We start from the raw sequence: 57,671 nt of genomic DNA, 5'->3' as shown, positions 1-57,671 counted from the left end.
GAAATTGATCAGGTGCATCAGGACTATAAAGGTGAACCTGGCTGGACTGAGATCCCTTCCTATACTCGTTTTGTCGAAGAGTTAAATCGCATCAAGTCGCTTTGTGCATGGAGTAGTGGCGCGTGGAACTTCGGTACGGATATTGATGGTCAGCCTATCGTCCGTAAATGGAATGAACTGCAGAACCTGTCGAAAGATATCTCATTAGTGACGGATTATCTGGTCACAAGTTATATCAAAGCAGCGAACGCCAATATATAAAAAAGGGGCATTTGCCCCTTTTTTTATGCCACTACTGCAGAGACCTGCTGAACGTGCGCAATAAACGCGTTCAGCATTGACCCGGCACCTTTACCTGTAGGGTAGATTAAATCTCTGCGCTGTGCTGAGACCGCGTAAAAGGCCTGATGAGTGGCGCTGCCTGCAGAAAAGATGAAGTAATCAGCCTGTTTTGCTTGATTAATCAACTTGTCGGTTGCAGTGTGCGCATGGCTGATCTCCACTCTGATCCCGGGGAACAGCGTTTCCAGCATCCGTTTCGCGCGTCTTACCGCGCCTTCTGTCAGGCTATAAATCGCCACTCTGGCTCCGGATAAGTCCGGCAATTCATCTTCTGCATCTGCCGTACAGCTATCCTGCTCAGCCGGAAATACGCGCTCTGCACCTTCCCCTAGCACGTCAGTCGCCAAGTTGCGCATCACTGTACGAGTAGTCGGATCTAATCGCGCCCATATTCCGCTCACAAAAGACTGAACGCTGAGCCACAGCGAGGTGAGCGTCGCCCGATCCTGCACCGGAGCATCAAGGAAGAGTTCGATCAACTCGCCCAGCGCTGGCAGGTTGCGGAATGAACTGGCGCGTTCGACGATCAGTTCCAGCATGGCACCGGACTGTTGATACGCTTCCTGGCTAACAGAGCCTTGTAGGAAGCGGTCCGTCACCATTGTGGCCAGCTTGATATCCGCCTGACTGACGCTTTGTTCCATCGCAAGAACATCCAGCCACTTTAGCCACGTCGTACTACTCAGACTGAACTGATGACGTTCAAGCCATTCAATAAAGGCAGGCATCACGTTACGCAGGATCGGGAACGCGTCTGGTGGAACCTGACTTGATAGTAACTGGAGCATCGTCGCTTCATGGAACGAGTCGGCGGGCCAGTTTTCACTTTCCAGCGCGACCAGTTGCACCAGGCTGTTGCTGTCGACTTCTGACTGACATAGTCGGGAGAAACAGATATCCCAGCCCACGATTTGCGGATTGGTCAGATGGCGGATCTCCTCGATGAGTGTTTTCAGCAGTGGTACCGCCATCGCCTGCTCTATCAACTGCTGATCAAGCGTGTGGAGCGTTTGTGCGTAGCCGGTAATCTCCTCTTGCGTTGCGGTCAGGGAGGTTTGCAGATATGCGGCAAGCTGTTGCAGCGTATCCGGGAGCGACGCCGTCGCTGTCGCTGCTGACGGACTCACAACGTAGAACGGCCGACTGGCCCAGGTGTGCAATCCACTCAACCAGTCGGTTTTTAGGCGTTCTGGTAACGCGTTGAGCAGGTCGACTTCGCCAATAAGCATCACGCCGGTGGCCCAGGTTTTCCACGCCGCAAAGTCAGCCTCATCCTGGGATAAAAAAGGCATCTGCGTAAACAGAGGGTGTAGCGCCAGACATTGCGGGCGAAGATCCGCCGGGGAGGCCTGCGGATACCCGTGGATGTCGGGTGTAAAAAAGCGCTGCTGGTATGCTTTCAGCAGCATCCGCATCAGAGTTGTGGGAATGCGTCCCCGAACCAAATCAGCAAGCGAATCGTGATTCAGCAGCGTGTCCCACTTCTCTAACTTACCCGCCTGCTGGAGTTCAAGCAGCATAAGGTTGCGTCGCGAAAGCGCGCCGTTGTTCTTCAGTTCCTGTAGTAAAGCGTCGCTTGTGGCTTCGTCTTTTTGGCTATTCGCCAGAATGAAATCACTCAAGATCCGCCCAAAGGGACGTTTGACCGTGCGTACGATTGATGGCCTATCACGAAACAGGGCGATAACGTCTTTGAGCGCGGCGAAGACCCGCTCTTTTGCTGGTTTATCTTTCTGCTTTGTGGGCAGTAATTCGATCCGGATAAATCCGGCCGGACAGTGCGTCAGCAGAGCCGTTTCAGACAGCGATGTCGCTCCCTGCGCGGGGACGAAAGTCACCCTTCTATCGGCAATAACATCGGCAGACCCCAGCCTGGCATTCAACACATTGCTGAGCTCCAGCGTGGTGCGATCCGTTTCTGCCGCGGCAAAAAATACCCAGCGATGAGCATCGCACCAGGGCAGAATGATCGGCCACTGAGCGTCAGTCGCGCTCTCGTAGAGCGGCAGTAAGACGGTTTTTAAGTCCGCAGGGTAGGCGTTTTCAACGTTTTCTAGCAACCTGTCCAGCTTCAGTAAATTTCCGTTGCCAAAGAAGTCACGCACCCATTGAGGAGTATCAGTCATGGGTGTCTCCAAAGGTGTACTGGCCGCTAAATTCAATCAACGCATCTGAAATCACCGTATTATTAGTTGAAAACAGCAGATGCTCATCGTTCAGGTTTGCGCCGCTCCAGGTGTAATTCATGGATCCTTTCAGAAAGAAATGTTTGGTCAGCAACCCCTTGGCGTGCAGGTTCTCGTGATATAGGTATTGCATGTCGTGATCGGGCGATAAGCGCGTCAACAGTCGCTCGATAAAGACCACGCTGCGCGTGTCTTCACGTGTCACGATGCGTAGCGGACAGCCATTGTTGACGGCGGTGGCGAGCAATTCTTGGAAGCTGACCATCCGGGCCCCCCATGAAGGATCAAGAAAACTCCACTGACCGCCCCGGTTATCAATCACGTCAAAGTCGCTCATCCACGGTGAGATCAGCCAGATCGGTTCTGGGTAGAGGATCAAGCCACTAAACTGCGCGCTTAGAATTTCCCGCAAATGTCGCTGGCCCAGTGGGCCATGTAGGAAAATTTGTCGTTGTTCTTCCATTTCTGCGTTCCTTACAGCAGCGCTTCGGCCAGTTCAATACGTAACACTAGATTGCCATCCTGATAATCCACGGCGGATTCGCGGGGATAAAGATGCAAACCAAAGTACTCAATCGGGGTCACCTGCACCAGAGAGATCACTTCCACAATACGATGGCGGGCCTCGCGCGGGATATGCAGTTCTGCAAAGCCGTGTTGGGTAATGGCTTGATGTAACTGCGCTAACCAGTCGTTCTCGCTGATGCTGATGCTGCACGCCGTCTGTTGAAACAGTGAGCTTAGCAGCAGTCGTTCAGTCAGGTTGTTACCGGACTTAAACGGATTGTAATAGCTGAGAACCGACTGACGGATGGCATTGCCGCGCTGCCAGAGCATTCCCTGAATTTTGCAAAAGCGCTCAAAAACTTTAATCACACTGGCGTCAGGCAGTTCTTGCGTCGCTTGGGTATGGGCAAAAATATTCAGAGCGATTTCGTATCCGGCTTTGTCTTCCAGTTCCCGCCATGCGTTGAGATATGCAAGCATCTGCGCATCATGTGATGCCTGGCTGCCCGGACGTAGTACCCGTGTGTGCAGCACCGACATAAAACTGTGACTGAGTGCAAATCCCTGCGCCTTCAACAGCGCTCTGAGGTGGGCGTTAGCCTCACGGCGCTGCGGATGGCTGCTGGCCTTACGTATCGCATTTAAGGCCTCCTGGAGCTCGCTGGAAGAGGGGAGCCGCGAAAGCATTTCGAACAGGTCGTAGTCGATCTGCTCGTAATCGCTGGCGGCAAAACTACGCATAAACAGATTCAGTACGGAGACCGGATCCTGATGAAAAACGTCTTCCAGACGGGTAATGATGCCACAGCCGCCGGGTTCTGATTCGGTCAGCCAGATGTCCAGTACTTCGTCGTTGAGTTCGGTATCCACCACCAGACCGCGTTCATCGACATCCGGCAGCAACAGGTGGCTGGTTTGTTTGACCGCTCCGGCAAGGGTCGTTGTCAGCAGATGCTGTAGCCAGTCCTGAAAATCGACATCATCACTGAGATCCTGAGTCAGGATCGCGCTGTGCCTGTCCACCATTTCCAGAATGTCGGTCTCTTTAAACAGGTTGCGCAAATGTTGCTGCAGTTCCTGGCTTTCGGCGTCGTCTTCACCATCCTCGCTATTTTCAAAGATATTCTCTGCCTGGAAGAGTGTGTCCGCGATATCAGTCAGTCGACGTCGGCCGTCCGGGGTTTTTAATTCCGCGATAGAGTCTGCCAGAGACGACTGTGTGGCCAATTCCCGCGTAACCGCCGCTAGGTAGCACTCGTAGATCCAGTCAGCGGTGAACGTGTCATATTCGAAGCGTGGTTCATGTTTGATCCGATGCTGGAAATAGAGCGTTCGCAGTGCGCGCTGAATGGCCGGGTCATGCCGGAGGCGTTGCAGCAGAGTGGGCGGCAGCGTAAATCTGAGCCGGGCGCCATCCACCCACTGCCGCACGCCAACCCCGACAGGCTCGCCATTGTCGACCCACCTGAAGTTCACATGCGCCTGTTGCTTGGTTTTATTGCGTAATGAGGCTGTTGCGTGGGTGGCGTAACGCGTGACGTCGAGAGGTGTCATGTTCTGGTGGGTAAAGAACGTAATGGAGCGGAGGGTGTCCGTCCACGGGCCGGCAGGAATGGGGAGCGGATCGGCCTGATCGTCTGGGTTAAACCGGGTATGCCAGTACAGTTGCGAGTTGCTTTTCTCGGTGAGATTTTGCTCGAATCGCAGCGCGCGCGTAAGCACCTGCATCGGGCGAATGACCCTAATAGGAGGCTGACCTTCATACTCAATGATACACTCGGGCTGCCAGGTATCGCCGAAAGCCTGCTCAATTTCAAAATCAACATCCGAAACGCAATTCATCGCCGGAACAAAGTTGTTCGGGATAAGCCAGTCTGCTTCATTGTCGGAGTAAACGGCATAGCGCTTGGAAATGCGCCCCGGCGCAAACTCTTTCAGACCCTGAATAAAGGGCAAATGTTCACGTTTCTTGAACTTCCGCTCGAGATGGATCTCCAGTTCCGGCAGATTGAGTTCACTGAATAGCGCTGAAGGAATAAAGGCCGGCAGCGGGGAACGTCCCGTCGAACGGTCTGCCTCCGGTTGGCCCATCCGCGACCATTGGGTGGTGAGTTGTCGTTTTAATGTCGGCAGCAACTCCATCATGATCGAACGGGGCGGCGACCACAGTACACGCTGAAGTTGCTCGTCAGTGATGCGCAGCGCGTAGAACAGATACTTTTCCAACTCCTGCTGCCATGCATGTTGTTCGATCACGGCGGTAATCAGGTGGAACATACGATCAAGATGGTCAAGAGACTCTCGCTTTGTCTGCGGTTTATTCAGCAATGACCAGATATTACTTCCGGGGATCTTCATGCTCAGCCAGTCAAGTGTCGCCATTGCCGCCTGCATTTTCTGGATATGAATGTTGCCCATCGGCAACGACTGTCCTTTTATCTCTGGATTAATGAGCTCTTCATAGCGTTGATAAACGACGCGGTCGCGGCCAAATTCGGACAGGACTGCGACCATCCACGGACGCATAGTTCTTGAACGACCGGCACGCCCTTTACGCTGCAAATAGGAGGCAACGTTACGTGGCGCTTTATGCTGAATAACCATGCCAACTGAGGGGTCGTTAAAGCCCACCTCCAGCGACGCGGTTGCAATTACCACTTCCGCTCTAGGATCGACCCCGACGTCCTGACTGGACGTTCGGGCAACGATGGCCCGGTCATTTTCGTCAAGTGGGTGACCAATATCCTGCGCGATACGCCAGTTCTGTCCTGCCAGAGTCAGCGTATGGCTGTTTTGCGGTGTTTCCAGACGCTGAGCGGCCAGCGGCGGTTTCGCAACGTATAAGTTTTGACCACGTGACCGCCAGCCTTCGGCGTCACACAGTTGATGATAAAGTCGGTTATTGATATCCAGATCGTCGGTGAAGACGAAGGTTTTTTGCCCCCATGTCCCGCGTGATTTTTTCCTTTTCGTATCCAGAATACGCCGGGCGAGCATGCTGGTCTGGATAGTAGTAGACAGCAGGGCGGTTTGCGAGACCGGATCACCGCGTAATGCCAGCAGATATTCAGCCCCTTCATCTTCCATTTCGTGGATCTTCGGTTCGATAAAAGCCACATGTTTTTTATGCGCGCCTACCAGATCGGCGAAGAAACGTTCGGCGTCACTTAGCGTTGCCGACAGCCCGACAAAATGGGGGCGGTTGCGTGCAAGTTGCATCCAGCGTCGCAGCAGATAGGCTGTCTGCGCACCGGTATTCCCCACATAGGTGTGTACTTCATCCAGCAGGACTACCGGCGGCGGTGTTACGCCGATGCCAACGCCAAATAGGTGATTCGTTTGGTTATTCCCGAGGTGCTGATTGAGCATTTCGGTGGTAGTAAACAGGATGTCAGGCGGTTTTTTCATCAGCGAGACGCGGGTTAGGATCACTTCGTCACTGTCTACGCTGTGATCGCAGTGGCTACAACGAAGAATCTCTCTTTTCGCTTTGATATCTTCTGCTTTCCAGTGCATTTGCCCCGGACATTTCGGCGTGGTGCAACGGAGTAAATCAAAGGGCATATCCTTGTCTTTATCTTTCGTTGCGTATTGATGGTTGAACGGGGTGTCACCGAAAAAAGAACCAATACGGATCTTGCGTCCTGCCAGTGCTAGGGCCTGACTGTCGAGTTCACGACATTTGCCCCAGGTTTCCATGAACTGATCTTTAAGCAGTTCTTTACGCGGATACAGTGCCAGCGTCCTGACCCGCTGTGCGTTGTCGCGCTGAATATCATTGAGGAGCGAGGTGAGTGCCGGGAGATAGAACGCCAGCGTTTTACCACTCCCCGTACCGGCACAGACAATGGTCCCGGTGGCTTCTTTCGCGTGAGCATGATGACTATGAAAGTGCCAGGCGCGCAAAATACGTTCGGTTGAGCGTTCCTGAAAGCCGGCAATGGAAAAGTCGCCGATCAGTCGGGAAAGCGCCTTGCGTTTAATCTCGTTCATCCACGGGACGTCGACCCATTTGCTCAGCACTGTTTGCGCCGGAAGTTCCCGCTTCGGATAGTTGCGCGGGCGACGGACGAAACGGTAGTCGGCGACAAGCGTCCGGGCTCGCTGAAGCGGTTGATCGCGGAACCATTGACGCTGGTGGCGGAACAGGTAGACCGATTCCGCCATACGCGTGCGGTAGCGCGTCCCCCCTTTGCTGGTCGGGACGCTGAAGAGCATGGCAGCATTCTGCAGTTCTGCCAGTAACGACTCTGCATCTTCGTAGGGCAGGTGCCGGGTAAAGAGTGAGATGATATCGGCATGGGTAAATGCGCCATCCGTATCCCCCCAGACCAGCAGTTCCGCTTCCCGCTCTTCGAGCAGGTCCAGCGCCTGGTGCAAGTGGGACAAATCAGCCGTAGACATAAACTATTTCCTTGTGATCACGAACTCATCCAGCATCTCTTCATCCCTTAACCACTCAAGCACCTCGGGCGTCAGGGCACTTAACGTCGGGCGGAGACTCTGCGGGCCATTAATGCTATTGAAAAATGCTTGCACCACGTCAGGCCAGTCTGTTTTCATCATGCCGCGCAGGGAATACAGTTTTTCGGCGAGCGCTTTGATTTGGTGAATCTTTTCACCGCTAACTGGTTGGCACTGCGTTAAGTTTTCGAAATCCTGACGTCGACGCTCATAGTCGGAGGCGATATCGTCAAATTTGTTCGCATTTTTTTGGAAATTCAGTGTCTTGTCATCGACATGAACCTGCTGATGTAACTCTTCCAACCATGCATCCCAGGCATCTTTTAGTTCTTTGCTCAGGTCCTTGTGTAGGGTGCCGAGTTGGCTGACGCAATGGGTCAAGGAATCATTCTGGATGATGTCGTAAGCGGTAGGTTCCTCTGAAGCGGCCAGCGTCTCATCTAGAGAGTTCTGTGGCGACTCTTCCTGATCTACAAGGTTTTCTTCCTCGTCGGGATTGTTTACCGACTGGTTTTTCAGCCAGCGTCCCCACTGTAACTTGAGACTTTTGACGCTGTTCGCGGCAGCGATCAGTTCGCTACGCTGCTCGTCATTCCAGGTAACCGCAATGCCCCGCGGGAGTTGTTGCTGGGCTGGATATTGCTGTTTAAGCAATGCAAACTTATCGGCAATGGTGTTAGTTTTGCTGCACACCAGATTACATTTATCGATGATTTGTGAGGCCTTACCAGCCTGAACGCTAAGATCGAGTTCTTTTTGCATTTCAGCCAGTTGTTGGCGCAAGGTGGTCATTGATCGGCTCCAGAGGCGATGATATCGCTCACAAGTGTTTTCAGACGGTCATTCACTTTATTCAGAGCAAGAGTCAGTTGCTGGATATCCCCTTTGGCGTTCATCTGCTGGAGTGTGAACGCGATCTTGGGTTGTACCAGTTGCCATTGCGCAAGTACGCTGCTGATTCTTGAAACGTAGTCACCGTCAAGTCGACAGATCTCCAGCCACAATTTCGCACTATCTTTCTGTTTTTCAATGGAAAGTAACGCAATTAAAGTCGCCAGACTCTCCTCGGCGTCGGTTCTGAGGGCTTCAATTTCACCCAGCAGCCACGAAGATGGTTTGTACTGAGCGCTGCCTGTGGGATAGTGCTCGGTCCGCACAGTCTCAATAAACGTCTGCCAGTCGTTCAGTTGGCTGAGGAAATCGTCGCTATCTTTAATGTTGGCAAAGAGATGAACATTTTTTAGCGTGCTGGCAAGTTCCTGTTTGACGGAGAGCGCCGCACGTTCAATTTCCGCACCAAGCGGCTGTTTTAACACTGTTTTCAGCGCGGAATATATTACATCGGCATCCAGCGCACGACTGCTGCCCAAGCCTGAGCCTTGCTCAGTGATGGCAACCTGTTCAAGCCACGCTTTTCTGGCATCATCCCATCCTACGAGCGCCTGCGCCCTGGCTTCGGCGACTCTGGCGCTGGCGTGCGGATGCAGGGTCGCCTCAATCCCTCTGAAACAGATCTCGGAAGGAGAGGTCGTCAGCGTTCGACCGGTACTTTTCCCTTCGGTTCTCCCGACACCTTTCTGGGTGAGGCATAGGGTATTGACGATCTCCGCCGGTTCTTCTTTACCCGTCACCAGGCCAAGCAGCAGAGCTTTTTGCAGATGCTTTTTAAGCGCATCCTGTAAGTTACGCGCCCGGAAGTGATTAATGGCGCTTTCCGTAGCCTGCGGCACCCACCACTGGATGAAGTTTTGATAGCGAGTGTAGTCTTCCTGCGCCTCTGGATAATTAAAGCCTTGCTTTAAACCGGCGTAATACTGGATACGTAACAGGGCTACCGCAGCGTTATACACATCTACCCGTCGGGAAGGATCGGTCAGGTCCTGCTCAGAGTAAAAGTTCGTAATAATGCTTGAGGGGTCAGACGCCGCTTTTGGCAGTGAAATCAACGTAAAACGACCTTCTTTCAGCGGTGGCCGAGAAGACATACCGAACAACTCTGGCTGTGCATGAATTTCATAACAGGCGTTCAGTGCCGCACGCAAATCACGGGCAACATCCTGCGGCAGAATGACATTGTCATTCACCCATGCACGGACCGCCCTGATAAAGGGTAGTTCGGATTTGGCAGTGTATTTTGCCTCTTCTTTCGGTTTGAATTCCGGATTGTCAATCTTTTTACCCGCCGGCGTACTGCCTGTTTTGCCCGCCGTTTCGTGTGCGTTCTTTGTTGCTGGTTCCGCCGACTCCATGGTGGGACCTTTGCCATTCAGTTGCGCTGCTAGTTCATCGAGGCCAAAGGCACTCGCAACGCTGCCCGGCAGTTTTTCGCGTAGTTCATCAAATGAATCAATGCCATATCCCCAGATGGCGGCAAGCGTCACCGAACTGCCAACCCGGTTGACAACTATCTGTGAAATCTTGTCTTCGATCTCGGGAACGGCATGAATTCCAGCGAAATTTGCTGGCGGGAACTGTGTTTTTTCCGCTTCTATTCTGCAATCGCGCAGAATATCTAACAGGATGCGGTTAATGATTGTACGCGGGTTAAAAATCAACTCGCCGCTGCTGTCGCGGCAATGCTTATCCGCCAATGCCAAAATGGCATTGCGGTTATACGGGAAGAGCGGGAATTTCTTATTGGCAGAATAACCAAAATCTTCTAGTGCATTGGGGATCTCATCACTGTGCCAGACAGGTGGCCACTGGGGCTTACCTTGCTCAGGACTGTTTTTTAACTCCTCTGATCCAAAGCGTGCGGCGTTCAGATAGCGACCACAGAGCGAGACAATACGATCTTCGTTATTGTCTTTATCGACGTTCTCGATGACCCACTCGTAGCCAGCACGCGTGATTAACGTTTCCTGGCGGCGTTTATAGCCGGGATAATTGTCGGTGACTGCAATCACTGAGTGGACAGGGCAGAGAATTTGCACGCCGCCAGGTGCCGCTTCTTCGATCAGGCTGTCGATCAGGACATCTTCAATGGCGGAGATCGCCGCCATATCTTCTACCAGAATCACCAGACGGCGATTAAGTCGCAGAAACTCCTTGCGGATTTCCTGAAAAAGCTCCTGAAAAGATCCTCCATTGAAGGTGAACAGGCGCTTGAAGAGTGATTTCAGCGAGGTATGCATGGCTTCATTGAGCACGCGCGCTGCACGGGTACGCGCCTCCACTTGGTCTGACTCATGCAGTTGAGAATGGTTAAGATAGCGGCGTGCACGCGCGGACAGATCGTCAGGCTCAAAGACAAAATAGAGATCTTCCGGAAGAAGTTCATATTTATCATGATCTTCTTCTCCTTCTTCCAGACCACTACTCATCCGACTGGCAAGTTTGAAAATACAGTGGCCCGGCTTCAGAAGATTCTGTTTGAAGTTGGGGTCGGTGATCAGATCACAGATACCGTTTTCCACCTCTTCAATGATGGCTTCCATATAGGCGAGTCGGTCTGCTGGAATGTCTTTACCTTGTGCCAGCAGCGTTTGACCTTCTTCCATGACCGCTTTTTGCATGTCCTGCAACTGATGGGCCATCATGGTCAACAGTAGATCTGCCAGATCTTTCGCCGGATACTGTTCTGTTACTTCATTAACGCGCATGCGTGCGTTGTCGAAAAATTCCCCCGTCAAGTTTTTCAGGATGCGTAAAAGCACCTGTCGTAGACTGGAGTTTTTGGGTATCCGGACAATTTCCCATTGCTCGCTCTGGTCGTTTTCCGCCAGGTACATGTTGAACCGGCAGTCTAACCAGCGCACCAGATGTGATTTCCCCATCCCCGAGCGGCCAATCAGTGGGATGGCGCGCTCCGTATGAAGTAACTGCTGGAACAGGTCTTCGTCACGTAATATTTTATGATTTTCATTGACGTCGCGTCGGGTCAGTAGCATCGGTTCATGCACGGCCAGAAGCACATGATCCTCTAATTCTTCTGCTTCATTGCGAATGCATTGGACGATATTTTTCCTGGATGGCCAGTACTCCATCATGCTCATTCTGCATCCTCCCTTAGCGTGATTTGGCTAACCCGGCGAATTTTACCGCCAGGTAAGTGGAGTGATAAGGCGTCTTTATCATCACTGCCGATGGCGAGGATAATGCGCTTACTGATTTCAAGTCGTTGCAGCGCAACGGATGTGCTGGTGCAGATATTGTCACCTTCCGGCGCGACCCAGTCTTTTTCCTGCTGCATCACGTCATGAACGGAGTTTCTGAACTGGCCCCCGTCCATCATTGGCATGACCTCCGCCATGTTTGCCATAAAGATTTTGGCGGGAAGGGTACGCGTATCGTCAAAGATCTCCGGCAGAAAATATTGAATGGCCCGGGTAGGGTCGGTGACATAATTTCCGTCCGGCATTAACTCGAGAAAACCGAGAAAACGACCAAATTCTCTCACTAGTTTTTCGGTGTTGGTATTGATGGTTTCGCCGGGTAACCATTTATGCACTTTGTTGGTGATGATCGTAGGGGAGAGAGGTTCCAGGCCCCCGAGCGAGTGTTGCTGAAGGCTCAACAGGCAACTCAGTACCCGCCACAGCGGTTCGCATTCATTCCCACTGGCAACGCCGTTTTCACGACAAGCATCAATCGTACAGGCAAGCAACCGATGCGCCAACGGACGCACACCTGCTTCAAGCGGTAACATCTTTCCGTCGAGCATCGGCCAGAGTCCCAGATTGCACCAGAAGCTCAGGTTCTCTTTTAATTTTCCCCATGCGTTATCGTTAGTGGGCAGGTTATCAGGACGATAGCGGGCGAGCAGCGTGTCCTGAGACAACGGTTCCTGTGCGCTTTGCAGAACGCGTTCAATCAAAGGAAGCAGTATCAGGCCGCTTCCTGGGTTTGCGTTGTTAATTATTGACATGTTGTAGTTGCCTGATAAAAGTGTCCAGCGACAGCGCATTAGCGGCGCTTGCACACCATGTTCGATGTGGGAACTGAGGATCGGCGAGATGCTCAGGTGCAATAATAATTCGCTCAAAGCGCGTCATGGGTAGGTCTGGGAACGCATTGGCCGTGTTAGGGATGATCACGATCTCTGGTCCATCCGATGCAGGTGCTGTCATTTTCTGTGCGCTCCAGAAATGCGAAAGCGAATCCAGGTTGTTCTCTAGTTGCAGGAACACTGGCCTGTCTGCACGAATAAACACGTATTCGCCAGAGGTGATCAGCGACCGCAACGTCACACGAAGTTCCATCAACAACGAATGTAACTTCATATTTTCGTTGTAATAAACTTTCTTTTCCGCACCTACGAAGAGTGCTTTTTTCTTCGGCTCGGAGCGTAAAATTTGTACATCTGTGCCCACGGTGGGCGAAAACGCTCCTTTCCCTTTCTGACGACATCCCGGACAACCTCCACAGGTTAACTCGGGAGGATGGCTCTGATATTCATAGAATTTCTGCAGAATTTTACACAGTGGTTTGCCAGGATCCTCCAACCACATTTCCATTACCGTAAAGGCTGCCCGGCGGTTATTCAACTCGGACTGGCGGATCTTCTCCACATGGGTGTTCCAGTGCGCTTCTGAATAATGCGCATCGTCACAGTGACGGATATGAACGTGGTTATAGTAGCTTTCGAACCATTCAATCAGTTGCGTGTTGTTGTCATCCAGATTATCTCGCAGGTCGTCAGGAATTTTCGGATCAGCAAAGACCAGTTTGATGAGTCCGGCTCTTTGCATTAACAGCAATGTCCGACGGTTCCAGGCTTCGTTTTTATCGCCTTGGTGATCAATATGAACGGGCTTGGTGTTCAGTGAAATCATGTAGTCAGCGATCGGGCTTTTCTTACGATCGTCAAACATTGCTTTCCAGCGGGCAAAACCTTTTTCTACGCCAATCAGCGTCTCAACGGCCAGCGATTTTGCCGTTTTCATTTGCGCCTTATGCCATACCAGATGCACCTGGCAGGATCTGCCGTCACGCCCAGCACGCCCGCAGTCCTGGTAATAGCGGTCGATATTTTCCGGAATGGCAGCATGAATGATGCTGCGGATTTCCTTTTTATTCATCCCTACCCCAAAGGCAGAGGTAGCGACCATGATATCGAGCTGGTCATTTTTCCATTTTGAAATCAATTTCTTGCGATTGTTTGTGTCAATTTGACCGTGGAACATGCCGGTTCGCCAGTAGCCCAGTTCGTTCAGACGGGCAGACCACATTTCCGCATCTGTGCGGGTAGTGCAATACAAAATCAGCGGGCGGGGTAAGGTCATCAGAAGCTGTTCGACCCGCTGACGATGCGCGTTTTCATTTGCCTCATGATGCACAAAATATTCCGGCTCCGGGCGTAGGAAATTAGCTGACACTTCAATCAGTTCGCTGTTTTCATCATGGAACTGCTCGACCAGAATGTCCCGGGTGCTTTTGCTGTAAGTCGCCGAAAGCAGCAGCGTACGAAAACGGCATTTTCCTAGGGCTTTCAGTGAGCGAATCATAGGGGCAATCAGCTGAAAGTCAGGGCGGAACTCTGCGCCCCATTGATCGATCAAATGCGCTTCGTCGATGACGATCGCGCCAATCATATTCAGTCTGGAAAGCTCAAACAGCACCGGAACCAAAGAAGAGCGAACGGATTCCGGGGAACAGAAGAGCACACGCTGTGTCCCCGCTTTGATTCTTTCCTTAATTGCCTGACGCGAGGGCTGATCTTGTCCTCCGATCCAAGCATAACTTCCACCATGATCTTGGTCGGTGCCGCGAAGCAGTTTTTGCATGTCGTCAGCCTGCTCAATTGCGAGGGCGACGGTGGGGACGATCACCAGCGTGAGGGTGTTTGTCGGTGCGCTGAGCGCCTGGAGTTGGGTGAGCAGACTTTTACCGCAACTGGTGGGCAGATTCACCAGCAATGTACAGTTATTATCAGACGTTAGCAGCGTCCGGATGGCGGCCTGTTGACCGAATCCCTGATAGTGAGTCAGCCAGGGCTCCTCGGGTAACAGGCGCTTCAGTGCCGGATCGGTCTCGGGGCGCAGCAAGTTCCTGCGGATCTTACGCTGATAGGTGGCTCTGGTCAGCGCCAGGTCCGCCTCTTCAGCCAGTTGAATTTGTTGCGCGGCAGGCGACTTTGTCATGCCCCACTCAGGCGCCGGAGCGTCGGTCAGTTCCGGCGGCAGGGGTAGCCACGGCGCGCTAATACCACTTGCGTGAGCGGCACGTAACGCATCGGCGTAGCCGGCAAAAATGTCACCATGACCTGCCGAGGCATCGGTGATGATCTGAATCAGTCTGTTCAGAAACTGATTTTCGATACCGTCCTTAAAGGTGACCCCTTGACTAAAACAGGTGGTTAGCGCCTGCTGCAGGCGTGACCATTCCTCTTCCATCAGACGATTTCCTCCAGTAGATTTCTGCTGCACACCACCACGGCTTTGACGGCCATTAACTGGAGTCTGGCTTGTTCGCCGAAGGTTGCCTGTTGTTGTTCCCGGTCACTGGCATAGACTCGTTCCACCATCTCTTTCCAGGTGTCCGGTGAGACAAGCTCTTCAATTTCTTGCCAGAGATTAGGGCGCAGATTCATATCTGCATAGAATTTCTGCGATGTTTCATGTTTGGCGTACTCGCTATTGAGCAGTTCCAGCAACTGCGGATTCGTCACCGGTGTACCCTTAGAGGACAGCCAGTGTTGCACAATACGCGGCGGGTACAACTCGTCTGCGATACGGCGTTGGGCGTAGGTGTCCTGCGTCTGGCGATGGGTGACAAGCCAGGTAGACTGGAAGAAGTAATTGGGCTCATTCAATGGCTTTGGGAGCACCCGCAGTACCGCCATGGAACTGCCCCGGGCATCTTGGTTTAACAGTTGCCAGATCGTATCGACAAATGGCTGCCCATAACGCAGCGGATAAACGGTTGTTCCGTCGATCGCCGGAATGCGTTCAGCGCTCATCAGATGCGTTGACGGTGGGTTACCCCCTTCTTTATCGAAGCTGAGCATGCAGGTGGTGAGAAAGGTTTTAAAATCGACCAGCGTCCCTGTGCTGCGGTCAGAGAGTTCGAACTGAAACTTGATACCTTTTTCTGCGGTGCCGGTGGCGCGAAAACGCAGTGCACGCGTGATCCAATTTGTCAGCGCATTACACTGCGCTACTGCAAGATGATCGTCAGCGCTTATCTGTTGCGCAAAAATCGCTGCCTCGGCAATCTCGTCATCCATCGCCAGCAGCTTTTCCTGCATGTTAATTTTATGCGTTTCGTTGGCCAGAATGCCCTGTTCGCCAGGGAATTCGCTGGCAATACGTTCAAGGGCCACCGGACCTTCTTGGTAGACATTTTGCCACGCATTTTCCAGATAATCGTCGAGGACGAACTGGAGGCTGGCGATGGTGTTATTAAATACGCCAATGCTGTCTTTCAGAATACTGGCCCACACGTTGCGTAATCCGCGGTCGGCGTGATTTTTCAGGATCAGACTCTGGACGGGTTTTACGCCTTTCAGGTTTGCACTGTACCTGTTCAGACGACCAAGGCGCTGTTCAATACGGCTACAAGAGCGCGGTAAACCGTAGTGAACGGCCAGTCGCAGACCCCCATGGAGATTCAGACCATCTTCGCCGCTTTTATCGCAGATCAGGATCCGAATGGGGCTGCCGGGTTTCAGGTACATCAGGGGTTGACCCGGCTGATAGCGCTCCAGGGGGTACTCCAGCAGCAGTTCGAGCTTTATTGCCAAGTGCTGGGCAAGATCCGGACGATCGCAAAAGACGATGGCTTTTCCTGTTGAATTCTTTTGCAGCCACTCATTCAGGGTGATGGCAAGCTTGTTATCAATGGCCTGAAGTTCATTTTTTGCAGTTGAAACAATGTGTTCTAACAGATCTCGTTCTTCCTGAGTGCGTTCCGCTTCACCCAAATGTACTTTAGCGCGTTGCATGACGCAGAGTGGGCTGGATAGGAGATCGTCAATCCAGAAGAGGTACGTGTCTTCACTCATTGCCCACTGCGTATTCTGCGGTAGTAAAGATAAGGAACGATACTCATCAATCAGTTCGTCTAACGCTAACCCATCGCAATACCAGCGGCACTCCGCTGCTCCATTTAGCCCTGGAAACAGAAGGTTTAGGTTGAGGTTTTTCGTTTCATCGAAGCTGAGTGAAACCTGACGGCGGTTACGCAACAGTCGATGATGAATGCGATAGTTTTCCCCTAGGTGCCGACGAATATCCCGGATCCTTTCTTCACGCTCCTGGGTATTGGGGGAGAACGTCCCAATAAGCGGGATGAGTTGCTGGCAGAGTGTCATCAGAACAGTATCTTCTGGGAACTGCTGCTGCAGTGTTTCCAGATTACGGCGTAAGCTGACGTTTGAGACGGAAGGTACTAACCCCGAGAAGATCCCGCCGAGGTTTTCACGATTTTTGACCAGTTCGGTAAAGTCTCGCAGATGGGCTTCATCCACTTGGTAGGCTTCGGGATTGATACAGTGCAACATTGACAAGAAGTTCCTTTCGTGTCCATGCAGAGGTGTCCCTGTGAGTAACAGAACGTAGTGGGCTTTCCGGCAACCCTGAGCGATCAGGTTGAAGTAATAACGTTCATCTTTGTCTCCTGACCATGGCCAGGAGGCAATCTGGTGAACCTCATCGACCACGATAAGCGAAGGTGGGAATCCCTGTTCAATCAAGGTGCAAGCATCAAAATAGCTACAAATTACGATGCCTTCTGTGACCTCATCTTGTCGCAAACCCGCGAGGGCTGACGAGGCATCAATAATAAGTTGTTTCAGTTGAAAGCGTTCACCCAGTTCTTCCCGCCACTGGTTAACGAGCGGTGCAGGAACTGCAATAAGCATGCTGACGTGGCCAGTAGTTTCTAACGCGTGTTCACGGACGACCATACCAGCTTCGATGGTTTTCCCCAGCCCAACCTCATCGGCCAGAATATATTTAGGGTTTTTATCCTGAAGCACACGGCGCACCACCGCCAACTGGTGGGGCTCAAGTTCAACGGCGCTACTGGAAATAGATGCCATCGCCCGGCAGGCAGCACGTTGTTGGATGTAAGTTTCAATAAAGGCTTGGCGGTGAGGGAAAAAGAACGGCGCGTCATTAGCTTGGTGGGCAAGGAAATCTGCAGGGTTTACTGGGGTATCCGGCGCTTTGTTCAGAACAAAAATTTCGTCGATTGTCAGCGTCGTACTTTCATCTTCGCGAAAGATGACGAGAAAATCCCCTTTGGGGCGCGAACCGCCAAATCGGGCTCTAGCCCATCGTTGGCTTTTTGGTTCAATGCAATAAATTACCGCCTCTTCGTGCGGGATTGTCGGGCTGAGTTGTTCTAAAGGAACATTCGTTTGCCGTGCATAAGGTTGAGTCGGTGACTCAAAAAAAGCGACCGTGGCGTTATTTGTATCACTATCGACGGTGACAACTTTACCTATGCCTTCAAATTGCTCAGAGACAACAAGTGACCCAATGGGTAATACGTTCATCCTCACAGTCCTTGAATCGCTTTTTATAATTGTATTGGCTTAAAAATAACCAGACATAGATTAAGAAGTGTGACTTTGCTATGCCTGAGCGACATGCTTATAAGTGCTTAATTTGAACATTATGAACAGGATACTGAGATCACTCCCATACACAAGGGAAAAAGGAAAAAAGATTGACGAGATGTTGGTTTATATTATGTAAATCTAAATAATATCAATTTGTTAGGTTTTTATCGGCACTTTTCAACCTATCAAAATTAGCCAGATACATTCCTAACCTAATTGTTAAGTAATAATGAAATGGTTTACCATTAAAACTAAATTTTAATATCAGCATTAATATTGATATAAGAAAGATATAAACTACACTAGAAGTGTGACATAGGTTGGAAAAAGGGATATTGACTGTTGCCATCTAGCAAAAAGAGTGACTGGTTGAAATAACAACCAGTCACTAGATTGATTATAATTCACCCCGGTAAATGCAACCTGCCGTGCAGGTTTCTTTGACTATCACTGCGCTTAGGAGTGGCAACTGCGGTTTAATCTGTTGCCAGACCCATTCCGCCAGTACTTCACTGGTCGGGTTTTCCAGACCAGGGATATCGTTGAGGTAGTAGTGATCCAGTCGGTCCAGAGTAGGTTTGAAAATCGCTTTCAACTCAGCAAAGTCGATAATCCAACCGGTGTTAGGATCAACCTCGCCGGTGATTTCAAGGCGAACTACAAAAGAGTGACCATGTAAGCGACCACATTTATGACCTTCCGAAACGTTTGGGAGACGGTGTGCGGCTTCGAAGGTGAAATCTTTGTACAATGTTGTTTTCATAGTGACCTCATTTTTTGTTATACAGTAACAACAATATGCAAAAACTCCTAGAGGCTCTGAGCCGGTTATTAACATTATTGTATTGGTAAGATTGTTCCAGTCGAGGCCTAAATAGGCCGTTGTAACCGCAACCCCATCATGCAGCATAAGTATGCTAATTAATTGTATGTTATCGCTGGCTTGACCACCTTTGGTCAGGTCAGTGTCGGAGTGCTCAAGCCATGGGAGTTCTGTGTCGTGTTCCGGATGGTATTTAGTGAACTAACGCAGAGGTGATAGGTATACCTGTCGTAAGGGGCGCTCTGTGTAGTACGGGCACTGGTCAAGCGACCGTTACCATCGAGAGCAATAAAAGATTTTGCGTACATTGTATTGTTCCTTGCTGCGAGATAACACGCAGGCGTCAGCAGTCCTTGTACGGGCTACGCGGGCAGGGTGTGAATGGCGGATTAGCTAAGTTTTATCGGAGGAGGCGAAGTAAGCCTGTGTGGGGTGTCGTTACTGTTCTTTGGTTAGCACACTATGGAGTTCAAGCGTAAAACATTCAGACATCTCGGCATTTATCAACTCGTCCAACGCTCCTCTGAAATTTGCGGGATCGGTTTAGTTTCAGGTGGGGGCGCTGAGGCCCCCGATTTATCGTACTCAGGATTGTGCGGTGTAATAGACGAAAGCCAGCTTGTTGCCATCGGGATCTCTAACATAAGCGCTGTAGAAACCTTCGCCGTAATGCGGGCGCAGGCCAGGTCCTCCCTCGTCCGTGCCGCCGTGGTCTAAAGCGAGCGCGTGAAGCTGCTGAATGTGTTCGGCAGAACGCGCAATCAGGGCGACCATCACACCATTTCCGGTCGTGGCATCCTGTTTGTCAAAAGGTCTGCCGATACCCAGTGCCGTCGTGTTATTACCGTTGAATACGCCCCACCATGCGACGTTCTCATTCCTGCCGCCACGGGGATACCCCAGCATCTCCATTAGCGGATCGTAGAATGTAATGGCGTGTGGCAGGTCGTTGGTTCCAAGCATAATGTAAGAAAACATCGGCTCTCCTGAATAGATTCAGAGGGAGTGTAGATAATCAGTTCAAATCACTCGTCCGCTTTATGAGCCCAGGCTGGCATTGCCGTCAGATAACGTTTTGCACGCTTATGTGCTTCCTCCGGGCCGACTTTTTGCCAGGAATCAAGGAAGCTGGCTAAACCTGATACCGCTTCTTCCCATGGTTTGAGATTGCCGTTGCTGTCGCTGCAGTACGCACAATATTGATCACTGGCACTGTGTGCATCGGGTGCCGACATAGGCATTCCGCAAGCCTGGCAGAACTGTTCATATTGTGACATATGATGCTCCTTATGGTGATATCCTGATTAATAAACATACTGAATATGTATTGTGCAGGTGATGCATCAGATCAAAGCAAAGGCGAAGCCCCGGTATCTCCGGTCAGAAATACCGGGAACCTGTTGTTACCTGGCGATGAGCGCGAACACGCCCCAGCCAAAGTATTCCCGCGCGTACGTTACATGGCGTTTCGGCGAGATGTTTAGCTCGGCCCTGACTTCGGCGGCGAAGTCGTCGTCAGGATTGGCTTCCAGCCAGCGGCGCATGGTCAGCCATTTCGCGGCCTCATACCGGTCCCAGCCTTCCTGGTCCGCCAGTACCATTTCCACCACGTCGTAGCCGAGGTCGTCAAACGCGCTGACAAGCCCTGGAAGCGTCAGGAAATCGCTTGTCGAACTGACGCCGCAGGCCTGGGCTATCTCGTCCGTTGCCGGAAGCTGACGCCAGTAAGGTTCACCGATGAGCATGATCCCGCCCGGTTTAAGGCTCTGCGCCAGCAGTTCGACTGTCCCGGCAAAGCCTCCGGCAATCCAGGTCGCGCCGACGCAGGCTGCCACGTCACATTTTTCATTGGCGACGTAACCCGCCGCATCATTATGAATAAAATGTACGCGTCTGCTGACGCCGAGTTCTTCCGCGCGGCGTCTGGCCTGCGCGGTGAAGAGCGAACTCATGTCGATGCCAGTCCCCGTAATGCCATGATCCCGGGCCCAGGTGCAGAGCATCTCGCCCGAGCCGCTGCCGAGGTCCAGAATTCGGGTCTCCGGTTTCATGCGCAGCACGCGACCCAGCGTGGCGTACTTCTCTTCCGTGAACGGATTGTGGATGCGGTGTTCGCTTTCACTGATGGTAAAAATACGTGGGATATCCATGATCCTCTCCTTAACGGTTATCTGGCTGGGCGCGAACGTTGTTCAGCCCGGTGGTATTAATACGGTAGGGTTGACCATTGACGGATTTGATCAGCTTTTTATTTTTGAGTTTTTTGAAGACGGCGAGTGTATAGTCCGCAAGCAACAGCCCTTCGCGGCTGTAGCACTCAACGGCGGTGACGCGGCCTGACGTGTCGCGAACGTGCGAAATACGTCCACCTTTGGCGAGAACGTGTAAGGTACGTTGTTCCTGACGGGATAAATTCATACTGGAAAACCTGTTTAATCATCGTGTGCAAAACGTGCAAACACACAGCGGTGTCCGCATTCGATTTCGGCGCATTGATAATCAGTTCGTCCTGAAAAGGTCGGGGAAACTGATTATCAGATGATTACATTCTCCAGCATCAAAGCCTCGGGTGGAGTTGAAAGATATTTACGATGCGAATGCTAACACGTAATTTCAGCAGGGATATGTATTAGTCGGAAAAATGTGATCGATGTCCAGAACGCAATCCGGCCCACGATCATGGCCTCATCTTTAGGCTATCCACGGTCCCACAGACAGGCTGAAGAAATAAATCACTAACCCATTGATATACGACACTAAATTTTAATTTTTTTGACTTTCATTAAAATAAAACAATAAATAATTATTGTTTTATTTTAATTTTGTGTATTGTTTGCACTATCACGCTTTGCTGACTCACAGAGGTTCTATGTCCACGGATGCACTGGCACAACTCAGCCAACGAATGGTCACTTTCACCATGATACTGCTGATCGCCGTCGTTTTGTTAAATTCGATTGTCTTGTTTTTTCCCGCATTGTCATTTTCGAATGAGTTCTATGGGATAACGCTGTCTCTCACTGACCAACGGCTCGCTGCGCTCAACGTCAGTTTGCAGACGTTGCCATGGTGGCAGGCTGCGGGTACCGGCGTCATCAGCCTGCTGGTTATGGCGCCACTTTGCTACTGCCTGTATCAACTACGATCGCTGTTTCAGGCCTATGCCCGACGGAACTATTTTTCCACTCGATCGGCACAACATATGAGCAGAGTTGGTGCCTCACTGGGAGTCTGGACGGTGATGACCCTGCTTGCCGATCCCATTACCAGTTACTGGCTGACGATGCTGAACTCCGCAGGAGAGCGTGTAATATTAATCGGGTTTGAGCTCTATCATGTCGTCTGGTTTTTTATTGCGCTGTGCGTAATGGCAGTGGCTAAAATACTGGAAAAGGCGAGTATCCTGTACGAAGAAAATAAACTTTTCCTCTGAGGCGGTAACTGTTATGGCAATTATTGTAAAACTGGATGTATTACTGGCCGCGCGGAAAGTCAAGTCAAAGGAACTTGCTGATGCGATTGGAATTACGGAGCAGAATCTGTCGCTAATAAAACAGGGGAAGATTAAAGGCTTTCGATTTTCAACCCTTGATGCATTATGCAAATACCTTGATTGCCAGCCGGGCGATCTGTTCAGTTACATTCCCGTGAAAGAGAATGACGGAGATTAACCAGAATACCCGTCATGATATTGCATTTCTGTGCGTCTGAATAAACACCGCTGCCTGTGGCGGTGTCGATTATTGCGTAGCAACCATATTGATTACCCCCGACCTTCTGGTCTCTGATGTTGACAGAAACGAGTTAATTCCCGCATCACAGCATTACTCATCTTATCAGAAAGGAGCATTAATTATGTTTATAAGGATAATAGCAACATCCATTGCCCTCTATTCAATTTCGTTTATCCCCTTTGCTGCGGGGGAGAATGAGAATACGCGCCAGGATGAAAATACTCAGGAGCACATTTCTGACGAGCGACTGAATCGCCAGGATTATCGCGATCTTCTCGTTTCCAGAACAAGTCGTCTTGCAGAACATCCTGCTGATAATGCCCTGCGCTGGGATATTGCACAGGATGAATTGCTCGCAGGAGATCTCGCTAAAGCCGAAGAATATCTGAAGCCGTTATTAGATGACCCTCTGTACGCGGACGAAGCGACCTATACACAGGGATTGATTCGTTATTTGCAGGGCAATTATGCGCAGGCGGAAACATTGTTTCTAAAGGTTCCCGGAGATCTGAGAAGTCGGGTTCAGCTACTTTACGTCTATTATCAGACAGGCCAGTATTCGAAGGCGAAAACGCTGTTCGACGACACGCAACTAAAGTCCCTCAGTCAGCATGAAAGCGCCCTTCTGAGTTTACTGAACGCATTTGGCACAGACCAACCCTACAAACCCGAGTGGAAAGCTGACCGGGCCGTGCTGCCGTTTATCTCCATGAATCATCTACCGGTGGTATCCGTCAGGGTAAACGGGCAGCCTGTTTATGTTTTCATCGATACTGGCGCCGATTTATTTGTTCTTAACACGACAATGACAAAAAAACTGGATCTCAAACCGCAAGCCAGTTTCACGGGGACGTATGCCGGCGGAAAGACCGCAGAAACGCATTATTCCCGACTGCAGACATTGGGTCTGGGAGAAGTCACGTTGCATAACGTACCGATTGATATTGCAGAATTTCCAGACTCATGGGTTTTTACGGATGAAACGACGGGAGAAAAAATTAATGTCGACGGTATTTTATCCACTGGCGTGTTTCACCAGTTCCTCACTACGCTGGACTATCCAGAACGACAACTGGTGCTGATGCCCAGAAATAAAAAAAGTCAAAACAACGTCGCCAAAGGTGGTGGCGTAAACGTTCCATTTATCCTTGAGGGAACGCATTTCATGATAGTCAAAGGCGCGGTGAACGGTAATAAAGACATGACCTTTTTCCTCGATTCCGGTCTTGACGATCCGGATGCCGCAATTTTGTTGCAAAAAGAAGCCTTAAATTATGTTGGGGTGAAATTGCAGGACGGAGAGCACGTGATTCCGGATGACGATAAAGGCGGACTTGGCGGTGGCGGTTTTGCAATAACCCGTCTGCCCATCGACAGAATCTCTGTCGGTACCTTAATTCAAAAAGATTCGACAGGACTTTATGGTGTCTTACCAGAAGAGCTCTATTTCACTGAATCGGGTATGATTCTGGACGGTTTTATCAGTCATCAGTTTTTAAAACACTATAAATGGACCATCGATTTTGACTCAATGATGATGACATTCCAGTAACGGAACAATGTCCATACCAGCGATCTCACGTCAGGGATAAAAGGTCTAAAAAGACCTATTCCCCCTAATCAATATCGTCACTTGCGTAACTGACGGCCCGCCGTTACAGGCAGGCCTGGTTAACGGTCTTACCCCTGACGCGTTGCCGCTTTCATGCTCATCACAAATGCCTTCAGCTCAGCCAGCATCGCCTCCTCATTATCGACATGTTTCTCAATGATCTTGACGATGGCAGAACCTGAAATGGCCCCCGTTGCACCGGCGTTAATTGCGCCCGCCACCTGCTCGGGCGTGGAAATACCAAACCCCTGGAGGGTTGGCGGGGCCTGATATTTATCCAGCGTTGCAATCAGATGTTGCAGCGGCTTTGTCGCCTGCCGTTCGGTACCTGTGACCCCTGCCCGGGAGAGCAGATAAGTATAACCTCTCCCATGACGAGCAATCTCCTGGAGGAGTTTATCGTCGGCATTCGGTGGACAGATAAAAATGGGGGCCACGTCATGCCGCATCGCGGCCTGACAGAACGGCCCCGACTCTTCGAACGGCACATCCACCACCAGCACCGAATCAACCCCAATACGTGCACATTCGGCATAAAACGCGTCGATGCCACGGTTGAAGACCAGATTGGCATACACTAATAGACCCATCGGAATAGCCGGATGCGTCTGGCGAATCGTGGCCAGCATTTCAAAACATAGGGGTGGTGTGACGTCTGCAGCAAAGGCTCGTAACGCGGCATTTTGAATTGTCGGACCATCGGCCAGCGGATCCGAAAATGGGATCCCCAGTTCCAGCGCGTCTGCGCCCGCCGCAATCAGGGTATCGATGATTCGGAACGACTGCACCGGGCCCGGATCGCCGATCATGACAAAGGGGACAAAAGCGCCTTCGCCACGGGTTTTCAGCTCAGTAAAAAGCGTGCTATAGCGTTCCATCATATTTCTCCTTGTGCGTGCAGAATATCGTTTACGGTAAAAATATCCTTGTCTCCCCGACCAGAGAGGTTCACCACCAGCAACTGCTCCTTGTCAGGATTATCACGCATCATTCTCAGGGCGTGAGCCAGCGCGTGAGAGGACTCCAGGGCGGGAATAATGCCTTCTTTCCGGCTCAGAGTTTTGAAGGCATTCAGTGCCTCATCGTCGGTAATGGAGACGTAGTTCGCTCGCCCCGTGCTGTTCAGGTACGCATGCTGTGGTCCGACGGAAGGGAAATCCAGACCGGCAGAAATGGAACAGGATTTAATGATTTGTCCCTCATTGGTCTGCATCATTGGTGACCTCATGCCAAAGTAGATCCCCACACGACCGTGTTTCAGCGGGGCACCGTGCTCGCCGGTTTCAATACCATGACCAGCAGGCTCCACGCCGATCAGCCCGACGCATGTCTCATCAATAAAGTCAGCAAACATGCCGATGGAGTTGGACCCGCCACCCACGCAAGCGATCACCGCATCCGGCAGGCGGCCTTCTTTTTCCAGAATCTGTGCTTTTGTCTCCTCGCCGATCATGCGCTGGAACTCACGAACAATGGTTGGGAATGGATGAGGGCCAGCCGCCGTGCCTAACATGAAATGCGCCGTTTCGTAACTTCCTGACCAGTCGCGAAGCACCTCGTTGGAGGCATCTTTCAGGGTTGCAGAACCGCTGTGCACCGGGATCACCTCCGCCCCCATCAGGCGCATACGAAAGACATTCGGCGACTGACGCTCAATATCCTTCGCGCCCATATAAATACGGCATTTCAGGCCAAGCAGTGCGCTGGCGAGCGCCGAGGCAACGCCGTGCTGTCCGGCCCCCGTTTCGGCAATGATTTCAGTTTTCCCCATGCGCTTTGCCAGCAGCGCCTGGCCCAGAACCTGGTTGGTTTTGTGCGCGCCGCCGTGGAGCAGATCTTCACGTTTGAGATATAACGTGGTGCGGGTTCCTCTGGTGAGGTTGCGGCACAGGGTCAAAGCTGTTGGACGCCCGGCGTAGTTTTTCAGCAGCCCGGTAAATTCGGTATGAAATGCCGGATCTTTCTGTGCGTTAACAAAGGCCTCTTCCAGTTGAAGCAAGGCGGGCATAAGGATTTGCGGGACGTACATTCCGCCGTATTCGCCGAAGCGTGGGTTAAGTATGGTACTCATTATTGCTCCTTAATGTTTGCGCAGTGCCTGGAAACCGGGCCTGGTGCTGCGGTCTGGACTCTGCACATGAAGTAAAATCAGTGACTACGCAGTGCTTCCTAGCTGCGTTTACGCGATGGACTTTTCGCGTATGACAAAATTTGGGCAAAAAAAAGCCCGCTCATGGCGGGCAGGGTATCGGTGTACGGATTGCAGACGTGACGATACTGCCCGTTAACGGGAAGTGCGCCACCAGCCGTGCAGAGTCATCATTGAGAATGTCATGGTCCAATACCTGTTTAAAGTGTACTTATGTACTAGTTAATGGGTTCTTCGCGGTGGGGTTAACTCTTTTTTGGCGATTAATTGTTCGAACCTCTGTTCGTCGCATCCAGGAAGAAACGTTACCAGAATTGATTAAACTCATGTCCCCGATGATGGCTACTTTGTTAATCTCGACCTAAGTATTGTTGGCTGACAGGATTTTAGCGTTGGAAATCTTTTTTTAACCCACTGAAAAATATCTCATAAATATTTTTCATACATAAACATCTATGGTCCGCTCAGTACGGATCCGGTTTTGTATGGGTTAAAAAAGGTGGGATATGAAAGTTACCTGGACCGCCACGCCCGTGGGGTATCAGCGCATTGCGAAACGCTGCCCTTCATGCAGCATTAAACTGAACTTTTTGCCTTCGGGGGCATTTCGGGTTAATTTGCAAAAGAAGGTGCTGGACGTGTGGAGTATCTATAAATGCACACACTGCGATTACACCTGGAATATCTCCCTGTTTACGCGCTTGTACGTCAGCAAAATTGACCGCGAACTTCATCACCGATTGATGATGAACGATGTAGCCACGGTTCTACATTTTGCCTATGACACAACTACGCTGAAGCGAAATAATGCCGAGATCTCGGGTCGGCCTGACTTTCGCATCTAGGAGCAGTGGTTGGTCAGCTTTTCTCCCGGCAAACGGGTCAAGGTTAGCGTCAGGATTTCCCGTTCTTTTCAGGTCAGCTTGCTGTCGATTTTGCAGAAGCAACTCATGCTGAGCACAGGCGAAATCAAGAGACAAGTTGAGTCTGGGAAAACAAGTGGTATCACGATGAAAATGCTTAAATCAAGAAGGCTGAAGGCTGCGGAATATAAGTTTCAGCTGCCTGCGGAAACGCTGTTCGCCCGGCACAAGATAGTTCTGACACATCGTTAAAAGTAAGAAGCTCATCCTGAGGTCGGTTGTGCCAGTAGGATAATGGCTTAACAGAAGGACTGATTCAAGATGAGCTTCAGGTGAATTACATTGCCTGTGACATAAGCTAAAGGCAGTGATGAAACTTAGGGGGAAATATGAATGAGCATGCGGTTCTGAAATTGCTTAATGAGCTGGATATATCTTTTCAGTACATATCACATCTGGAAGTGAAGACAGTCGCTGACCATGCGAGTTTTGCTGCGGATTTTCCGGCACAGTTGCTGAAGAACCTGTTGCTGAAAAATAGTTCTGGTAAGCATTTCTACCTGCATATTCTTGATGGCAATAAAAAGGCAGATCTTCGCGAGCTAGCGCTCCAGCTTAATGAATCGCGTCTGTCTTTCGCTAAACCAGACGAGTTAATAGAAATACTCGGTGTGGAACCTGGTGGGGTTACGCCTTTCGCTATTGCACATAACAAGGAGAGGGATATTCGAATTATTATCGATTCTTCTGTATCAGCGAGTCGTTCACTGGGCTTTCATCCTCTGATTAACACAGCTTCGGTTTGTATTTCTAAAAAAGACTTATTGCGGCTACTGACATTTTTCGGTTATTCCCCTGTAGATATTCAGACCGATAGCGTGCTCTTGCTACTCGCGCGAACAACGGATGCGTTCTAATAGCCAGTCTTCGACTTCACTCTCTCGCCAGCGGGAGCAGCGGCCCAACTTAATTGGTCTCGGGAACAGGCCATCTTTTATCAGTTTGTAGAACCACTTGTCCGTAAGCCCTGTAAGCTTCGTGATGAACCGCATATCCACCAGTTGGTCATCAAGCAAAGAAATTTGTTCTGTCATGATGTTTTCTTCCATTGTGGGATTATCCTGAGCTGGTGGTTGATTGCTCGTTACTACCAGCCCTTCCACATCAATGGATTGATACGTAATAAAATGCAGAACGTAAGTTACAAAGTGCGAGGACGCCCCAGTCCACTGGGGGGCTGTACCTCACTGGCTCCGTAGTGATAGTGACCGTGCTTTTGCTCTTCTTTGGCGAGATAGCTGATGATGTAGCGCAGGTTATCGATGGCTTCGGTATCACCGTAGTTCACCGGCCTATCAATACTGACTTCATAAGTGGACTTGTATTCGCAGCGGTTGTAATAGCCTTCTCGTTGCGTTATTCCCCTCCATATTGTTCCAACTCTCTCAGCTATTGGGTAGGTAGCCTGATTAAGGTGCCTGTCGAGATAGAACACGATATGGGTATGGCAGCCGTGGTCTACAGAATTCTCGAGTACCCAGAAATACCCAGCCAGATTTGTGTGCTGCAGGGTACGTTCAACCAGCATGCGCACTTCTCGCTCGGTTTCATTCCATGAATGACGTTTATAACGCTCTGTACCTTTCTGATAGAACAGGTCGAGTCTGAGTGCCTGTATTCGCGAGTATCGGTTCAGTAGCTGATTCAGGTGGTCATTGAGTAGAGACAGTAGAAACCAGTTCATCGTGTATCTGGAATTGAAAGGGTAAGGTGTGTGCATTGATTTATCCTTTGTCAGGTGGAGTACAAAGGATTGGAATGAGATGTAATTTTTAAGAGAAGGGGATACGGCAGATACAGGGAGCCGTGTATCCAGGGGAATACAGACAGGGTTAATGATTGGGGGAAGGAGCTGTGAACAGGGTGGTATAGAAACAGGGAGTGCCCCTTAATTATACTAAAAACCCAAATGTTCATATCTGCTGTTGAACGATTCTAATGAGGTGAACAGAGGAGGATCGTAGAGTGAAAACAACAGGAATAATGCAGTAAAATGTCAGGCTTTTATCACAATAAAATCAGTAGGATATCAGTAAAAAATCAGCCATTCCTCAGCCTGTGACCCGCCTCCCTCTACCTAAAAGATGCTCATGCTAATCTGTGTTCAGGAGCCAGAGTTAGAGGGAAGAGACGATGTTGCATTACGATATGATCCGTTACGAGATAATGTACCTTAAAATGTTGGATAGGTTTTTCGATTCAGATCACTCGTTACTGTGCAGTACTTATGAAACGCCGGATCAGTTTCGACGTTTGATCTCTCAGATCCTTGAGCGGTATTTCTTGGGCGATCAGGACAGTATCAAAGTTGGCCGGAAAACTCTTAAAGAATGGGCTGACCTGCAACTGATTGATAAAGACTATTTTGAATGTTTCAAAGGTACACCAAGAGCATCGTGGTTTGCTCACCATTACATTTTTGAATACCCAGTAAAATCTGCAGGGTTGACGCTTGGTGGGTTGGGGAATGACGTCGGTTGTTCTAGTGATTTTAATTCCCTTTTAATGGACGATAATATCTTCACCAATATTGATTTCTCTAATTTGAATATCGATTTGGACGATATTGATTGGGACTTGATAACTAATCCACAGGCGACTGCTTCGAAAAAAACGAAACGTCTTTTCTCTCGATTTTATCTGAACGCGGGAGCAAGTACCGATGTGTACAATCCCACTCCGGTAACTGAGCGTGAACTGATCAACGGTGTGATGAGATACATTGATGAAGCTCCATGCTCACTTGGAGATAAGATCTCTTATTTCAGAAAACTGCATGATCGTTGGCTTGAGCAATATGATTTTTTTCTGACAGATTTTGACTGGATTTCACGTGATGATGAAACTCAGTTAGTTTATCTCTGGGACTATCTCAAAGGAAAAGGACGAATAGCGGGCTATCTTCGCCCTTATAATACGTCTATGCGTTATGACATGATTATTGCGGCTATGGATGTGTGGAACATCCAACCTGAAGAGAAACTGGAGTTTATTGAGAAGATGAAACATGCCTGGCAAGCGGCGAAATCTTATCGGCGATCTGCTAAATAGCGTTGTGATCCCAGTGGTTTCTGCGTCTGATTTCTCATTGTAGTGATGAATCTGAGTCGACCCTTTGAGTCGATCCAGGGTCCTCTCACTATCTCCTCCTTGTCCCGTTACGTACAGAGCACATAGTCGAGGTATGAAAATTAGAACGTTTACTTCTGGCTCGAAGCGTGCAAGCTGGCTGATCTGAAGGTCCGCTATGAGCGAGGAGCGGACGAAACGGTCTTCCTATATAGAAGAATTTGCAGATACAATTGATAAAATGGCTAATGCCTTATACCAAAGATGTGATTGACAACCAAGTAACACTAAATCATTATCCTAAAAATATTAAGCTTAATGTACATTTGGTTTTAGCAAAGAGAAGAAAATGATAAGTTTTATAGTTACAAAAACAGGACTTGAATTTCATTATTCTGCGGGGCCTTTAGAAAACAACGAGTGGGTATGGATCGAACTAAAGAAACACAGTGAGGTAACGATATCTCGCGTTTTTTTATTTGAATTTAGTGACCTGATATGCAAACCAAGTTCTAATGAGGATTTTGAGAGTTTTACCTTCCGCTTTAAATTTGGAATATACATTAATAATTACATTAAGATTCCAGCCCGTATCCTTGATATTGCGAATGATCTACTTATAAGCAAAGATATAGCTTTAAATCGTAAATTATTTATTGCTGAACGATATATCTCAATTTTTAGGCGTCTGTCTGAACTTTTAGACCATACAAACCCCATTGTGATAGGAGGCCCAGATCCTGAAGCAATACCTTGGGAGGCTTATAAAAAATTAATTGATAAATTCCCTAACACTACAGAATTGAATAAATATGCAGATGCACGTGTAAGTACAATGCTATCCCAATATATAAATGGCATGAAAGATGCTCAGTACAGATATGAAACATACCTTAAAAAAAGGTCTACCTACTATAAACCTCAGCTAGATTTAGAAGCAATCAAAAAACTTGAGATTCAAAAATACATTTTAATCAGAGATCTAGTAAAAGATGCATTACATAATAAGAAACATTGGACAGAGAAAGAATGGCAGGATTTGATGGTTTCTTTTATTCTCCTCCTATTTCCAAAGTACATTATGGTAATTAATAATGTAACCATTCATGATTATTACAGCAATAAAAATAAGAAAACCAATCGATTTATTGACATAGCACTTATCGATGCCAGCGGTAATATTGATATAATTGAAATTAAGAAACCTTTTGATGACAGAATTCTCAAGAAAAATGATTACAGAGGTAATAGCATCCCCACTTCAGAGTTGAGTGGGACTATAATGCAAGCTGAAAAATATCTCTTTCACCTATCAAAATGGGGAGTAAAAGGAGAACAGACCCTTACTCAAAAGTATGCTTCTTCATTGCCATCAGGAATGAGCATTCATATTTCCAACCCTAAGGCTATTATCATTGTAGGACGTGATAAAATCGATGGTTCGGATATGAGTCCTAACCAACAACTTGACTTTGAAATCATAAAAAGAAAATATGCACACATGATGGATATTATCACTTATGACGATCTTTTACGAAGACTCGAAAATACCATTACTGCTTTAGGTGGTTAGATTAAACATATTTATTGTCTAGTCTTAAATTTACCCCTTAAAACTTCTATCTGAAAATAAGTTCTATTTAGTCTAAGAAGAGTATCTGAACTGCAGATGCTCTATTGAATTATATAAGAGCCTATAACTGTTACAGATATATATTGTCCATCTGCTTACTCTCGATGAAGTCATGATGATTTTAGTAAAGTCCGTTTCTGGCACGAAGCGGATCTCGTTTAGTCCTGGGCTACACAAGGTCCTTTGTATATTAATCTAAAATTCAAAATAATTTCAGATAGATATCATCTCTGTGAATCCCCGCCTTCCTGACTGGAACGCGGTTTTTTTATTTTTCACGCTGAGGCTACTGTATGAATAAACCTGACTGCCTTCAGGCCCTTGAACAACCGCTCGCGTCGCTTCCGTTCACACTTCGCCAGCTTATTCTTGAACGTATCCAGAACCTGACCCATTACGAGCCGGTGATTGGCATCATGGGCAAAAGTGGTGCTGGTAAATCCTCTCTCTGCAACGAACTTTTCCGGGGCGAGGTATCCCCGGTGAGTGACGTGAACTCCTGTACTCGCGACGTACTGCGCTTCCGGTTGCGCAGCGGTCGTCACAGTCTGGTGATTGTCGATTTACCGGGGGTAGGTGAAAACGGGTGGCGGGATCACGAATACCGTGCCCTGTACCGTCGTATGCTGCCGGAGCTGGACCTGGTGCTGTGGGTCATTAAGGCCGACGATCGGGCTCTGACCGTGGACGAGCAGTTCTGGCACGGCGTGATGCAACCTTACAGGCAAAAGGTACTGTTTGTGATAAACCAGGCCGACAAAACCGAACCCTGTCATGAATGGGATACCCTCACCAGCAAACCTTCACCGCACCAACTGGGAAATCTTAAAGCGAAGCAGGCTGCGATTATGGCGATGTTTAAACCGCATCATCCGGTCTGTGTGGTGTCCGCCCGCACTGGATGGGGCATTGAGGAGATGGTGGCAACCATTATGCGTTGTCTGCCTGACCGCGCCACCAGCCCGGTGGTGACACAATTGCACGGGAGATTCTGCACAGAGCCGGTAAAGTCGCAGGCCCGTGACAGTTTCGGTGACGCTGTGGGCCGGGTTTTCGATACCGCAGAATCATCTTCGTTCCTGTCTGCATCGCTGAAAACGATGATTCGTAGCGTGCGTGATGCGGTGGTGTCGGTCGCACGGGCCGTCTGGGACTGGATATTCTTCTGATATCGCAATTTTCTCTGCGAATGATGAACTTGTTGTTAATGATGTGTTAATTGTGGACACGTCCTTTCCATTGCGTTTTATCATCAACTAAATCAGGAGAAGTATCATTATCTGTCAGACGAGCGCTCACAAGCCCGGGGCGCAAATAAAAAATAGTTCCGATGTTGTCCATACCCTGTCCACCCCTTCCTTTAAAGTAATCATTATTAATTCAGAGAGTTAACTTCTCAGGAGAAATCTTTCATGACGCTTCAGGAGCGGCGACATGACCGGCTTGCCGTCAGGTTGTCGTTGATTATTAGCCGCCTGGTGTCCGGTGAAACTCTGTTTATTCGCAAACTGGCAACTGAATTCGGGGTGTCAGAGCGCACGCTGCGTCGTGACTTTCGGGAGCGGCTGATGTATCTCGACCTGGATTACTACCAGGGGCAGTGCAGTCTGCGCTCAGATATTCACAGTACGCGGCAGGAAATAGATATTCTGACCTTTGCTCACCGCACAGGGTTGGCCGGGGTTTTCCCGGGCTTTGACCGGCGACTGGTAAGCAGCCTGCTGGACTGTGATGAACGACCCTGTCTGGTATGGCATCAGGACAGACCTCACCCCCCGGCAGGAAAGCTCTCCTTCTACAGGCTGGTCAGAGCTATTTCGGGATGTCAGCGCATCACCATTCTGACTGAAGGGGAGCGTCATGAGGCCGTTGCACCTTACCGGCTAATCGCTCTTGACGGTTACTGGTATCTTGTCGCTGAACATAACAGGCAATTACGTGTCTTCCGGCTGGATGAGATTCATCTGGTAAGGCCATCGCGGGAAACATTTATTCGCAGTGAGCTTCTCTATCAGTTGTCGGAGGATAAGCATTTTATCTCTGCCTTACCTCATTTCCGTTTTATTCAGCAGTCGCTGAATTCATTTTCTCCATCAGAAAGTCGGCGGCAATCCGGACAAACTGATTAGAGATGGTCTCCACAATTGAATGTAAGGTTAATCTAATGAAAGAATTGAAATTGTTGTCTTTACTACCAGTCATGTTGTTCCCCTTACTTATCACAGGTAGTGCTCACGCAGCACGTCCTTATAGCGGGTTTCTGCCTGCGGCAGTGAATAATAAGAGTGGGAACATATTCTGGTGTGATGCCCACCGCCAGGTCAGAAAACTGTGTACAGCGACGGAAGTGGATTCAATGGGATGGTTTATTGTTGTTCGCTCGAAACCTTCCAGAGATTGTCCGGGGGGCATTTGGGGGTGGATCACTCCCAGTAAAGACGATGTGGCAACAGGGTATACCATTACGCCAGGTAAAGAATTCAATCTCACCATGAAGGATATGTGCAGTCCCGATATGAAAGTAACGTTCCGCCCGAATAAAAAGGACCCTCGTTATGACGATCTCGTCGGGATTTATGCAGGGAAAGAAGCGTTTCGCTACAAACAAATAAAATAATCCCACTGTTTTTTCGTTACTTTATTGTTTTAAATAACAAAAGCTTTATTACATGATTTGAGGACAACATTATGCGACTGCCTTATGTAATAGTTACATTAGCTATGCTGGCTTCTGTATCAACAGCACAGGCTATTCCCAATATGTGGACGAGTGGTTTTGGGATGGGCGTGACCGAATATATCATTACCAGCCCGGATAAGGTGGTGTTTAATCTGAACTGTACTGGCAATCCGGATGCGCAGAATATTCTGCAACACGGCGTTAATCTCACCCTGCCTGATGGAACATCAGTAAGTTCTCATGACGACGGGACGGAAATAACGGTCGTCATGGATAACAGTCAGTTCCCATTACCTTCATCCCTCGGCTGGAGGAATGGCGATAATGCCTGGGTGTCATTTATTGACGCACTGGGGCAGGCAGCAAATTTCGATGTTTATGTCAGCGATAAAAAAGTAGGCACTTTCAGTCCGGGTCTGAAGAATACGCAAAAAGAGCTGTCTGACCTCAGTGAGTGCCGGACCACACACTACAGCGATTAGTTACTTACATTTCAGACCTCTTCACCCCACAACATACCAACACCAGATAGCAACAGGCCATGCTCCTTCGGGAACATGGCCTTTTTGTTTTTAATTTATTATCAGATAAGGAGTTAGCCATGCGATTAGCCAGCCGCTTTGGTCGTATAAATCAGATACGCCGTGACCGGCCTCTGACCCACGAAGAGCTGATGAGTCATGTACCCAGCGTGTTCGGGAGTGACAAGCATGAATCTCGTTCAGACAGGTACACCTACATCCCGACCATCACCATCCTCGAAAACCTGCAGCGTGAAGGCTTTGAGCCGTTCTTTGCCTGCCAGACAAAGGTTCGCGACCAGAGCAAGCGGGAACACACCAAACATATGCTTCGCCTGCGTCGTGCCGGTCAACTGACCGGACATCAGGTGCCGGAAATCATTCTGCTTAACAGCCATGACGGCTCATCAAGCTACCAGATGCTGCCGGGACTGTTTCGTGGCGTCTGTACTAATGGTCTGGTCTGCGGTCAGTCATTCGGCGAAGTGCGGGTACCACATAAAGGGAATGTCGTTGAGAAGGTGATTGAAGGGGCTTACGAAGTGCTCGGTGTGTTTGACCGGGTGGAGGAGAAGCGCGATGCAATGCAGTTACTGGCACTGCCAGAACCAGCCCGTAACGCCCTGGCGAATGCTGCGCTGAAGTATCGCTTTGGTGAAGACCACCAGCCGGTCACGGTATCGCAGTTGCTTACCCCACGTCGTCGGGAGGACTACAGCGATGACCTGTGGACCGTATACCAGCGCGTGCAGGAGAACCTGATGAAAGGGGGATTGTCAGGGCGAACCGCTCAGGGGAAAAGCAGCCGCACCCGTGCTGTTACCGGTATTGATGGCGATGTGAAGCTCAATCGCGCCCTGTGGGTAATGGCAGAAAACATGCTCGATTTTTTCGGGCGTTAAACAACCGTTCCGGCATAAGGAGATAGTTTAATGAATACACAAAATCATCAGTTCGCGGAGCATACCGCAATTACTGCCTCAGTGGTCCCGGACGAGTTACGCATCGGCTTCTGGCCGCAGCACTTTGGCTCCATCCCACAATGGATAACCCTTGAACCTCGCATTTTCGCCTGGATGGATCGGCTGTGTGCCGATTACCAAGGTGGTATCTGGCGCTTTTCGACACTCAGCAACGGCGGCGCTTTTATGGCTCCCGAGTCAGATCACGATGAGAAGTGGACATTGTTCAACAGCATGAACGGAAATGGCGCAGAGCTTGCCAGTGAAGCTGCAGGGATGGTCGCCTGTCTGATGGCTTACAACCACCACGCCTGTCGCACCGAGTGTGACGCGATGACTGAGCACTATTATCGCTTACGCGACTACGCGCTGAACCATCCAGAGTGCAGCGCCATTATGCATCTCATCGACTGAGGGATACCGAACATGAATACCGCATTATCCCCGCTGTCATCTCAGCCTGAACTCTTTCCACTGGCGATTATGGCCCAGCATGGTTGTTTGCTCCCCGCGACCTCCGGATTAACCCCCTATGCCCAACGCACCATTCGTCGTGCCATCAACCTGCTGGATAAATATCTGCGCCAGCCCGGTATATCCTTTACCTCTAGTACTGCTGCCCGTGACTGGCTTCGGTTACATCTGGCAGGACAAGAACGGGAAGTGTTTATGGTGCTCTATCTCGATAACCAGCACCGTTTATTGGAGAGTGAAACGCTATTTGCCGGTTCGATTAACCATGTCCAGGTCCATCCTCGAGAGGTAGTGAAGTCAGCGCTTCGCTTTAATGCTGCAGCTGTCGTACTGGCACATAACCATCCATCCGGTGATCCGGAGCCCAGCCAATGCGATCGCAACATTACGGGCAGGCTTAAAGAAGCCCTGGCACTGGTTGATGTGAACACGCTTGATCATCTGGTTATCGGCTCAGAGGGCATTGTGTCATTTGCTGAGCGAGGCTGGATATGAAAATCATCAGTAAACGTCAGGCAATGGCTTAGTACCGACAGCATCCAGGCTCCCGGCTGTTTCGCTTCTGTACCGGCAAATATAAATGGTCCGGCAGTATCTGCCATTATGCTGGCCGGGAAGTTCAGGACATACGCGGCGTTCTGGCTGTATTTGCTGAACGTCGTCAAGACCGCAATGGTCCCTATGTCATTCTTCGAAGCGTTACTCTTAATTAATCCTTCCCTTTAATCAGGAACAATAATGAACAATCACTCAGAATCCGGTACAAAGCCGGAGAATCCCGCCTGCCAGCAATGGGGGCTTAAACGTGCTATTACCCCCTGTTTTGGTGCCCGTCTGGTACAGGAGGGCAACCGACTATATTTTCTCCCTGACCGCGCAGGATTTAGCGGGGCATTTGCCGTCGATGTTGCATTGCGCCTTGACCAGGCATTTCCGTTAATGATGAAGCAACTTGAGCTGATGCTGACCAGTGGAGAGCTTAACCCTCGCCACCCGCACTGCGTCACGCTTTACCACAATGGACTCACCTGCGAAGCCGATACACTAGGCTCATGTGGTTATGTCTACATTGCTATCTATCCTGAGCAAACTGAGCCGCAGTAAATCCCCACTTATCCTCTTAAACTCACAGAGCAAACATCATGCAAACCATATCATCACACCCGACACGGGCGACTCAGCCCTGCCTGTCACCCGTTGAAATCTGGCAGCGGTTACTGACTTGTCTGTTGTCGCAGCACTATGGTCTGACGTTGAATGACACACCGTTCAGTAATGAAACCACCATACTGGAACACATTGATGCTGGAGTATCGCTCTGCGATGCGGTGAACTTTCTTGTCGAAAAATATGAGCTGGTAAGAATTGACTGTAATGATTGCTCTGTCATGGAGAAGTCACCGTTCATCACCAGTATCGATATTCTACGTGCCCGGAAAGCCTCCGGTCTGATGAAACGCAGCGATCACAAAATTGTTACTAGGGTAACGGCAGGCCATCATCAGGAGCTATAAGCAATGGGAAATCAATTAATGTTGATATCGACAACATTGATACAATGCTGTCCAATGTAGGGAAGCTACCAGTAAAAAGATAATGAGGAGTTCGCCAAGGCTAAAGCCTGCTCCTCATCTTTATCTGTATCATCCACTCTTAGGGGAATTTTTGTTCACTTGGCTTTGCCCCGATTCGAGTCCCAAATCTAATGAATTAATATGTTGGTATCTGCGTTGGTACGCATAAAATTATTTTGTTTTTATTGATTTTAATTCAAGGGGTTAATTGTAATGTTCGAGTCCGGCCTTCGCACTTATCCCCTTAACACCTCTCTCATGTACCATTCTACAAGCCCTTACGGCACGTCAATCGGCTTGTCGGCAGAACACAGTACAGCCTGTCGACAATCCTGCCTCCATTCATCATCTTCGACATCTGTACGTGCATAGTCTCGTTTGGTCCAATCGTTCCTTTATCAAAACTTTTATGATGGGCCACATTGTTTGCGTGTCTGTTGGATAGCGAATCCCACCTCGTCAGCAGAGAGTAATGTTCTTCATCAAAACCACTGGCAACGTTGTGTTCGACGGTCTCTTTTTATTCTCAAACTACGTGAACTTTGCTGCTTATCTACTCTCCCCAAATCCATGCCAAAAAATGTGAACCTCATCCCTGAAGCAAATCGTAATCTCTGAAATCGATCTGTATCGTAAACTTTACTTTACACTTTTAGTGATGTAAGTCACAAAATTAAGCGCGGAGGGTGATCGCAATCTCACAATAGCCTGGTATACAAAATCGACAATGTGAGCGGAAAAGAGGCTGGAAAGTTAAGTTTTCACTGCTTTCTCTCTTTTACCGCGTCTGGAGGGAAACTGCAATTCAAAAGATAAAAAATAACTTGTTGAAATTGAGTCAGTAAAAAAATGCTATGTGATTTAAATCACGCGTATTTACAGATTTTATGATTTACGCCAATGGCGAATATTGACGGAGCTATTTTCTTCATGAATTAAATCTTGCATAGTGCCCTCACATTATTTCTCCCCCTGAATCAGGAGGCGGATAGTTATATTCCATCAATCTTTATTGATGGACCAGGTATGCTTTACTTCACATTAATACGAACATGACCACTGTTAACTGGAGAAACAAAATGAATTATCCGGCAGAACCCTTCCGTATTAAAAGCGTTGAAACTGTATCTATGATCTCGCGTGATGAGCGCATCCAAAAAATGCAGGAAGCGGGCTACAATACCTTCCTGTTGAACTCGAAAGATATCTATATCGACCTGCTGACGGACAGTGGTACGAACGCCATGAGTGATAAGCAGTGGGCCGGGATGATGATTGGTGATGAGGCCTACGCAGGCAGTGAAAACTTTTATCATCTGGAAAGAACGGTTCAGGAGCTGTTTGGCTTTAAACATATTGTTCCTACGCACCAGGGGCGCGGGGCGGAAAACCTGCTATCGCAGCTGGCGATTAAACCGGGGCAATATGTTGCAGGGAATATGTATTTCACTACCACGCGTTATCATCAGGAAAAAAATGGCGCCACCTTTGTGGATATCGTCCGTGATGAGGCGCACGATGCCGGTCTGAATATCGCCTTTAAAGGCGATATCGATCTTAAAAAGCTGCAAAAACTGATTGACGAAAAGGGCGCTGAAAATATTGCCTATATCTGTCTGGCGGTGACGGTGAACCTTGCGGGCGGTCAGCCGGTCTCGATGGCGAATATGCGTGCCGTCAGGGAGTTGACGCAGGCGCATGGCATCAAAGTCTTCTACGATGCAACCCGCTGCGTAGAGAACGCCTATTTCATCAAAGAGCAGGAAAAAGGCTTTGAGAACAAGAGCATCAAAGAGATCGTCCATGAGATGTTCAGCTACGCCGATGGGTGTACCATGAGCGGGAAAAAAGACTGCCTGGTGAATATCGGCGGGTTCCTGTGCATGAACGATGATGAGATGTTCTCGGCGGCTAAAGAGCTGGTGGTGGTATATGAAGGGATGCCATCCTACGGCGGTCTGGCCGGGCGCGACATGGAAGCAATGGCCATTGGTCTGCGTGAATCCATGCAGTTTGAGTACATCGAGCACCGCGTGAAGCAGGTTCGTTATCTGGGCGATAAGCTGAAGGCGGCAGGTGTGCCGATTGTTGAACCGGTAGGCGGCCATGCGGTATTCCTTGATGCTCGTCGCTTCTGCGAACACCTGACCCAGGACCAGTTCCCGGCGCAGAGTCTGGCGGCAAGCATCTATATGGAAACGGGCGTGCGCAGCATGGAGCGTGGCATTATCTCCGCAGGGCGTAATAAAGAGACGGGCGATCACCACCGGCCAAAACTGGAAACGGTACGCCTGACTATTCCACGCCGCGTTTATACTTATGCGCATATGGATGTGGTGGCCGATGGCATTATTAAACTCTATAAGCATAAAGAGGATATTCGCGGGCTGAAGTTTATTTATGAGCCTAAGCAGTTGCGCTTCTTTACTGCACGTTTTGATTATATTTAATGGTATTGATAGCCCCATTTTTAAATGGGGCTTTTTGTTTTTTATTATCCGAAGATGTACAAATGACAGCCGTAATTATAATTAATAGTCAACAGGAACATTTATCATGGATATTAATGCCATTGAACGACAGAGTTCCCCCGGACTTATTAGCGGGACGATGCTTGTCATCGCAACAGTAGTCGGCGGGGGAATGTTCTCCCTGCCTATTGCGATGGCGGGAGTCTGGTTTCCCGGCGCCTCTGTTATTCTGATCGTTATTGCCATCATGATGTTATTAACCGGCCTGATGCTGGTGGAAGTGAACCTTCACTATGGTGCCGGAGCCAGTTTTAACACCTTTACTCAGGATCTATTAGGGCGAAAGTGGAATATCGTGGTTGGCATCGCCTTTGGTTTTGTACTCTATATTTTAACCTATGCGTATATCTCCGGGTCATCGGCGGTGATGGCGCAGACGGTGTTTAAATATAGCGGTTTTCGTTTCCCGGCAAACATCTCCGTTATTGTCGTCAGTATGCTGGTTGGCGTAATCGCCTGGTATAGCTCGCTGCTGGTCGGGCGGATCACCACCATTCTGATCGTCGGTAAGTTTGTGGCGTTCTTTGCCACGTTCTCCGGGCTAATCGGCCATATTGAGGTGGCGAAACTGGTCGATAGCGTCGCCATCGCACTGCCGAATACGCAATATCTGCCCTATATTCTGATGACGCTGCCGTTCTGCATTATCTCCTTTGGTTTTCACGGCAATGTGCCGAGTCTGGTGAAACTGTATGGCACCCACGGCGTATCCCATATTACGCGCTCCATCGTGATTGGCACCCTGTTTGCCGTGCTGCTCTATATCTTCTGGCTGGCGGTGACGATGGGCAATATCAGCCGCGCCGAGTTTTCGCCGATCATTGCCAAAGGCGGCAATATTGATGTGTTTGTGGAAGCCATCAGTGGGCTGTTTACCAGTCGCTATATGGATTTAATCCTGACCTTTTTCGGTAACTTTGCCGTTGCCAGTTCGCTGCTGGCCGCTACGCTGGGTCTGTTTGATTATATTGCCGATCTGTTCCACTTCCCGGATAACGGCATCGGCAGACTGAAAACCGCGCTGGTGACCTATTTCCCGCCCGCTGCCGTCTGTTTCTTTTTCCCGAATGGTTTTGTCCACGCGATTGGCTATGCGGGACTGGCGTTTACCATCTGGAGCGTGATCCTGCCGCCATTTCTGGTGAAAGCGTCCCGTAAGCGTTTTGCCACGGCGCGTTATACCGCCCCCTGTAACAATACGGTGCTGAATCTGGTGATTGTCGGCGGAGGGATTGTGTATCTGACGGTGGTGCTGGATGTGTTTGGTTTACTGCCGACGTTCCGTTAGCGGGAGGCGCTATGTTTCTGACATTACTCAGGTTACAGCATCCGCTGGTTTATCGTTACGCCTGGCTGAGGATGTGGGTGGTGGTGTTAAGAAAATGCGGACTGCGCAAGAATAAAACTCATAAAAGCAATCAGGCCTGTCGCTGACAGGCCTGCCTGGATTTACACCCGGAAGTAGCGTGGTGGAATCAACGTTGAGAATGCGTCGATCTTCTTCACCATCTTTTTCCAGAACAACATAACAACAATCCTCTGTTTAAAATGCAGGCGCTATTTTAGTCAGCGCAGGCATTGCGTAAAAGATCGCCGCATCGTTCTTATCGTGTGCGCGGTGTAAAGCTTTTTGTTCACTCTGCAAAATGTGGAGGAGTAACACGATCGGCAACCCTGCCGCCGGGTTGACAAGCGTTAAAATAGTATGGGCAATCCCAGCCCGCGTTTCACTTCCCGTAGCGTTGTCTGTGTGACCTCATGCGCCCGTTCACTGCCTTGTTGCAGTATCTGCATCAGCATGCCTTTATCCTGAATATAGGTTGCCCGCCGTTCGCGCATTGGGGCAATCAACTCCTGCAAACAGGTTTCCAGTTCGTTTTTACAGGTGCGATCGCCAAGCCCGCCCTGCTGATAATGCGCTTTCATCGCCGCGACTTTCGTTTTGTCCGGGTGAAAGGCATCCAGCCAGGTGAACACGACATTTCCTTCGATCTGACCCGGATCGCTGACGTTAAGGTGGTGAGGATCGGTGTACATGGCGCTAACCGCTTTGTGGATCGCATCTTCACTGGCGGAGAGTTGCAGGGTATTGCCGAGAGATTTTGACATTTTAGCGCCGCCATCAATGCTGGGCAGACGGCCGGTGTCGCTCAGAATCGCCTGACAGTGGCGTAGCAGCGGGGCAGGTAGCAGGCTGTTCATCTTGTGTACAATTTCGTTAGTCTGCTCGATCATCGGCAACTGATCGTCTCCTACGGGCACATATTCCGCTTTAAACGCGGTGATATCCGCCGCCTGGCTGATGGGGTAGACCATAAATCCGACCGGTAACGAGCGGGTAAAGCCTTTCTGCGCAATTTCATTTTTCACCGTCGGATTACGCTCTACGCGGGCGACAGTGACGACATTCATATACAGCATGGTCAGTTCCGCCAGTGCAGGTAAGGCGGATTGCAGGCAGAGCGTGGTGAGTGCAGGGTCGATTCCGGCAGCCAGATAATCCGCCAGCACTTCCGGGATGTTGTCGCGGATCTTTTGCGGGTTCGTACCGTTATCGGTCAGCCCTTGCAGGTCAGCAATCAGCACAAATTGTTGATGGGTATGCTGCAAGGCAACGCGCTGGCGCAGTGAGCCAACGTAGTGCCCGAGGTGCAGGGTGCCCGTAGGGCGATCGCCGGTCAGAATGGTGGGTTTTGTGTTCATCAAAGACTCCTTTACGTGAAAAAACCGAAAGACGTCTCTGGAACGCAATAGCCGCCTTTCGGCGGCTATTAATACGGGGATAAAACAGAACCGTGCCGCCTTTAGTCAGGCAGCCACCAGCGGTTATGGCGTTGGGGAATCGCAGTCTGTTTATTCATAAAAATGACCGTATCACGGTTAAGCGCAGGGGTAAACCTGCTATGTCAGGGTTGTTAATGGGCAACCTGTTCACTCTGCTTGCCATCAGCGCTCTTCAGCATTCTCTTTTTTGCGTAAACTGCCGCTGCTTAACAAGTTGAATCATGCTGATGACGGCGCCGAAAAATAAGGCCGCAGCGCCGCAAAGCGTTGCGCTGGCGATCGCCTCCGTGCCGCTGCCTAGCAGGCTGGTTAACAGTGGGCCGACGATCTGACCGATGCCGTAGGTAAGCGTGACAAGACCCAACAGATTGATATTCCCCGGCACGCTCAGCTGCCGCGCCAGCGGCATCACCAGCGAGGTTGTCCCCATGAACGTCGCGCCAAAACCAATGCTGCTGATAATAAGAAGCGGCAGTGCGTCGCTGGCGAGCGTGAGTATGACGCAGACTCCCTGAATCAGCAGATTCGCCGTCAGGCATTGTAATACGCCCCAGCGCTTTGCCGCCCACAGCCAGCCAAAACAACCGGGAACGATCGCCAGTCCCACCAGTGACCAGAGATGGGCGGTGAGTAGCGGCGAGCCCGCGTTTTTCGCCATCAGCGGCAGATAGGTGGCGACGATGATGTAGCCAAATCCGGCGAAGCCATATAGCAGCGCCAGTTGCCACCAGCGCATCAGCGGATGATGCGTCGGCGCCGGAGGAGCGGGCGGCAACGCGTGGGCGCGGGCAGGGATGAGGAGCGCCAGGAGCAGCAGTAACACGGCGGAGATAACGGCAGCGCCTGACCACAGCATATGGGAAGAAAGCGCATAGCGTAAACCGGCGATAACATACTCGTTGCCCAGCAAGATACCGGCGCCAACGCCGGAGAAAAGCGACGCAATCACAAACGGGTGACGGGTATGTTGCAGGACGATCATCGAGCCAAAAATCATCATTCCGGCGCTGGCGACCCCGGCCAGAAAACGGATCAGCATCACGATGGCAGGTTGCGTAAATATCGCCATCGCAAGGATTAATCCTCCGGTTGCTACCGCCGACGTCAACAGCATTGGTCGTAAGCGAGAGGGGAGGTGAAAGGCGCCGAAGGAGAACAACAGGCTGCCCGCCAGATACCCCGCGTAGTTGGCGCTGGCAATCCAGGAAAGCGCCGCGAAGGTAAACTGACCTTCAGACAGCAGGACCGGTAGCATCGGGGTATACAGAAAACGTCCGATCCCCATTCCCAGTGTTAGTACCATTAAGCCGAAGAGTGCCGTACTGATGGCATGACGGTTTGAATCGGCATTGCCCTGAACCATACTTGCTCTCACTTAGCGCGTTAATTTGTGTTTGTTATATTACATGTGTAAATGATAATAAAAAGTAAAAAATAGAGGGCGTGTGAGAGCCCGGCAAGGCATACGCGTTGGGAAATTCAGCAGGCGTCGATCGTTTTTACGCAGTGCCAGCCATCATCCACACAGCGATAGATGGATTCGGTATGACCGGGGATAATCCACCGCGTTTCTTCGCCGGGGGGGCAGCTCAGGTAAATACATAACCCGCAGCCGCCGCGTAGCTGGCGCGGAATATCCGCCACCCGAAAGGTCATTCCCGCAGCCTGAAGCGCTTTGCGGGTCTGAATGACGCCCACCGTCGAATGAAATAAAAACAGATATTCCATCATCCGCGTTTTCTCTGGCGTTGACCAATCAGCGCCGCACCAATGGCCCCGGCAAACTGCGCGTCGGGATGGGTGTAAACCGGCATCGCAACGTGTCTTTCCAGCATACGCGCGAATGCCGCACAGTGGCTGACGCCGCCGGTAAACAGCAACGGCCCCCCGGCAGACAGTCGGCCGATAAAATTGGCGCTACGTCTGGCCATCGCGTTGATCACGCCGGAAAGAATGGCTTCTGGCGCAACGCCCGCAGAGCGCAGGCTGATCACTTCAGACTCGGCAAAAACCGTGCACATGCTGGTGATGGCATGAGGCTCAACGCCGTCGGTGATCGTATCCAGTTGATCCACGCTGGCGCCGAGGGTGCGCGAAATCACCTCCAGAAAACGCCCGGTTCCGGCGGCACATTTATCATTCATCAGAAAGTCGGTGAGATTACCGTCGTTATCCAGCTGAATAACCTTGCTGTCCTGGCCGCCAATGTCGATGACCGTGCGGGTTTCAGGAGCCAGGAAGCGCGCCCCCAGCCCGTGGCAGGAGATTTCCGTCACCTGTTTATCGGCAAAATCAACCAACTGGCGTCCGTAGCCGGTTAGCGTCAGAAACGGGCGCGTGTCCAGCCCTGCGCTTAGCGCTTCCCACGCCTCGTGGATAGCATCGGCGGGGCGAAACGGCGTGGGGCAGAGGAAACGGCGTGTGATAACGCCCTCCGCCAGCAAAACGCCTTTTGTCGCCGTGGAGCCGGAATCAATGCCAATCGAATACGTCACGGGCGCTCCTTACAGCATTTCGATAAAGGCCGCGACGCGGGTGCTGAGTTGCCCGATATCCGAAGTGGAGTAGTCCGTTTCGATGGCGATATAAGGGATGTTGTGCTGCTGGCGTACGTGGCGCTTAATCGCCATAGACTCAACGGCATAGGTATGACAGGCCTGCAAAATCACATCCACGACGCCGTCCGCCTGATACTCCTCTACCATCTGGCTGAGCAACGTCAGCCGCTGGTCGTTGGGCGAAATGCAGGAACAGCCAATTGCGAGGTATTTGTCGGTCAGCGCGTCATAGACATCGCCCGTCTCTTCAACGCACTGTTCGGTGGCTTTTGCCCCCGTGCAGTTTTCAAATCCGACGACCCAACCGCCGTTTTCTTCAATGGCGCGTACCACTTTTTCTGCCGCGCCGCCAATCGGGCAGCCGGTGATCAGAATACGTGGGCGGGCGTCCAGCCGCTTGCCGTCCTGCCACTCCTGGCGCACGCGGTCAGCCATGCCGTTGAGCTCGTCGATAAGCGCTTCTTTATCAAAACGAAACGTCGCGCCGTACACCACTTTCAGGATATCGCTGCCGCTAAGAGCAGGAGGATTAAGCTGGCCGACGCGGTAGAAATTGGCCAGCGCGCGGCGTTCGCGGTTTTTCAATACGATCGCGTCGCGCAGGGCGGTTTCGCTGATGGGGCGGCCAAAACGCGTTTCCACAGCCTGTTGCAGACGCAGGATCTCTGCTTTCCATAACGCACGGGAGGCAGCGTCATTGGCGCTGTTGGGCAGTTGCATGACGTGTACGGCCTTAAATTCGGCCATGTATTCGTACATTTTCTTTTTGCCGTCGCAGGTGGTTTCGCCCACCACCAGATCGGAAAAATAAAAGTAGGGGCATTTGTCCGTTTTGCCGAAGCCGTAGCTGCTTTTGATCAGCGGACACAGGTTGCGCGGCAGATCCTTTTCGGCTTCTTCGATGGTTTCGTCCGACGTTGAACACAGGGAAACGACAACCGCGCCCGCCGCCATCGGGATCTCCTGCGGCATGAACGTGCAGTAGGTGCCGACCAGCGGGGTTCCCTGTTCTTTAAGATCCATAACGGTGAGAAAGCCTTTCTGACGGGCGTCGGAGAACTGGTTAAAAATGGCGGGTAGATCGGTAATAAGCGACATGGTTTTCCTTCCCCGTAACACGGGAGACAATGAAAAGACCACGCATTATAACCATGTAAAAACCAGGTGTTTATTGATCTGCTTAAAAGTTGGGTAACGTCAGCAGGGACGGTATTTGCGACAGCAGATACAACACCAGCCCGATGGAGCCGCCGACCAGCGTGCCGTTGACGCGGATAAACTGCAAATCTTTGCCGATGTTCAGCTCTATCTGGCGTGACATATCGCGGGCATCCCAGCTTTTTACCGTGTCGCTGATGTGGCGCGTCAGAAACGCGGCGAATTCCGGCGCGACCCGGTGCGCAGCCTGTTCCAGATGGCCGTTGAGCGAAGCGCGAAGGGCATCATCCGCCACCAGCGTTTCGCCGAACCATTGCCCGGCATGGGCGATCCGCTGCTTCACGCGGGAACCCTCTGCGTTAATATCTGCCTTCAGCCACTGGCGTAAATCAGCCCAGAGTTCACCAAGATAATGGTTAAACGCCTCATCTTCTTTCAGGTACGCTTTGATGCTTTCCGCCCGGGAGGCCATCTCTGGATCGTTTTTGAGTTTGTCGATCAGCTTAAAAGTGGCGCGATCGAAGGCATGGCGGATCTGGTGCGCCTGGTCGTGGCTGATATCATCCAGCAACGAATTCACCGCATCGGAAACCAGTTCTGCGCTGTGTTCCCCCAGCCATTCGGTCGGTAAAATTTTCGCTTTTAGCGGATGTTCCGTCTCCAGCCAGCGCACGATTTGCTGTGCGATAAACGCGCGTGAGCTGTCGCGCTGAAGCAGGGCGATCAACTGCGCGATCAGGGTGTCCAGCAGTACCTGATGACGATCGTTTTTGGTCATGCTCTCCAGCATTAACGCGCTGGTGCCAGAGAAGTCCACTTTATCGATCGCTTTGTGTACCGCCCGCTTGAGCAGGCGCTGAATACGGGCGTCGTCCGTCAGTTCGAGAAAACCGCTCATGATTTGCAGCAAATGCATCCCAACCCGCCGGGCGTTATCCGGCTGACTGAACCAGTTGCCGATCAGCAAGGCTGGTTCATGACGGCGAATGAGCGCGACCAGCGACTGGGTATCAAGAAATTTCTCCTGCACGAACTGGCCAAGATTTTCGCCGATTCGATCCTTATTACGCGGGATAATGGCGGTATGCTGCGCGATAAACGGAATCGGCACCCGACGAAACAGCGCCACGACGGCGAACCAGTCCGCCAGTGCGCCCACCATTGCCGCTTCCGCAATGGCTTTAATGCCGAGTACCCAAAAATTTGGCGGCAGGAAAAGCGTCGTGATGAACGTGGCGGCGGCAATCAGCAGCAGCGAGAGCGCCAGTTGTTTGGCGCGTTTGAGTTCAGCAATTTTATTCATAGCGTTAAGGATAGAGCCAGACGGGGGGATCGTGCAAAAGATCATCCCGGGATCCAGTTATCCCATGCAGGCAATGTTCCCAGTTCCGCCACCAGAAAATCGATAAACGAACGCACCTTCGGGTTGCTGTATTTACTCGGGAAATAGAGCGCATAAAGGGCGTGCGTTTCGCAGGTGATGGTGCCGTCGAGCATCAGCGGCGTGATCTCCTCCTTCTGGATGTGATCGCCAATCAGGTAGGTCGGCAGATAAGCCACGCCCTGGTCTTCCAGCACCGATTTTAGCAATACCAGACTGCTGTTGGCCTGGATCGGCATATGCAGCTTTAACTGGTGCAGGCGCTCCTGCTCGTCCGCCACTTTAAGCACCGGGGTGAGTCCGGGATAGACCAGGCAATCATGGTTCACCAGCTCGACGCGACGCTGCGGCATCCCTTTTTTCGCCAGATAGCCGGGGGAGGCGCACCACGCCCAGCGGATCGGCACCAGCTTGCGCATGGCATAGTTTTGCGGCGGCGCGGTGGAGATGCGCAGAGCGATGTCGAAATCCGTTTCGTTCAGATTCACAAAATTATCGTTGAGGTCGATGTAGAGATTCACGTCTGGATATTGAGTACGGTATTTATCCACCAGATTAACTAATCGGGAATATCCAAAGGCAATTGAACAGGTTATGCGTAATTCACCTTGCGGGCTGTGATAATAACCGGAAGTGGTATTTAAGGTTTCATCAAACTCGTTGAGTAATTTAGTCGCACGGTTAAATAAATATTGCCCGGCATCGGTCAGGGTAATACTGCGGGTGGTACGTTTAATTAACGTTGTACCCAGCGTATCTTCCATTGCTGCCAGACTTTTACTTACCGCTGAAGGTGACACGTTAAGCTGGGCAGCGGCTTCAGATAATCCACCGCAATCCACAATCTTGATAAAAAACTCTAAATGCTTCAGGGAAATGGATGTGTTCATTGTTTCCTTTTATTCACAAGTGATTTGCAAAAACGGTACGAATAGGCCGTTACATTCGCGTTTGAAACATGTAACTATTGAATCACAGGAAATAACTTGCTGACAAAATGAAAAAATAACAACTTAAGTGAGTTATGTCACAAATTAAACAGGAGGCAAAAGAAAGAACGCGAAAAATTGTGAATTTAATCTCATTTAATATAATTTAAATTAAAAGGTGCCTGTTATGTGGTCACGACTCGAACCCTACAGATCTTCACTTATTTTATTACTCGCTCTGGTTGTCGGCGGCTTATTAGGTATTTATGCTCCGACGTTTGCAAGTCAACTCCAGCCGATAGGTCAGATTTTCCTGAACCTGTTATTTATGATTATCGTTCCGCTGGTGGGGATCAGCGTAATGTCTTCTATCGCCAGCATGACCGACCTGAAACGTCTGGGACGCATTATGGCGATTATCTTTATCGTCTCTATCGCGATGGCTTTTATTCCGGCCGCCGGAATTGTGGCGCTCGCGCTCTGGTATAACCCGGCGCAGGGGGTGACTATCGATCTTTCGCAATCCGTGCAGGCGGGCAGCGGCAAGATGGATTTTGTTAGTATGATCACCACCAGCGACTTTATCGGACTGTTTTCTAAATCGAATATTCTGGCGCTGATCGTGATGGCGATTATCGCCGGGATCGCCATTGGGCAGTCAGAACAGGCGGGCAAACGCATCGCCTCACTGCTGGAAGACGCCAACACGGTGATCATGAAGATTGTGGCGATCATCATGAAGGTGGCTCCCATCGGCCTCGGCTGTTACTTCGCTGCGACGATGGCTAGTCAGGACTCCGGCCTGTTGCTGACCTTTGCCCGGGCTATCGGCCTGTTCATGGTTGCCACGCTGGTTTACTACATCTTCGGTTCTGTTCTTTACTCTTACATTGGCGGCGGGCTACCTGCGGTGAAGGCCTTCTGGCGTAACGCCATTGAACCTTCGGTGACCGCGCTGGGGACGTGTTCCTCGCTCGGCACGCTGCCGGTGACTCTGCGTGCGGGTAAGGCGATGGGCATTAACCCGGAAATCGTTGATGTCTCCATCCCGCTGCTGGTTAACCTCAATAAGGGCGGCGTGGCGATGATTGCCGCATTGAAGATTGTTTTTATCTATTCCGTTTTAGGCATGGAGTTCACCACCGAAACGTTCTTCCTGACGATGCTGATTGCCGTACTCTCGGCGATTATCGTCGGCGGCGTCCCTGGCGGTGCATTCCTCGGTGAGATCTTTATTGTCACCACACTGGGGTTGCCGATGGAGGCCATTCCAATGCTGGTGGTGCTGGGCACGATTACGGATGCGCCTGCAACGCTTATCAACGTAATTCATGATTTGAACGCGGCGCAGATTGTGGAGCGCTTCGCCGGAAAGAAACCGGTGAACGCTGATATCAACACCACGGACGCAGTAGTCCCGGCTTTCCGCATGGATTAAGGATGTAACAGGAGACGTTATGAAAGATTCAGTTAAGCTCGACACGCAGTTAATTATCGCCGGACGCGACAAACGTTATACCCAGGGAGCGGTGAACCCGGTGATCCAGCGCGCTTCTTCACTGGTGTTTGATACCGTGAAGGACAAAAAATTTGCGACGGCCAATCGTGCGAACGGCGAGCTGTTCTATGGTCGCCGTGGTACTTATACCCACTTCGCGTTTCAGAAGGCGATGAGTGAGCTGGAAGGCGGCGTTGGCTGTGCGCTCTATCCTTGCGGCGCAGCGGCGGTGACGAATGCGATTCTCGCCTTTGTGCAGGGCGGCGATCATCTCCTGATGACCGGTGCGGCCTATGAACCCACGCAGGACTTTTGCAATAAGATTCTGAGCAAGTTTGATGTATCAACGACGTATTACGATCCGCTGATTGGCGCGGGCATTGTCGATTTGATCCGCCCGGAGACCAAAGTGGTGTTCCTCGAATCACCCAGTTCCATCACTATGGAAGTTCAGGATGTACCGGGCATGGTGAAGGCGATCCGTGCGGTGAACCCGGAGATTGTCATTATGATCGACAATACCTGGGCGGCCGGCGTGCTGTTTAAGGCGCTCGACTACGGCGTGGACATTTCAATTCAGGCGGGTACTAAATACACCATCGGCCATTCCGACGGTATGCTGGGAACAGCAGTGTCTAACGCCCGCTGCTGGGATCGTCTGCGGGAGAACTCTTATCTGATGGGGCAGACGCTGGATGCTGATAGCGCTTATAACGGCAGCCGCGGTTTACGCACGCTGTCAGTTCGCCTGAAGCAGCACCAGGAGAGCAGTATTCAGATTGCCCGCTGGCTCTCGGCTCGCCCGGAAGTGGCGCGAGTGAACCACCCGGCGCTGCCGGAGTGCCCTGGACATGAGTACTTTCGGCGTGACTTTTCCGGTAGCTCTGGCCTGTTTTCATTCGTGCTGAAAAAGCGGCTGACCGATGAGCAGATGGCAAATTTCCTCGATAACTTCTCGCTGTTCCATATGGCCTACTCATGGGGCGGATTTGAGTCGTTGATTCTGGCGAACCAACCGGAAGAACTGAACAGTATCCGTCCTGCTGGCGATGTTGATTTCAGCGGCACGCTGGTCAGGGTGCATATCGGGCTGGAAGATGTGGGCGATCTTATCGCAGACCTGGACGCCGGGTTTGCGCGTATCGCTTAAAAAAGCAGGCCCCGTATAGCGGGGCCTGCTGTCGGCGCAGATAAGCGTAACGCCATCAGGCATGAGTTTATTTCTCAGTTGCCAGTTCAGTCACCTCATACTGACGCACGCGCTGTAACAGCCCTTTCAATGTGAACACCGCCGTAATTCCTGCCACCACCGCCAACAGATGAAACGGAATCTTGCCGCCGTTAAACCACAACCCGCGTCCGACTTCGATAGCGACGGCCATGACTGTCAGGATGACGATATTCAGCGACGCTGAGACGGTACCTTTAGGCAGAGTGTTGGAAAACAGCGTAAAGCGGAACAACGTCGAGAAAATCATCCCGATCCCGAAAGCGTACAGACTGGTGCCCAGCACTGACCACAGCCAGACATGAGGCCACAACAGATTTCCTGCGATCAGGATGGCCAGACCGACAAGCTGTATCGGCGGCGCGCGCCAGATAAAACGCGGATCGCCGGGATCTTTCACCACCCGAGCGACCATCATATTGGCGATGATTACCGCGCCAAACACCGGCACCTGCGCCCAGGCGAACTGCGCGGTGGTCATGCCGCCCGCATCGATTAAGATTACTGGCGAGACCGCCACCCAACTCATTAGCGGGATGTAGCTCAGCGAAAGCGTTGCGGCGCCGAAGAGGAAAATCCGGTTGTGAAAGACGTGGCGAAAATCGCGGAGGACGGCGGGAATGCTAAACGGCGCCGTGCCGCGTTGTACCGTCTCTGGCATCGCCAGCGCCAGGCCGCACAGGGCGATCAGCCCCATCAGCGCAATAATGCCGAACAGGGCTTTCCAGTGAACAAAGTGCATTAGCGCAGCGCCTGAGAGCGGGCCGATAACCGGCGCAACCAGAACTATTGAGGTGATGATCGCCATCAGTTTTATGGCTTTGGTCTGGCCGAAGGCTTCCTGCACGGTGACGTAACCGACCGTGGCGATAAAACAGATGCTGGTGCCCTGAATGAAACGCGCGACCAGAAACTGCGTCATTGACGTTGTAAGGAGCGTGGCGGCGCAGGCAACGGTGAAAATAAGCGCGCCCGTAATCAGCACTGGTCGGCGGCCAATCCGGTCGGAAAGCGGGCCGAGCAACCACTGCAATGCCATCCCTCCGGCCAGATAGAGACTGACGGATGCCGGAGCCAGGCTGACATCGGCATTGAAATCATGCACGACATGGATGATGCCCGGCTGAATCAAATCCGTCGACAGGTAGGCGGCAAAGTCGTACAGAATCAGCGCCATCGGGAAAAATAGCGTTGTCGCGCGCCGGGAGAAGAATTGACGTATCCGTTGCATATAAATCGCACTCCATGTCGGAGAAAACCCTGAACGGGTACAGTGAAACATTTCTGCGTGGCGTATTCAGAAAAAATGTACGCCTTGCAGAAAGGTGAATTTATCGTTGATAGCGCCTCGCAGCAACGCATAATACCGAATGTCGTTGGCATCCTGACAAGGTAAGGTGACGCCGGATAGTGAGATCATGCAACATCGGCGTATTGCCTTGCTGGAGTTGATACAAAAACATATCCGCCAGCGTGACCTGATGGGGCTGGTGGAGCAACTGGCCTCACTTTTGGTGATGGGATACACTACCGACAGCCAGCTTAAAGTGCTGTTTAATTATATGATGCAGTGCGGCGATGCATCTCGTTTTAGCCAGTTTATTCACGAGGTGGCCGAACGTTCCCCCCAACACAAGGAGAGTCTGATGACGATAGCTGAACGATTACATGAAGCGGGTCGCCAGGAGGGTATGCAGCAAGGCTTACAGCAAGGCCAACGGGCTGAGGCGCAGCGTATCGCGCGTACAATGCTGGAAGACGGCATCGATCGCGATACGGTTTTACGTATCACCGGACTTGCTGTTGAAGAGGTTATCGCGCTGAACCACTAAACACATATCCACCAGCGCATCACTGGCCCGGTAAACGCCGTTCTGCCGGGCGGGCTTATTCCATCGCCACTTTCACCGCCTCTCCAAGTTTTTGCATCACTTCACGATGTTTCTCGTTCGGCGGTAACGCACAGTTGATGCGCACGCAGTTGCGATACTTCCCGGAGGCGGAAAACAGTGACCCCGGCGCGACCTGGATTTTCAGGCGGCATAGCTGTCTGGCGACGCAGACCATATCGATATGCTCCGGCAGCTCGACCCATAGCATAAAGCCGCCTTTTGGTCGGGTGACGCAGATCCCGCAGGGAAAATATTCGCGTACCCAGCAGGTATAGATCTCCATGTTGCGCTGGTAGATTTGGCGCATTCGCCGGACATGACGGTGATAGTGGCCCTCGCGGACGAAGGTGGCCGCCGCCAGCTGCGTGGCGGGAACGTTGGTGCCGATGACGGCGTATTTCATATGCAGCAGCCGATCGTGGTAACGACCCGGAGCGACCCAGCCCACGCGCAGGCCCGGCGCGATGGATTTGGTAAACGAACTGCACAATAGCACCCGACCATCGATATCCCAGGAGTGGATGGTGCGGGGGCGCGGGTAATCCGTCGCCAGCTCGCCATACACGTCATCTTCAAAAATCACAATATCGTGGCGCTGTGCGAGGCTGAGCACTGCCCGTTTGCGTGCGTCCGGCATAATAAACCCGAGGGGATTATTGCAGTTTGGTACGAGGATAACCCCTTTAATCGGCCACTGATCCAGCGCCAGTTCCAGTGCTTCAATACTGATACCGGTATCTGGGTCGGTCGGGATTTCAATGACTTTTATTCCTAAGCCGCGCAGGAGCTGCATGGTGCCGTAATAGGCGGGGGATTCGACGGCGACAATATCACCCGCCTGGCAGACGGTCAGCAGCGCCAGCGACAAACCGCTCTGGCTACCGTTGGTGATAACGATATCATCAGCGCTGACGACTGAACCGCTGTCAAGCATCAGGCGGGCGATCTGTTCCCGCAGTTCGCGGTATCCGGCCAGTTCATCGTAGCCCAGCACCGCCCCCAGGTTATGTTGCGCCACGCGGCTTAGCTCGCGCCAGAGCGGTTTCAGGCTGGGTTGGTGGATATCGGGGACGCCGCTGCTGAAAGGAATGATTGATTTGTCGTTGTGCCCTTCCAGCATGTCCAGCACCTGATCCCACTGGGTGATCTCTACCGGTCGTTGTACCGGGCGTGACATCAGCGGCACCGGCGGTTGCGCCTTGCGCGGGGCGACAAAGTAGCCGGAACGCGGCTGTGGAGTGATGAGCTGCAACGTCTCCAGCGTCTGATATGCCTGCTGTACGGTACTGATGCTCACCCCATGCTCCTGACTCAGGCTACGTACCGAGGGCAATTTTTCCCCGTGGCGATACAGCCCTTGCTCAATACGCTCGGCCAGCAGATTAGCCAGATGTTGGTAACGCGTCATGCTGTATCCCTCACTCTTGCCATACAGATGGAAAAACCAGTACAGAACGGTGGTCGAAATCGCGTTCAGATACCGTTTTAGCCAATCTGTATGGCAAAGAAAAGTATTTTTTGAATCTGTATTGTGGTGGTGAAGATCCGGGAAGATAAAGCCTCTGACCAGGTGGGGAGGTGGAGTATGGAATTTCACGAGAATCGCGCAAAACAGCCGTTTATTGGTTTTGTTCAGGTCTGGCAGGCAATAAAAAGATGGCGACTGCGGGCGCAGACGCAGCGCGTATTGCAACGCATGAACGATGAACAGTTAAAGGATGTGGGGCTGCGACGGGATCAGATTGAGTGATCCACCGTAACATCACAGAGGCTGGGCTGTATTCAGCCCGGCCTTTTTTACATTCACGTAATTTATCAATTGATGCTTCCTTATCAGCTGTTTCTTGATACTTATCCTGATAAGTATTATTTTCCCATCTGCTAAGAGGGGAAAGAGAGATGACTGAAGATGAGCTGTTTGCCCGCCGTCCGATGGGGATGCGCATGGCAATGGTGGTACGCCAGTGGCGTGCAATTATTGATGCTGCCATCACCGATACCGGCCTGACGCAGTCAAGCTGGACGGTGCTGATGCAACTGCATCAGTTGGGTGATAACGTCTCGGTCAGCGAACTGGCGGAGGTGCAGGGCATTGAGCTGCCACCGCTGATGCGTACCCTCACGCAACTGGAAAAACAGGGCTATCTGGTGCGTTCAACATCGCCATATGACAAACGCATCCGCCTGCTGACGCTGACAGCGCAAGGCCGTTCAAGGCTGGAAGAACTGAACCGGGTGATTGAGACCTATCAGCAACGCGTCACCCGTACTATCCCGGAAGCGGAACTTGCCGCCTTCAGCGCCACATTAAATCAAATCGCCTGCAATCTGCGGTTAATCCGCGAAGAAGATAATTAACTCTAAAAAACTATGATGACCCCAGAACAAAAATTTGCCCGTTGGGTAAGGGTGAGTATTGCCGCTTTCCTTGCAATATTCGCCTGGTTTATTGTTGCCGATATCTGGATCCCGCTGACGCCGGATTCCACCGTGATGCGCGTGGTGACGCCGGTCTCCTCGCGCGTCTCCGGCTATGTCTCTCACGTCTACGTACGCAACAATAGCCAGGTGAAAAAGGGCGACCTGTTGTATGAACTGGACCCAACGCCGTTTATCAATAAAGTTGAGGCCGCACAGATTGCCTTTGAGCAGGCGAAACTGAGCAACCAACAGCTGGATGCGCAGATCGCCTCTGCGCGCGCCAACCTGCGCACCGCGCAATACACCACCCGCAACGATAAGCTCACGCTTGACCGCTATCAGCGGCTGAGCGCGATGCAGAATGTTTCGCAGTCGGATCTGGATAAAGTGCGCACCACCTGGCAGACCAGCGAGCAGTCGGTGGCGGCGCTGAATGCCAGTATCCAGAACCTGCTGATCCAGCGTGGTGAACGTGACGACAGTCGCAATGTGACGCTGCAAAAATACCGCAATGCGCTGGAGGAGGCGCAACTGAACCTGGGCTGGACGAAGGTGCGGGCGGAAACCGACGGGACGGTGAGCAATCTCCAGCTCAACCCTGGGCTTTACGCCACCGCTGCCACGCCTTTGATGGCGCTGGTCAGTAACCAGACCGATATTGTGGCCGATTTTCGTGAGAAAAGTCTGCGTCACACCCGCGTAAATACCGATGCCGCAGTGGTGTTTGACGCCATGCCGGGCAAAGTGTTTCCTGCGCATGTGACCAGCAGCGATGCCGGGATTCTGGCCGGGCAGGAAGCGGTTAACGGACAGCTGTCGCAGCCGGAACAGTCGACGCGCTGGGTGCGCGATGCCCAGCGTATGCGCATTCACGTTGCGTTGGATACCCCGCTGGAGAAACCCCTGCCGACCGGCGCCCGCGCTACGGTGCAGTTGTATAACAGCGAGGGGATGTTTGCCCGCACCTTTGCAGGGGCGCAGATCCACCTGGTAAGCTGGCTTCACTATGTCTATTAACACCCTGGCCCACGTCTTTACGCCGCACGGGAATATTGTCTACACCGCCAATGATTTTCGCCAGACCGTGCGTATTTCCGTTGCCGGGACGATAGCGCTGAGTATCTCGACCTT

At 51.0% G+C, this 57,671-nt stretch carries 51 protein-coding genes, 4 pseudogenes and 1 other annotated feature (2 of these 56 only partly in view); of the genes and pseudogenes, 27 read left to right on the top strand and 28 right to left on the bottom strand.

Annotated features, from left to right (window positions below; all coding sequences use genetic code 11):
* On the top strand, positions 1–261 hold the 3' portion of the coding sequence (dbpB, locus tag OGW17_RS02130) for a DGQHR domain-containing protein DpdB (RefSeq protein WP_047063873.1). Its footprint begins 867 nt before the window's first position; the window shows 261 of its 1,128 coding nt (coding positions 868–1,128); its start codon lies off the left edge, out of view; the stop codon is at positions 259–261.
* Positions 262–284: 23 nt separating this feature from the next.
* Here dbpB and dpdD read toward each other — a convergent pair whose 3' ends face one another.
* The 14 genes and pseudogenes from dpdD to OGW17_RS02060 all read right to left on the bottom strand — a co-directional run bounded on the left by dpdD (position 285) and on the right by OGW17_RS02060 (position 21,247).
* A complete protein-coding gene (gene dpdD, locus OGW17_RS02125; protein WP_047053961.1) occupies positions 285–2,468 on the bottom strand; it encodes a protein DpdD in 2,184 nt (727 codons plus the stop codon).
* A complete protein-coding gene (gene dpdK / locus OGW17_RS02120; RefSeq protein WP_047053963.1) occupies positions 2,461–2,991 on the bottom strand; it encodes a phospholipase D-like domain-containing protein DpdK in 531 nt (176 codons plus the stop codon). Before dpdK ends, dpdD begins: the two co-directional genes overlap by 8 nt.
* Positions 2,992–3,002: 11 nt before the next feature.
* Complete coding sequence (dpdJ, locus tag OGW17_RS02115; RefSeq protein ID WP_071257408.1) at positions 3,003–7,439, bottom strand: protein DpdJ; 4,437 nt, start codon at positions 7,437–7,439, stop codon at positions 3,003–3,005.
* A gap of 3 nt (positions 7,440–7,442) precedes the next feature.
* Positions 7,443–8,291, bottom strand: coding sequence for a hypothetical protein (locus tag OGW17_RS02110; protein WP_071257411.1), 849 nt, complete (start codon positions 8,289–8,291; stop codon positions 7,443–7,445).
* Positions 8,288–11,494 (bottom strand): protein DpdH, encoded by a 3,207-nt coding sequence (gene dpdH / locus OGW17_RS02105; protein WP_053266269.1) that lies wholly within the window; start codon positions 11,492–11,494, stop codon positions 8,288–8,290. The genes OGW17_RS02110 and dpdH overlap by 4 nt, the downstream gene beginning before the upstream one ends.
* A complete protein-coding gene (dpdG, locus tag OGW17_RS02100) occupies positions 11,491–12,366 on the bottom strand; it encodes a protein DpdG (RefSeq protein ID WP_047053969.1) in 876 nt (291 codons plus the stop codon). Before dpdG ends, dpdH begins: the two co-directional genes overlap by 4 nt.
* Complete coding sequence (gene dpdF / locus OGW17_RS02095; RefSeq protein WP_049128078.1) at positions 12,353–14,833, bottom strand: protein DpdF; 2,481 nt, start codon at positions 14,831–14,833, stop codon at positions 12,353–12,355. Before dpdF ends, dpdG begins: the two co-directional genes overlap by 14 nt.
* Positions 14,833–17,940 (bottom strand): protein DpdE, encoded by a 3,108-nt coding sequence (gene dpdE, locus OGW17_RS02090; protein WP_064383131.1) that lies wholly within the window; start codon positions 17,938–17,940, stop codon positions 14,833–14,835. The genes dpdF and dpdE overlap by 1 nt, the downstream gene beginning before the upstream one ends.
* A gap of 463 nt (positions 17,941–18,403) precedes the next feature.
* Positions 18,404–18,769, bottom strand: a complete 366-nt coding sequence (queD, locus tag OGW17_RS02085) for a 6-carboxytetrahydropterin synthase QueD (protein WP_049128075.1) — start codon at positions 18,767–18,769, stop codon at positions 18,404–18,406.
* A 180-nt stretch (positions 18,770–18,949) separates the two neighbouring features.
* Positions 18,950–19,137: pseudogene (locus tag OGW17_RS02080) on the bottom strand (DUF7828 domain-containing protein); the annotation flags it as partial.
* 277 nt (positions 19,138–19,414) lie between these two features.
* The gene (locus tag OGW17_RS02075) at positions 19,415–19,807 is read right to left on the bottom strand and encodes a VOC family protein (RefSeq protein WP_000493325.1); all 393 of its coding nucleotides are present in this window, start codon (positions 19,805–19,807) and stop codon (positions 19,415–19,417) included.
* A 47-nt stretch (positions 19,808–19,854) separates the two neighbouring features.
* A complete protein-coding gene (locus OGW17_RS02070; RefSeq protein WP_049128073.1) occupies positions 19,855–20,106 on the bottom strand; it encodes a zinc ribbon domain-containing protein in 252 nt (83 codons plus the stop codon).
* Positions 20,107–20,232: 126 nt separating this feature from the next.
* Positions 20,233–20,979 (bottom strand): SAM-dependent methyltransferase, encoded by a 747-nt coding sequence (locus OGW17_RS02065; RefSeq protein WP_049128072.1) that lies wholly within the window; start codon positions 20,977–20,979, stop codon positions 20,233–20,235.
* A gap of 10 nt (positions 20,980–20,989) precedes the next feature.
* Entirely contained in the window at positions 20,990–21,247 is a 258-nt protein-coding gene (locus tag OGW17_RS02060; RefSeq protein WP_064383128.1) for a YjhX family toxin, read from the bottom strand.
* 451 nt (positions 21,248–21,698) lie between these two features.
* Between OGW17_RS02060 and OGW17_RS02055 the strand changes: the two genes are divergently transcribed.
* The 3 genes from OGW17_RS02055 to OGW17_RS02045 all read left to right on the top strand — a co-directional run bounded on the left by OGW17_RS02055 (position 21,699) and on the right by OGW17_RS02045 (position 24,115).
* The gene (locus OGW17_RS02055) at positions 21,699–22,262 is read left to right on the top strand and encodes a DUF2975 domain-containing protein (RefSeq protein WP_049128152.1); all 564 of its coding nucleotides are present in this window, start codon (positions 21,699–21,701) and stop codon (positions 22,260–22,262) included.
* Positions 22,263–22,275: 13 nt separating this feature from the next.
* The gene (locus OGW17_RS02050; RefSeq protein WP_049128151.1) at positions 22,276–22,500 is read left to right on the top strand and encodes a helix-turn-helix domain-containing protein; all 225 of its coding nucleotides are present in this window, start codon (positions 22,276–22,278) and stop codon (positions 22,498–22,500) included.
* 184 nt (positions 22,501–22,684) lie between these two features.
* On the top strand, positions 22,685–24,115 hold the full coding sequence (locus tag OGW17_RS02045; RefSeq protein WP_071257413.1) for a retropepsin-like aspartic protease: 1,431 nt from the start codon (positions 22,685–22,687) through the stop codon (positions 24,113–24,115).
* A 128-nt stretch (positions 24,116–24,243) separates the two neighbouring features.
* On the opposite strand, the gene trpA is transcribed toward OGW17_RS02045, so the two are convergent.
* Together trpA and trpB are read right to left on the bottom strand one after the other, a co-directional pair.
* Positions 24,244–25,053, bottom strand: coding sequence for a tryptophan synthase subunit alpha (trpA, locus tag OGW17_RS02040; protein ID WP_049128149.1), 810 nt, complete (start codon positions 25,051–25,053; stop codon positions 24,244–24,246).
* Positions 25,053–26,246, bottom strand: coding sequence for a tryptophan synthase subunit beta (gene trpB, locus OGW17_RS02035; RefSeq protein WP_049128148.1), 1,194 nt, complete (start codon positions 26,244–26,246; stop codon positions 25,053–25,055). The genes trpA and trpB overlap by 1 nt, the downstream gene beginning before the upstream one ends.
* 146 nt (positions 26,247–26,392) lie before the next feature.
* Positions 26,393–26,486 (bottom strand) — a sequence feature (Trp leader region).
* A 344-nt stretch (positions 26,487–26,830) separates the two neighbouring features.
* On the opposite strand from trpB, the pseudogene OGW17_RS02030 reads away from it, so the two are divergent.
* Together OGW17_RS02030 and OGW17_RS02025 are read left to right on the top strand one after the other, a co-directional pair.
* Positions 26,831–27,439 (top strand): annotated as a pseudogene (locus OGW17_RS02030) (DUF1062 domain-containing protein).
* Positions 27,440–27,576: 137 nt separating this feature from the next.
* Complete coding sequence (locus OGW17_RS02025) at positions 27,577–28,104, top strand: YbaK/EbsC family protein (RefSeq protein ID WP_049128147.1); 528 nt, start codon at positions 27,577–27,579, stop codon at positions 28,102–28,104.
* Here the strand turns inward: OGW17_RS02025 and OGW17_RS02020 are convergent.
* Together OGW17_RS02020 and OGW17_RS02015 are read right to left on the bottom strand one after the other, a co-directional pair.
* A complete protein-coding gene (locus OGW17_RS02020; RefSeq protein ID WP_074185172.1) occupies positions 28,075–28,281 on the bottom strand; it encodes a helix-turn-helix transcriptional regulator in 207 nt (68 codons plus the stop codon). The two genes, OGW17_RS02025 and OGW17_RS02020, sit on opposite strands and share 30 nt — an antisense overlap.
* A gap of 107 nt (positions 28,282–28,388) precedes the next feature.
* The gene (locus OGW17_RS02015; RefSeq protein WP_049128146.1) at positions 28,389–28,967 is read right to left on the bottom strand and encodes a YagK/YfjJ domain-containing protein; all 579 of its coding nucleotides are present in this window, start codon (positions 28,965–28,967) and stop codon (positions 28,389–28,391) included.
* A 413-nt stretch (positions 28,968–29,380) separates the two neighbouring features.
* On the opposite strand from OGW17_RS02015, the gene OGW17_RS02010 reads away from it, so the two are divergent.
* From OGW17_RS02010 to OGW17_RS02000, 3 genes are all read left to right on the top strand, one after another.
* Complete coding sequence (locus OGW17_RS02010; protein ID WP_049128145.1) at positions 29,381–30,298, top strand: hypothetical protein; 918 nt, start codon at positions 29,381–29,383, stop codon at positions 30,296–30,298.
* Between the two features lie 367 nt (positions 30,299–30,665).
* Complete coding sequence (locus tag OGW17_RS02005; protein WP_049128144.1) at positions 30,666–31,889, top strand: Shedu immune nuclease family protein; 1,224 nt, start codon at positions 30,666–30,668, stop codon at positions 31,887–31,889.
* A 353-nt stretch (positions 31,890–32,242) separates the two neighbouring features.
* Positions 32,243–33,118: a GTPase family protein gene (locus OGW17_RS02000; protein ID WP_049128143.1), complete on the top strand. Its 876-nt coding sequence runs from the start codon at positions 32,243–32,245 to the stop codon at positions 33,116–33,118.
* Between the two features lie 46 nt (positions 33,119–33,164).
* On the opposite strand, the gene OGW17_RS01995 is transcribed toward OGW17_RS02000, so the two are convergent.
* Positions 33,165–33,290 carry a hypothetical protein gene (locus OGW17_RS01995; protein ID WP_260618800.1) on the bottom strand — a complete coding sequence of 42 codons (126 nt, stop codon included), beginning with the start codon at positions 33,288–33,290 and terminating at the stop codon, positions 33,165–33,167.
* Positions 33,291–33,361: 71 nt separating this feature from the next.
* On the opposite strand from OGW17_RS01995, the gene OGW17_RS01990 reads away from it, so the two are divergent.
* The 11 genes and pseudogenes from OGW17_RS01990 (at position 33,362) to OGW17_RS01940 (ending at position 41,979) form a co-directional block, all read left to right on the top strand.
* Positions 33,362–34,078: a helix-turn-helix transcriptional regulator gene (locus OGW17_RS01990; RefSeq protein WP_049128142.1), complete on the top strand. Its 717-nt coding sequence runs from the start codon at positions 33,362–33,364 to the stop codon at positions 34,076–34,078.
* Positions 34,079–34,113: 35 nt separating this feature from the next.
* Entirely contained in the window at positions 34,114–34,566 is a 453-nt protein-coding gene (locus tag OGW17_RS01985) for a hypothetical protein (protein WP_053092357.1), read from the top strand.
* 71 nt (positions 34,567–34,637) lie between these two features.
* Entirely contained in the window at positions 34,638–35,111 is a 474-nt protein-coding gene (locus OGW17_RS01980) for a YfjT/YkfB family phage-associated protein (protein ID WP_001546957.1), read from the top strand.
* A 119-nt stretch (positions 35,112–35,230) separates the two neighbouring features.
* Positions 35,231–36,052 carry a DUF932 domain-containing protein gene (locus tag OGW17_RS01975; protein ID WP_071257415.1) on the top strand — a complete coding sequence of 274 codons (822 nt, stop codon included), beginning with the start codon at positions 35,231–35,233 and terminating at the stop codon, positions 36,050–36,052.
* A 30-nt stretch (positions 36,053–36,082) separates the two neighbouring features.
* Positions 36,083–36,526 (top strand): antirestriction protein, encoded by a 444-nt coding sequence (locus OGW17_RS01970; protein WP_071257419.1) that lies wholly within the window; start codon positions 36,083–36,085, stop codon positions 36,524–36,526.
* 12 nt (positions 36,527–36,538) lie between these two features.
* Complete coding sequence (gene radC, locus OGW17_RS01965) at positions 36,539–37,081, top strand: RadC family protein (RefSeq protein ID WP_071257422.1); 543 nt, start codon at positions 36,539–36,541, stop codon at positions 37,079–37,081.
* A pseudogene (locus OGW17_RS01960) lies at positions 37,078–37,299 on the top strand (DUF987 domain-containing protein). Before radC ends, OGW17_RS01960 begins: the two are co-directional and overlap by 4 nt.
* A 25-nt stretch (positions 37,300–37,324) precedes the next feature.
* Positions 37,325–37,690, top strand: a complete 366-nt coding sequence (locus OGW17_RS01955; RefSeq protein ID WP_071257424.1) for a type IV toxin-antitoxin system YeeU family antitoxin — start codon at positions 37,325–37,327, stop codon at positions 37,688–37,690.
* Positions 37,691–37,728: 38 nt separating this feature from the next.
* Positions 37,729–38,100, top strand: a complete 372-nt coding sequence (locus tag OGW17_RS01950; protein WP_071257427.1) for a TA system toxin CbtA family protein — start codon at positions 37,729–37,731, stop codon at positions 38,098–38,100.
* A gap of 1,139 nt (positions 38,101–39,239) precedes the next feature.
* Positions 39,240–40,610, top strand: coding sequence for a tyrosine phenol-lyase (locus OGW17_RS01945; protein WP_049010418.1), 1,371 nt, complete (start codon positions 39,240–39,242; stop codon positions 40,608–40,610).
* Between the two features lie 106 nt (positions 40,611–40,716).
* Positions 40,717–41,979, top strand: coding sequence for an aromatic amino acid transporter (locus tag OGW17_RS01940; protein WP_012134247.1), 1,263 nt, complete (start codon positions 40,717–40,719; stop codon positions 41,977–41,979).
* 407 nt (positions 41,980–42,386) lie between these two features.
* Here the strand turns inward: OGW17_RS01940 and trpS are convergent, their stop codons facing one another.
* From trpS to OGW17_RS01905, 7 genes are all read right to left on the bottom strand, one after another.
* Positions 42,387–43,394 (bottom strand): tryptophan--tRNA ligase, encoded by a 1,008-nt coding sequence (gene trpS, locus OGW17_RS01935; RefSeq protein ID WP_071257430.1) that lies wholly within the window; start codon positions 43,392–43,394, stop codon positions 42,387–42,389.
* 253 nt (positions 43,395–43,647) lie between these two features.
* Positions 43,648–44,838: an MFS transporter gene (locus OGW17_RS01930; RefSeq protein WP_071257433.1), complete on the bottom strand. Its 1,191-nt coding sequence runs from the start codon at positions 44,836–44,838 to the stop codon at positions 43,648–43,650.
* A gap of 116 nt (positions 44,839–44,954) precedes the next feature.
* Positions 44,955–45,206, bottom strand: coding sequence for a putative Se/S carrier protein (locus OGW17_RS01925; RefSeq protein ID WP_071257436.1), 252 nt, complete (start codon positions 45,204–45,206; stop codon positions 44,955–44,957).
* On the bottom strand, positions 45,203–45,970 hold the full coding sequence (gene yjiL, locus OGW17_RS01920) for a putative 2-hydroxyacyl-CoA dehydratase activator YjiL (RefSeq protein ID WP_049010406.1): 768 nt from the start codon (positions 45,968–45,970) through the stop codon (positions 45,203–45,205). Before yjiL ends, OGW17_RS01925 begins: the two co-directional genes overlap by 4 nt.
* Before the next feature lie 9 nt (positions 45,971–45,979).
* Positions 45,980–47,131, bottom strand: a complete 1,152-nt coding sequence (locus OGW17_RS01915; RefSeq protein WP_071257439.1) for a double-cubane-cluster-containing anaerobic reductase — start codon at positions 47,129–47,131, stop codon at positions 45,980–45,982.
* An 82-nt stretch (positions 47,132–47,213) separates the two neighbouring features.
* On the bottom strand, positions 47,214–48,494 hold the full coding sequence (locus OGW17_RS01910) for a DUF445 domain-containing protein (protein WP_024130745.1): 1,281 nt from the start codon (positions 48,492–48,494) through the stop codon (positions 47,214–47,216).
* Positions 48,495–48,535: 41 nt separating this feature from the next.
* A complete protein-coding gene (locus OGW17_RS01905; protein ID WP_012134237.1) occupies positions 48,536–49,462 on the bottom strand; it encodes a LysR family transcriptional regulator in 927 nt (308 codons plus the stop codon).
* 226 nt (positions 49,463–49,688) lie between these two features.
* Here OGW17_RS01905 and OGW17_RS01900 point away from each other — a divergent pair, with 226 nt between their 5' ends.
* Positions 49,689–50,939: a dicarboxylate/amino acid:cation symporter gene (locus OGW17_RS01900; RefSeq protein WP_047459152.1), complete on the top strand. Its 1,251-nt coding sequence runs from the start codon at positions 49,689–49,691 to the stop codon at positions 50,937–50,939.
* Between the two features lie 19 nt (positions 50,940–50,958).
* A complete protein-coding gene (gene metC / locus OGW17_RS01895) occupies positions 50,959–52,149 on the top strand; it encodes a cystathionine beta-lyase (RefSeq protein WP_071257442.1) in 1,191 nt (396 codons plus the stop codon).
* Positions 52,150–52,216: 67 nt separating this feature from the next.
* Here the strand turns inward: metC and mdtM are convergent, their stop codons facing one another.
* Complete coding sequence (mdtM, locus tag OGW17_RS01890) at positions 52,217–53,458, bottom strand: multidrug efflux MFS transporter MdtM (protein WP_071257445.1); 1,242 nt, start codon at positions 53,456–53,458, stop codon at positions 52,217–52,219.
* Between the two features lie 166 nt (positions 53,459–53,624).
* Here mdtM and OGW17_RS01885 point away from each other — a divergent pair.
* Positions 53,625–54,059 (top strand): annotated as a pseudogene (locus OGW17_RS01885) (Rpn family recombination-promoting nuclease/putative transposase); the annotation flags it as partial.
* A 55-nt stretch (positions 54,060–54,114) separates the two neighbouring features.
* Here the strand turns inward: OGW17_RS01885 and OGW17_RS01880 are convergent.
* Positions 54,115–55,527, bottom strand: coding sequence for an aminotransferase-like domain-containing protein (locus OGW17_RS01880; RefSeq protein WP_071257448.1), 1,413 nt, complete (start codon positions 55,525–55,527; stop codon positions 54,115–54,117).
* Positions 55,528–55,704: 177 nt separating this feature from the next.
* On the opposite strand from OGW17_RS01880, the gene OGW17_RS01875 reads away from it, so the two are divergent.
* The 4 genes from OGW17_RS01875 to OGW17_RS01860 all read left to right on the top strand — a co-directional run.
* Positions 55,705–55,869: a DUF1127 domain-containing protein gene (locus tag OGW17_RS01875; protein ID WP_065422769.1), complete on the top strand. Its 165-nt coding sequence runs from the start codon at positions 55,705–55,707 to the stop codon at positions 55,867–55,869.
* Positions 55,870–56,018: 149 nt separating this feature from the next.
* Complete coding sequence (locus OGW17_RS01870) at positions 56,019–56,477, top strand: MarR family winged helix-turn-helix transcriptional regulator (RefSeq protein WP_012134229.1); 459 nt, start codon at positions 56,019–56,021, stop codon at positions 56,475–56,477.
* 12 nt (positions 56,478–56,489) lie between these two features.
* Positions 56,490–57,557, top strand: a complete 1,068-nt coding sequence (locus OGW17_RS01865; RefSeq protein WP_071257450.1) for an HlyD family secretion protein — start codon at positions 56,490–56,492, stop codon at positions 57,555–57,557.
* A protein-coding gene (locus tag OGW17_RS01860) for a DUF2955 domain-containing protein (RefSeq protein WP_071257453.1) crosses the window boundary here: on the top strand, positions 57,547–57,671 show its start. Its footprint extends 940 nt past the window's final position; 125 of the gene's 1,065 nt are visible here — the first part of the coding sequence; it begins with the start codon at positions 57,547–57,549; its stop codon lies off the right edge, out of view. The genes OGW17_RS01865 and OGW17_RS01860 overlap by 11 nt, the downstream gene beginning before the upstream one ends.

It is taken from the genome of Citrobacter sp. CK181, from assembly GCF_030333595.1.
Classification (GTDB): Bacteria; Pseudomonadota; Gammaproteobacteria; order Enterobacterales; family Enterobacteriaceae; genus Citrobacter_B; species Citrobacter_B koseri.
This window is presented reverse-complemented; position numbering and strand designations above follow the sequence as displayed.

Coding starts and splice junctions, on each gene's coding strand:
- OGW17_RS01940 (WP_012134247.1), top strand. CDS start 40,717: ATGGATATTAATGCCATTGAACGACAGAGTTCCCCCGGACTTATTAGC.
- OGW17_RS01950 (WP_071257427.1), top strand. CDS start 37,729: ATGCAAACCATATCATCACACCCGACACGGGCGACTCAGCCCTGCCTG.
- OGW17_RS01865 (WP_071257450.1), top strand. CDS start 56,490: ATGATGACCCCAGAACAAAAATTTGCCCGTTGGGTAAGGGTGAGTATT.
- OGW17_RS01970 (WP_071257419.1), top strand. CDS start 36,083: ATGAATACACAAAATCATCAGTTCGCGGAGCATACCGCAATTACTGCC.
- OGW17_RS01975 (WP_071257415.1), top strand. CDS start 35,231: ATGCGATTAGCCAGCCGCTTTGGTCGTATAAATCAGATACGCCGTGAC.
- queD (WP_049128075.1), bottom strand. CDS start 18,769: ATGAAAACAACATTGTACAAAGATTTCACCTTCGAAGCCGCACACCGT.
- OGW17_RS01915 (WP_071257439.1), bottom strand. CDS start 47,131: ATGTCGCTTATTACCGATCTACCCGCCATTTTTAACCAGTTCTCCGAC.
- OGW17_RS02070 (WP_049128073.1), bottom strand. CDS start 20,106: ATGTCACAATATGAACAGTTCTGCCAGGCTTGCGGAATGCCTATGTCG.
- OGW17_RS02050 (WP_049128151.1), top strand. CDS start 22,276: ATGGCAATTATTGTAAAACTGGATGTATTACTGGCCGCGCGGAAAGTC.
- OGW17_RS01995 (WP_260618800.1), bottom strand. CDS start 33,290: ATGGACAACATCGGAACTATTTTTTATTTGCGCCCCGGGCTTGTGAGC.
- dpdE (WP_064383131.1), bottom strand. CDS start 17,940: ATGAACGTATTACCCATTGGGTCACTTGTTGTCTCTGAGCAATTTGAA.
- radC (WP_071257422.1), top strand. CDS start 36,539: ATGAATACCGCATTATCCCCGCTGTCATCTCAGCCTGAACTCTTTCCA.
- mdtM (WP_071257445.1), bottom strand. CDS start 53,458: ATGCAACGGATACGTCAATTCTTCTCCCGGCGCGCGACAACGCTATTT.
- OGW17_RS01870 (WP_012134229.1), top strand. CDS start 56,019: ATGACTGAAGATGAGCTGTTTGCCCGCCGTCCGATGGGGATGCGCATG.
- OGW17_RS01900 (WP_047459152.1), top strand. CDS start 49,689: ATGTGGTCACGACTCGAACCCTACAGATCTTCACTTATTTTATTACTC.
- OGW17_RS02045 (WP_071257413.1), top strand. CDS start 22,685: ATGTTTATAAGGATAATAGCAACATCCATTGCCCTCTATTCAATTTCG.
- OGW17_RS02020 (WP_074185172.1), bottom strand. CDS start 28,281: ATGACAGAACAAATTTCTTTGCTTGATGACCAACTGGTGGATATGCGG.
- OGW17_RS01980 (WP_001546957.1), top strand. CDS start 34,638: ATGCGACTGCCTTATGTAATAGTTACATTAGCTATGCTGGCTTCTGTA.
- OGW17_RS02075 (WP_000493325.1), bottom strand. CDS start 19,807: ATGTTTTCTTACATTATGCTTGGAACCAACGACCTGCCACACGCCATT.
- dpdD (WP_047053961.1), bottom strand. CDS start 2,468: ATGACTGATACTCCTCAATGGGTGCGTGACTTCTTTGGCAACGGAAAT.
- dpdH (WP_053266269.1), bottom strand. CDS start 11,494: ATGAGCATGATGGAGTACTGGCCATCCAGGAAAAATATCGTCCAATGC.
- OGW17_RS01945 (WP_049010418.1), top strand. CDS start 39,240: ATGAATTATCCGGCAGAACCCTTCCGTATTAAAAGCGTTGAAACTGTA.
- OGW17_RS02025 (WP_049128147.1), top strand. CDS start 27,577: ATGAATGAGCATGCGGTTCTGAAATTGCTTAATGAGCTGGATATATCT.
- trpB (WP_049128148.1), bottom strand. CDS start 26,246: ATGAGTACCATACTTAACCCACGCTTCGGCGAATACGGCGGAATGTAC.
- dpdJ (WP_071257408.1), bottom strand. CDS start 7,439: ATGTCTACGGCTGATTTGTCCCACTTGCACCAGGCGCTGGACCTGCTC.
- OGW17_RS02055 (WP_049128152.1), top strand. CDS start 21,699: ATGTCCACGGATGCACTGGCACAACTCAGCCAACGAATGGTCACTTTC.
- OGW17_RS02015 (WP_049128146.1), bottom strand. CDS start 28,967: ATGCACACACCTTACCCTTTCAATTCCAGATACACGATGAACTGGTTT.
- OGW17_RS01930 (WP_071257433.1), bottom strand. CDS start 44,838: ATGGTTCAGGGCAATGCCGATTCAAACCGTCATGCCATCAGTACGGCA.
- OGW17_RS02060 (WP_064383128.1), bottom strand. CDS start 21,247: ATGAATTTATCCCGTCAGGAACAACGTACCTTACACGTTCTCGCCAAA.
- OGW17_RS01875 (WP_065422769.1), top strand. CDS start 55,705: ATGGAATTTCACGAGAATCGCGCAAAACAGCCGTTTATTGGTTTTGTT.
- OGW17_RS01880 (WP_071257448.1), bottom strand. CDS start 55,527: ATGACGCGTTACCAACATCTGGCTAATCTGCTGGCCGAGCGTATTGAG.
- OGW17_RS02065 (WP_049128072.1), bottom strand. CDS start 20,979: ATGGATATCCCACGTATTTTTACCATCAGTGAAAGCGAACACCGCATC.
- OGW17_RS01910 (WP_024130745.1), bottom strand. CDS start 48,494: ATGAATAAAATTGCTGAACTCAAACGCGCCAAACAACTGGCGCTCTCG.
- dpdG (WP_047053969.1), bottom strand. CDS start 12,366: ATGTCAATAATTAACAACGCAAACCCAGGAAGCGGCCTGATACTGCTT.
- metC (WP_071257442.1), top strand. CDS start 50,959: ATGAAAGATTCAGTTAAGCTCGACACGCAGTTAATTATCGCCGGACGC.
- OGW17_RS02110 (WP_071257411.1), bottom strand. CDS start 8,291: ATGACCACCTTGCGCCAACAACTGGCTGAAATGCAAAAAGAACTCGAT.
- dpdK (WP_047053963.1), bottom strand. CDS start 2,991: ATGGAAGAACAACGACAAATTTTCCTACATGGCCCACTGGGCCAGCGA.
- OGW17_RS01925 (WP_071257436.1), bottom strand. CDS start 45,206: ATGATGGAATATCTGTTTTTATTTCATTCGACGGTGGGCGTCATTCAG.
- trpA (WP_049128149.1), bottom strand. CDS start 25,053: ATGGAACGCTATAGCACGCTTTTTACTGAGCTGAAAACCCGTGGCGAA.
- OGW17_RS02005 (WP_049128144.1), top strand. CDS start 30,666: ATGATAAGTTTTATAGTTACAAAAACAGGACTTGAATTTCATTATTCT.
- trpS (WP_071257430.1), bottom strand. CDS start 43,394: ATGAACACAAAACCCACCATTCTGACCGGCGATCGCCCTACGGGCACC.
- OGW17_RS01955 (WP_071257424.1), top strand. CDS start 37,325: ATGAACAATCACTCAGAATCCGGTACAAAGCCGGAGAATCCCGCCTGC.
- OGW17_RS02000 (WP_049128143.1), top strand. CDS start 32,243: ATGAATAAACCTGACTGCCTTCAGGCCCTTGAACAACCGCTCGCGTCG.
- OGW17_RS01905 (WP_012134237.1), bottom strand. CDS start 49,462: ATGAACACATCCATTTCCCTGAAGCATTTAGAGTTTTTTATCAAGATT.
- dpdF (WP_049128078.1), bottom strand. CDS start 14,833: ATGGAAGAGGAATGGTCACGCCTGCAGCAGGCGCTAACCACCTGTTTT.
- OGW17_RS02010 (WP_049128145.1), top strand. CDS start 29,381: ATGTTGCATTACGATATGATCCGTTACGAGATAATGTACCTTAAAATG.
- OGW17_RS01990 (WP_049128142.1), top strand. CDS start 33,362: ATGACGCTTCAGGAGCGGCGACATGACCGGCTTGCCGTCAGGTTGTCG.
- OGW17_RS01985 (WP_053092357.1), top strand. CDS start 34,114: ATGAAAGAATTGAAATTGTTGTCTTTACTACCAGTCATGTTGTTCCCC.